Origin of the sequence: Vibrio sp. OPT18 (assembly GCF_015163615.1) — a bacterium.
GTDB classification, from domain to species: domain Bacteria; phylum Pseudomonadota; class Gammaproteobacteria; order Enterobacterales; family Vibrionaceae; genus Vibrio; species Vibrio coralliirubri.
Map to the genome: position 1 here is coordinate 13,380 of NZ_JADDYK010000036.1, position 50,444 is coordinate 63,823.

The following is a 50,444-nucleotide window of genomic DNA, read 5'->3' on the forward strand; positions in this document are numbered from 1 at the left end:
TCTGGGCGTACCTTAAATCGGTCAACCACAACTTCAATGGTGTGCTTCTTATGAAGTTCAAGTGCTGGTGGATCGGATAGATCACAGGTTTCACCATCAATTCGGGCACGGATAAAGCCTTGCGCAGCTAAGTTTTCCAGTGTTTTAACATGCTCACCTTTGCGCTCTTTGACAATCGGTGCCATCAACATCATCTTTGAACCTTCAGGCAGTTCTAATACCTTGTCGACCATTTGGCTGATGGTTTGCGCAGCTAAGGGGATGTTGTGGTCTGGACAGCGGGGTTCGCCAACTCGCGCATACAATAATCTAAGGTAGTCATAGACTTCAGTAATCGTGCCGACGGTTGAACGAGGGTTATGTGAAGTCGATTTTTGTTCTATTGAGATAGCTGGAGACAGGCCTTCAATATGGTCGACATCCGGCTTTTCCATAAGAGATAGAAATTGACGAGCGTAAGCAGACAGAGACTCAACATAACGACGCTGACCTTCTGCGTAGAGTGTGTCAAACGCAAGTGAAGACTTTCCTGAGCCTGACAATCCGGTGATGACAGTCAGTTTGTCACGTGGAATGGTTAGGTTGACGTCTTTGAGGTTATGCGTACGAGCGCCTCTAATTTCTATTTTATCCATCTCAATAGACCATGTAATTTTAAGTGGCTAAAGTATTACATAGAGTGAGATTTGTGCAAAGTTTTACTGGATAAAAAAACAGTAAACAAAAAGGGCAACTCAAAGAGTCGCCCTTTCTAAGATTAGTAACGCTAGTGATTAACCAGTCGTTATGCTTCTTTCTTTGTCGAGTGTTTACCTAGCTCGATTTGCTGCTGGTCTTTCTTGTATAGGTTTTCGAAGCAGTAGTTTGTTGCTTCGATATAGCCTTCAACACTGCCACAGTCAAAACGCTGGCCTTTAAATTTGTAAGCCAATACACAGCCCGCTTTTGCCTGTTTTAATAGAGCATCAGTGATCTGTATTTCGCCGCCTTTACCAGGTTCAGTCTGCTCGATCAATTCAAAGATATCTGGAGTCAGAATATAACGACCAATGATCGCTAGGTTGCTTGGTGCTGTACCTTGCTCTGGCTTCTCTACCATGTCATCAACTCGGAAAAGGTCATCTTTGATCATCTCGCCAGAGATAACACCGTACTTATGAGTTTCTTCTTCAGGTACTTCTTGTACAGCAACAATAGAACAGCGGAACTGTTTGTATAGCGCAACCATTTGAGCTAGTACGCCTTGTTGCTCGTTCACACAAAGGTCATCGGCAAGTACAACAGCGAACGGTTCATCACCTACCAGCTCGCGACCCGTCAAGATAGCGTGGCCAAGGCCTTTCATCTCACGTTGACGAATGTAGGTGAAGTTTGCCGCTTCAATCGTTTCACGGATATTAACCAATAGGTCTTCTTTATTGGTGCCGCTAATCTGGTGTTCCAGCTCGTAGTTTTTATCAAAGTGATCCATGATCGAGTGCTTACCACGTCCAGTAACGATACACATTCCATCCATACCAGCTTCGATAGCTTCCTCTACACCGTATTCAATCAGAGGTTTGTTTACCACAGGCATCATTTCTTTAGGCATTGACTTGGTTGCAGGTAAAAAACGTGTACCGTAGCCAGCTGCTGGGAAAAGGCACTTTTTGATCATGATAAGACCCTTTATCTATAATAATTATTGACTCAACCTGAGTGGTTGATATTTCTGAGGGCAACTCTAGCACAAGTTATGTCGAAAATTCAGCAACAATACCTATGGTTTACTAGAGCTTCCCTCAAAATTATCGTCAGATTAAGAGGCCGATCGATTATGCAAGCAGGTTCTGGTTGGCCCAAGCAATGGCTTGAACCCTATTTTTGACCGCCAACTTACGGAATATCTGATAAAGGTGAGATTTAACCGTGAATTCACTAATAAACAAGTCATCGGCGATTTGTGTGTTTGATGACCCCGACTGAAGACAGCGAATCACCTGAATCTCGCGAATGGTTAAATCGACGTTGGTTGGTGTCGTGTTGGTATTGACCATATTACGATAATAAAACAGCAGTTGATTGGTTACCTTCCTTGGCAACCAGTTCTCACCATCGATGACTTCTTGAAGACCACGAGCAATCTTGTCTTTTTGCTCGGTGTTATAAAAGAGCCCTTTTAGTACCCCATAGGTAAGAAGCTCAGATGTGGGAAGTTGCTGAGGGACATTGAATAAGATGATCTCATGGTTTTTCCACATAACAGTCAGGTTAGGACAAATAATCAGTAGCTGTGGCACCTCTCTGTAATCAACGAGCAAGATCCGGTTACTTTGCTTTCTATCAACTAGCATTAATTCGTCGGGCGTCATTTTGTAGAGAATAATAGATAAGTGCTTTTCTATCTCTTTTACATGTAGATAGGTGTCGTTTGGGTCGATGCACAGAAAATGCAAAGTGCGAGCGTATCGTGATTTTCTCATTGAAACGTCCTGTTTAAGGGGGATTAGATTCCACGTTGTCATGCAGGCTTTCGCTTCTCTAGTACCTTAATAGTGACTTGCGTTGAATATCAATTATCAAAGTAAATGAGTGGTTTGTAAGTGGAGAAAAAAGCAACATCGCTCTGAATATCATGATTTGTTACGTTTTTATTCTTTGTAGTGAGGAGAGAATAGGAATGCGATTTATCACTGCAGAAAAGCATGCTATTCTTGTGCGCTAAAATTTTCTGAGACTATGAATTTAGACGGAGCAAATCATGGCTAGCCGTGGAGTTAACAAAGTTATATTAGTGGGTAACCTAGGTAATGACCCTGAAATTCGTTACATGCCAAATGGCGGCGCAGTAGCGAACATTACCATTGCAACGTCAGAATCATGGCGTGATAAAGCAACTGGCGAGCAGCGTGAAAAAACAGAATGGCACCGTGTTGCTCTGTTTGGCAAGCTAGCGGAAGTTGCTGGTGAGTACCTACGTAAAGGTTCTCAAGTTTACATTGAAGGTCAACTTCAAACTCGTAAATGGCAAGATCAAAGCGGTCAAGATCGCTACACAACAGAAGTGGTTGTTCAAGGCTTCAATGGTGTAATGCAAATGCTTGGCGGCCGTGCTCAAGGTGGTGCTCCTGCTCAAGGTGGCATGGGTAACAACCAGCAGCAAGGTGGTTGGGGTCAGCCACAACAGCCACAACAACAGCAGCAACAATACAGTGCTCCAGCTCAACAGCAGCCGAAAGCACCTCAACAAGCTCCTCAGCAGGCTCAACCTCAATATAATGAGCCGCCAATGGATTTTGATGATGACATCCCATTTTGACGATTACCTGAGACCTAGTTTTGTTAAATTTGATTATTTAAGTCAAGTATAACAAGAGGTTGAGAGAAAAAGTTTACAGTGAGTGTTACAACTTCTGTAAACTTTTTTTATGTCTGAATTTTGGTTAGGAGTGACCTTGAGTTTTTGTAAACTAATTAATCGTAAAGTTCAGTTTAATTGTATTTATTGGTGGTTTGTTTTAATTTCATTAGAATCTTGTCTATAAATGTAGTTTTTACTTGTAACTCATTGCTTTGCAAGTAATTTTTACATTATCCATATGTTCTCTTTAGTGTTTCTATTGCCTTTAAATTGATTTTTTGTTGTCATTTTGTGGTCTTTATCTCGTTTTTTGTCTTGTGGTTTGTGTTTTTAGTGATTATTCCTTTTGTGGTTTGCTAGGGTAACTTCACTTTGAATCAAACAGGTGGTAGAGATGAGGTTGCAATATGGTGCTGAACTCGTAAATGATTTAATCAATGTGTCCCGCTTTCTGGAGCAAGGGGTCAACAACTCTACTCTTTGGGAGTTGGTATGTGGAAGAGTGACTGCCTACTTACGTCCGGCTTTTGATGAGATAAAGGCGTTGAGTAACGATCCTTCAGAGTCACTACACCATGGCTACTATGTGTTACGAGATTCTAAATCAGGACGAGTGCTCCTTGATGTTGTCTTCAATGATCCAAAGCCTATCGGTGAAAGTGTTGAGGGGAAGGGATTGTACATTCTTGAATTTGATAGTGAATTCTTCGATGAGCAATGCCTGAAGGAGGTGTTGCTTCCTCTTCTCGTTGTTCAAATATTTGATGATTTTCCTACGTTGAGTTACGTAAAGATCAATCGAAATATTGAGCTTGTGAGTAGCTTTCTGTTGTCAGAGTTCTTTGACTTGGAAGAGAGGATTGTCACCGTGAGGCGCGAGCAGGTCTGGGCAATACAGCTTGCGAGAGAGGAAAAATGAAGATTACTAAATTCCAATTAGCTAGCGGTGAAAGTTACTCAATTCTTCTAGATGAAGACGCTATACCACTACCTTACCACAACCTTTTTGTCACCTTGCATTATCGAAATCAATCTAATGCCAGTAACACATGCTATCGTGTTTTTGAGCATCTTAAATACCTTGATGAAATCTGTCAGTTTGAAAAAATTGATCTGATTGAACGATGCAAGGTCGGTGACTTCCTGACAAAAATAGAGTTTGAGAACATCAAGAAACACTCAGGCTTTACAGTGGCATCATTCCGCGAAATGGTTGCTAGACATGAATCTTCCAATGTTGTGAGTATCAAGCAAAATAAAATCGAAACGGCAAGAGCCAATATCATCCCCAATCCAGAGGGTGACATATCCCCTCACACGGCTTACAACCGATTAACTGTGTTTGCGCAATTTATTGGCTGGTTGGAAGAAGAGTTGTTTCCTTCTAAGGATTCCACGGCTGAGGTGGAACTAAAAAAACTTAGGGGAGGTAAGTTCGGTACGTGTGACGAAGCCCTTGATTGGGACGATTGGCGCTCTCTAGAGCCAGTTCAAAAAATACGAGTCCTTGATGTGGTTCATCCAGATTCTTCGGAGAACCCTTGGAAATCAGAATCTCTTCGATATCGTAACCAGCTCATCGTAAATATGTTTTTTGCCATCGGTTGCCGTCGTGGAGAATTACTTAAAATCAGAGTAAAAACAGACCGCAACAGTTCCGATATCAGAAAGCGCGACAAAGACGGTCGTTACTTCGTGATGCTCCGCGCTAACTCAGACTATACCGATCAACGTAGGCACAGACCCGAGGGGAAGACGTTGGGACGATATGTGCCGATGGATAAACGTCTAGCCGAGATGTATGAAAACTACCTTATCCACCATCGCCCTAATGCTGCTGGCTCTGAACATATCGAGTTTCTTTTTGTTACCCACAATCATAAGCAACAAAGTAATGCAGCCTTATCCTTAGCTCAGGTAAACAAGATTTTTCGTGAGATTTCTAAGGTGGTTGGTTTTAGGGTTCATCCTCATGCGTGTCGTCATACGTGGAACGATGAATTCAGTGGCTTTGCAGATAAACGCATTGCTGAGGGGAGAACGACAGAAGCCAAGTCTGAAGCTGATAGGCAAAAATTGATGGGGTGGAGAGAGGATTCTAAAAGTGCGAAGCGTTATTCCAAACGCCATGATGATAAACGAGCTTTGGAAATGGCATTAGACCTTCAGGAGGAAGCGTCAACCACCATAAGTTCCATCGTTCAGCAGCGAGATGAGGAATTTTGGACGGGAGATGATTAACGTGAATCACTACGATGTGAATTTTGACTTTGCAAGTGATGGTAAGGTCTCGATATCAATGTCACATAATGGTTTTGAGTTTAATTATCTGTCTAGCCGATGGACACTTAATCGAGATGTGACACTATCAGTCGGCTTTCTAGATTCTTTTGTGCAGCCATTACAAGAAGATATTAGAGAGGTATTGGTGTATTACGCTGAAACCTCATCTGCTAAACATACTCAAAACATTGCAATACAACTTAAGTTATACCAAACAATTACAGGTCAAAACGACTTAACTGAGCTGGGTTTTGCATCCTTTAAAAACAAACTTCCTAAGAAAGAGTGGTACAAGGTTTCGGTTGTAAGGGGAATGCTACGCCAGATGCGTTACTTGAAGTTGGATAAACATATTGATGATGCAGTGTTTAGGCTTACTGACCAATGGCGATTAGGCGGCAATGACAAAGGCGTTGCTGTTCTTACTCTAGATCCTGAAACAGGGCCATTCAGTGATTTAGAGTTTGAGGCTATCGGGTTACATGCTGCACATCGATACGCTGAAGGGAAGTTAAGAGTTGATGAGTACGCTTGCCTCTCAATGTTTAAAGCGTCGGGTCGACGTGGTGTTCAGATTGCATCCATAAAATGCAAAGACTTTTCGTACTCTTCCGAATACACAGGTTCTCCAACGTATGTAGTGCTGATCCCTAAAGCAAAAATTCGTCGAGGGAAATTCCGCAGTATCCTAAGGCCTTATGCTTTAGTGAATTCGGTTGCACAAGTTGTTGAGCTACATATCAAAGAGCAAACAGCAAAGGTGGAAGAGGCTTTAGGGCGGAAAATGACGCCTGAAGAACAAGGCGAGCTGCCCTTGTTTATCGACGTCGGCACCATTGAAGAAATTCAATCAATAGCCCCAGATGCCTTAATGGATTACCTCAAATCCGAGCTGCCTCATATCAAAACCAGTAATTTGAGCAACAGACTAAACACTGCGGTCAAAAAGCTGAAAATTATTAGTGAGCGTACTGGTGAAGCCTTGAAATCAAACGCTTATCGTTTTCGCTACACCCTCGGTACGCGTGCCGCAAGGGAGGGCGCTGGCGTGCTTACTCTTGCTAATTTACTTGATCATTCTGATACGCAAAATGTAAAGGTGTACGTTGCAAATACCCCTGAACATGCAGTCTATATTGCAAAAATCATGAACCAACCATTGGCTCGCTACGCCTCTGCGTTTGCAGGAAAACTGGTTGAAGATGAGGATGAAGCCAATGCCGAGAATAAAGGTGCGGCACGTATTCCTTGTCGAGAAAAAGATTGTGATGTCGGCTCTTGTGGCACAAGCAGCTTCTGCCACGACTATGCCCCAATTGCGTGCTATTTCTGTCCTAAATTCCGTCCATGGGCACATGCCCCTCACCACCTAATTCTTGAGTGGCTGGTTGAAGAACGTGAGCGATTAATAATAGACACAAATGGTGACATGCAAATCGTCTCAATAAATGACCGTGCCATTCTAGCGGTATGCCAAGTAATTCAGCTATGTAGGGAGTATAACAATGGCTGATGTATTGATTTTTAAGCCTAAACATGAACTTGAGCATACGAAAAACCAAGCTGACTTCATTGAGTTCGGACGTCAAATCGCACCACTGAACGATAAGTATGTTTATGACCAACACTATTGGGCTAAAGTCGGTAACTTTACTATTTTTGGTGCAAATAGCCGACAACGAAATGAAGGTGAGTTGCTGGATGGGTCTCTAATTCCCTTTGCAAAAAGCTACATCACCTATGGTGGCGGAACCAAAGCTGGCATCAACGTTAAATTCCAAGCCTTGCGCGCAATCAATGCAGGCTGGCAACGGCTACACAAGGGTGAAGATTTTGAAACCACTAAGCTCAATGCAAAAGTTTTCGACTCAGCTCAACGAGCAGCTAAGGAATCGTTAGGTGCAGGAGCTGCTTATCAGGCTGGGCGGGGCTTGAATAATCTTCTCAACTTCTTGATTGATTATAAGTTACTGAAGCCATTTAGGTGGAAGAGTAGACTAAAAAAGCCCTCTGAGAATTCAACGGGTGATAATGCAGATAAGAGACGGCAGGACAAAATGCCGGATGAAAATGCGCTGCTGGCTCTTGCCTCTGTTAATGCACAAAAAATAGAAGACTTAAGTCCTAGGGACATATTCACGACATCTACGATGGGTTTGTTGATGGCAGCTCCTAATCGTGGTTCAGAACCGCTATACCTGCTTTCCGACCCCATTCACATCGATGAGCTGAAGATCTGGGAGGTGCTAAAAATAGATGGTTTTACTAAAGATGATGTGAGGGAAATCCTTAAGTACCAACAAGAAAACAATATTGTTTTTGAGGCTGATGAGGGGAATGAATTTGATAACGATGGGAACGTCATAGAAGAGGATGAAAAAAGGAAAGAGGACGCAGTTGAGGAAGCGTTAGATCTTTCTGCAACCATTCAGATTAAGGGAATAAAGTGGTACTCAGGTAAGGATTTTGGGCACGCACACAAGTGGGTTCCCACGTGTATGTATGGCGTTGTCGAAACTGCTGTAGAGCGTTTACGTGCACAGTCAGAGTCAGCACGACAATTTGCAAAAATGCTAGAAGAGAGTTCGAGTTTCCCTAGGCATGAATTATGCCCTGATGTGCCTGAAGACCAGCTATTGACTCAGGATGAGGTTGCAATGGCACTGGGCTTGGAGATGCCCAAATATGGCAATCTTTCCAACACCGGAAATCGGAGAAAATGGCAAAGTGCTAGAGCGAAATTATTAACGCGCAAAGGAGTCTTGCGTAAAGACTATCAAGTTACGCTCCGAGATTTGAACCTAATACTTCGGGATGCACTACCAGAAGGCTTTCCTTACATACCATTTGATAACGGCAATGGGCATGTGAAAATTAAGTGGTCGCAAGCTTTGTATTCAGGATTCACTAATTGCTTCAGCACTCAAAAGCCAACCATTCCGACTGAATTGTACATCCCCACCGTTGACACGCTAAACGAAGATCTTGCGCCAACAAAGAAAAAAAACAGGGCAACAGGTGGACAACTAACAGGTACGTTTTCGGTCTTTCAGCGTTGGGGACATGGTGATTTGTCCATAACATCCCATCAAATTCGGCACATGCTAGACACTTTGGCCTCTGTGAATGGCATGGATGGGCAGCAACGAGCTAATTGGGCTATGCGCAGTGACCCGAAACACAATCGTTATTATGACCATACCACCCCAGAGGAGTATGGTGCTGACTATATTGAAGACCGAGAAGCAGAGCTTGCCTCGCAAGACTTGATGAGCAACCCAACAACAGGCACAACGCAAATTCAGGTGCAGGTTGCTACCCCTCGAAGCCTTCAAGAACTGAACACTAGGGCTTCACTAACGGCGCATACCAACGAGTATGGTATGTGTGTGACGTCATACATGGCAGAGCCTTGCACGAAATATCGTGACTGTATCAACTGTGATCAACAAGTTTGTGAAAAGGGGGATGACGGCAAGTGTGAGCGTATCCGCAAGCGCATAAAAGACGAGAAGAAGCTGCTTAAAATGGATAAAAAGGCAGTTGATGATGGCGTGCAGGGGGCTGTGCAGTTCTATGAACGCAGGAAACTTACCACAGAGCGCTGTGAGCAACTACTTACCATGATGGAAGACCCCAGCATCGAAGATGGCTCTCTAATTAGGCTCCTTAATGTGGAGGATGTCACTCAACTCGATCGCGCAATGGATGCTAATGGCAAGAAGCGCTTACCTAGAATTGAAAACTATCAACGAATCAAGGCGATTCAAGCTCAGAAGGTGACGATTGATGAAATGATTGGTGTTGAGAGTATCCCGGAGACAAAAGATGGCGAATTGTTTGAGGATTTGGATGATATGGACTGTATGGATTTTTTCGAGGACTGATTGTTATGGCTAAACATTTAACAGACGAGGACATCAGTGACGTTTGTGATCTATTGGATGACTGGCCGATGGATGCCAAATTAACGTGGGATAGGTTGGTAGATGCGGTGGCACATGACTACAGGCTCATCACTACTAGGCAAACATTGCAAAAGCAGGCTCGTATCAAGACGGCATTTAAAGAGGTTAAAGCACTTGTCTCAGGCAATGCACCTAAAGCTGTTGCTGCACGCACTAGAACTTTGCCATCCAGCTTGAAGGCAGCGGCTGACCAACTAGAAAAGCGCGATCGAACCATTGCACGTCTTGAGTTGGAAAACAGCAGGTTTCTAGAGCAGTTCCACACATGGTTGTACAACGCAACTCAACATGGAATGACGGTTGAGCAGTTAAATGAACCATTAGAAGCCAAGCAACAGAAGTGAGTAAGCTGATGCTAAATAAGAGAAAAATAGGAAAAACTTTATTGAATGCGAGAAAAGGCAAAGGCTTAACACAACGTGACATTGCGGCAAGGATTAATGTGCCAGCAACAACAATCTCAAGAATCGAAAATGGTAGGTTTTCAGGTTCGGTTAGCACTCTTTACTACTATGCGAATTTTCTAGGGTATGAGATCACGCTAGTTACTATGTCTACCGAGCTACCTGACTGGCATGAGCTGGATACGATGTTCGACGATGATTAATCTATTCTGTCGGTATGATTTTATGGTTTGAAACTGAGCCAGAGGTAAGTTGACTAAGGTCATTGGTAGGGGGAATATGGATTAAGTGTAGTAACTCATACTCGATCTTACACACCCGCAGGTTAGTCACGACTAGATCGTACAGGTGACTTGTTGGTGTCGTAACTAACATTTGGACAAAAGTTAGTTAGGGCTGACACTCTAAACCTTGCGGTTCAGATAAGTTGTGTTTAGGAAAAAATAATTATGGCTGCTAACGCAGCCATAAGCATGCTATCGCTTATTGACCGGAGAATACTCATTTGTGTTATCCGTGTTCTTCATTTGCTTGTAAGTTGAGCAATATCCCCTTCTCTGACTCTACTACAAGTGGTTGAAAGCTATCATCGAGCTTTAATTTCAAATGAGGTTCAGGTGTATACTCGCCCAAAGCTTTCTTTATAGCAGGACAGTTATTCCTAACATCAGTTTGGAGCTTTTTAACCGTAAGAAACAGAAAATCTGATTGCATAACCGCGTGAATAGGATGCTTACTCGACGAAAAGCCACCGCCTAATGGCATGTATTCTGTTCCGTCGCTCACAACAATATTGGTATTCCCTGCTTTTTTCCGCAAAGTCCGCCTTTGTTCAGTAGTTAACACAGGTGCATTAGAATTAGTCTTGAAGATATAAGGTTTAATTAAATGGGGCCAGTTATCATGCATAATTTGAACTAAATCGGTGTTTGTCCAAGTGACAACTGAACCATCGCGTTTCTCATGCTTCAAGATATCAATTAGGTACGCATTGCTCTCATTAAAGTAAACAAACAACAGCTCTTCACTTCGACTTTCTTTAAAATGTAAGTGATAAATACCCCACTCAGATCTGAGCAAATCGGCGTGCTTAACTTGATTTATTTTCTTAACTTTATTGCTCAGTAATCCATTGACGTCTTCTCCACTCTCGAGTTTTCGTACAATGTCACTAATTTCATTCCGTCCATCCAGTTTACTTGAGGTATGGACATTCCATTGAGTAATAGGGATTCTTCTAGAGTAAACTGTGAAAAAGTGAATTAATAAATTGCTTAGGTCGTAATGCTGAATTTTGCTTTTTAGCTCTTCACTGCGCTTATCTTGTAATCGCAATTGTTCGTATGTAGGAACTATTAGTCCAGCCTCTTTAAGCAGCCTTTGAAGCTCATCAGCTAGGTCAGATAAAAAATCAAAATTCATCTACGAACTCCTTATTGGATATAATGCATCATGCTTGAATAAAGGGCGTTTACTAGCCAAAACTGATTAAAACGCCTAAATTACGGCATTTCTATGAAAAATGCGCCACGGATAAACGTCCTTCATTCATGATATTGTTAGATTTCTATACTCTGTAACCTACATTTCTCATTTCTAACTTCAATTGCTCTTGCCACTCAATACCTGTATCCATACCTACATAAACTACGCCACTAATATCGTTTGGCGTTTCGATGTCTCCTTTGACTACAGCACATACTCTTGGGCGACCTAATTTGCCAATAAGATATCCATGTTCGAAAACAACATTTTGGCGCGCACGGTATCGGCCACTTAAGGCTCCAACTTTTGCTCCGGTATCACAAGGCGTGTAAAGCACAATCCCAAACCCAACATTTGAGTAATGCTCGATTTTTTCAATGATTGTCATTCCGGAACTTGCCTGCATATGGAGGATTATTGGTTCTAACCCTAAGCTAGTAATGAAATTTGAAACATCTAATTTTGCTAGGTCATCATGCCCATGTACGATGAAAACTTGCGATTTATTAAAACCTTGAGAATCTGAAGTGTTTGGTTTAACGACTGGAGGAAGTGGCATTCTCGATTGGATGGCTGCATTTACTTGAGCTTGATTCAGATAACCATGTTTTATGAGAATTTCAAATATTGGTTCATCTTTGACTGCCCAATGCGTGCGAGAAAGTTCAAACCTCCCCAAGTCGATATCAACACGCATGTTCTCTATTGCGCCTTTTGGTAGCGAAGGAAGAATAGGGTCAAATTCGAAGTCGATAACTACTGAACTGTTACGTAGCCTAATATTTGTTATGTAACCAATTCTGGATTGTGTCGCCTCATTTTCGGTAACAAATAGAGCAGGAAAGCTTTTCAGTTCACTAATTGCATTGTCATCAAAAAATTTGTACCGCTCACTGATTTCATTAGCCGTATACTCTACAACAGCACGACTTCTATCACACTCATATGGCGAGGAATCCCAACTCTCTGGGGCGTATGAAACAAACAAATTAAACAACTTCATTCTCCATTGTCACAGTGCGTAATGAAAATCTAACAATTTATTAGATCCCAAAGAGGGGTAATTATACACTCCATTTTGTTTTCTTTACGCATCTACCGGACACCATATTTAAGCGCAAACAATTGTTTTAAATAGTGTATCACCATACGCCATAAAATTATGAACGAGAAAATACGACTAATTGGGGGATTTCCACATACATCTCGTTTTGCATAAGGAAACCTATCGCAAACTATTGAGGCAAGGCTTATGTGGTTTGCTATCGCTAACTAGGAAAGGGGCATAAACGAGCCTGTGCATTTTCTCATTAACTCAGTGCGTATTAGTTGGCGTATGGAGTCACTCATTTTACATGCCAAATTCCGAAACCAATGACCATCGCTAAATTAGTTCGGAACTCCGAACTGTTTTCACCAAGCTACTATCTGCGCAAATTAGTTCGGAACTCCGAACTGTTTTCGCTAAACTGCTATCCGCGCAAATTAGTTCGGAACTCCGAACTGTTTTCACCAAACAACTATTGTGTTTTGAAATGGGTTAAAAGCTACTCGAAGGTAAGGTTTCTCACATTTCAAGTTTACACATACTGGTCGCTGACAAGTCCAAGTCGCTTATAGCCAAACCAAGAAATGATTCTTCTATATACAAGCCATTAACACTCGGACAATTCAATTCAATTCACCACGGCATACCAAGTGACAGAATGTGCTCTGCCACTTGTCGTGCTCGTTCTGGGTGCTGTGCTAGGTATGCTAATGGTGTAGCGCCGTTGAAAGGCGAATTTTTGTTTTTCATGCTCATGAATTTTTGTTGGTTAGCTGGATTATTAAATGCCATAAACAGAGAGTCGTGTATGTAGTCCAGCACGTCATCATCAATAGTGGCCGAAATCCTCTTTGCTTGTTCTTCCGTTGCACCCCATGTATCCAACAACTGCTGTATTCTATCCATCTGTGACACTCTCTAATTTAGCTATATAGGAAAGTCGCCCACCATCTGCATTCATAAACCTCGAATGAGTACTAATGAGATATCAATAGCACTCCAATGTAGCTCAAGCGCGATCTAATGACCGCCTCATTGTGAGGCCATGAGCAATGATGTTTGACCCGCTGAACTGATAATCCAGTTATACTACTAGTAATTCAATATAACTCAGCTTGAATTAGGGAAGATGTAAATTGTGGAGCAACTTAACAAAGAAGCGTCGATAACGTTGGCGAGGGCCGTGATGACGCTGTTTGGCTACTGGAATATTCCACGTAGCACTCAATGTTCGCTGCTAGGTATAAGTCTAACAAACACCAACAGATTGAGAGCAATGGAACGTGGGATTAGAGGTATCCCTATGGGGCGGGATTCACAGGAAAGGATCCGCAACCTATTGGCGATCCACAAAAATTTGAGAGTTCTTTACCCGCACAATCCCGAGATTAGATACGGTTGGGTCAATATGCGCAATGCTAAGCTACATGGCCGTACTCCAATGGATATAATGGACGCCGAAGGTTATATCGGTATAGCGAAAATTAAGAGTTTCCTAAACACGAACTGCCAGAGGTGAAACGCGCTTAATGTCGAACCAAGTACTGGTATTGCTTGGTTCAAAAATTATTACTACGCAACACCATAGCGTTAACCCAATAAACTAAACCTAGCGATGGCTAGGTTTAGTTTATCTGCTGAGCTACCTCAAGTTGAATTAGTTTGAATGTAATCTGTCGGTTTCGCTTCCTCGATGTAACTAGAACTGACTGGTTGCCCTAAATTTGCTAGCTAAAACCCACGGTATTGTCTGGTATTGAAATTCTGAACCGAGCAATACCGCTCATGTTTAACGAGCTGTATGGGTGGTGTGACACGAAACTGCCCCATTTCCAGTTAGTGCTTTTACTCATTCACACCTTGTTAATGTGCGTTTTCCATACTAAAAGTTATCCGAGTTCAGCATATCCAGAAATTCTCTCTCAAAGAGTAAACTAACTTCTCAATTCGAGTGCTAAGCTGTTGATTTAAAATTGAAGACCCAAGAGAAAGAATGCATTATAGAAGGATGAAAAGCGCCTTTTAACCGTCTAGTAAGCGTTTGGCTTACATCGATATAATCAAATTTTCAACAGAGTCATCAGTATGGAAGTACAGAAAAAACTAAAGTCAGTTGATGTTAAGTTACTTGATGAAATATTCGAGATGGGGGCTGGGTATGTCCTTGATTTTTCGAATCGAACATTCTCAGAATTCTTTATTGAAGAGCTAGGTATTAATATCGACAGTCCTAGCTATGCCGTAGATGGCGGTAGTAAAGCCAAAAGATTACGTTGTTATCTACGTCAGGCAAATACTAACGAGGTTATAAAAGTATTGCTCGCATTATGGGATTACCGTGAGGCTATACGTCGTCGTTCGGGTCAAGAAGAGGCCATGGAGCTAGCAAAATCTGAGTTCTATTTGCTGATTGAAAAGCTAGGAGGAAAGGCTCCTGAAAGTGTTCACTATAAAGCAACGAGAACAAGCTTTTCAAACATACCGAGTCACGTAGCAGATGAATTTTTAAACAAGCTAATTACTGTTAGCAGCTTGGAGCCGCAAGCTAGAGGCTATGCATTCGAGAAATTCTTAAAGGAATTATTTGATGCTAATGGTTTAGATGGTAGATCTTCATTTCGGTTGATAGGGGAACAGGTTGATGGCAGTTTTGAAATGTCAGGCGAAACTTATCTTTTAGAAGCTAAGTGGACCAGTAAACCTGTTGATGCCGCAGATCTACGTTCTTTTAATGCAAAGGTTGAAGACAAAGCTTCATGGGCAAGGGGACTTTTCATTAGTGATTGTGGCTTCTCCGAAGAGGGGTTATTAGCTTTTGGCAAAGGGAAAAGTTTAGTTTGCATGGACGGTCTAGATCTTTGCAATATGTTGCAAGAAAGGCTTTCGTTGCAAGAGGTATTATCTAAAAAGGTACGTCGCGCAGCAGAGACTGGTAAGCCTTTTGTTCGTCTTAGAGATCTTTTTTAGCGCCCAAAAAATAGGGGGCAGATCTTGCCTTTTTCTAGTCTAGACAGAGCGAGTACTCCGGATGCCCTTATAGACAGAGACACGATTTTTCCCGTAACTTAAAGGGTTACTTCAAAGTGTGGTAATACATATTTGATTTGAAGCGACATTGTAAGGACTTTACGAATCATAGGCAAAAGGCAAGATCTGACCCTGCTAGTTTGTTAACACACTTCTGCCCCATTCCTTGTTTCAACAGATTAACTACTCATTTCAGTAAAGCGTCAGTTGGCTTACTTTTCCTAATGCCAAAAATCTGTTTATTATACTTAAGGAACATCAATTTGATCCCATCGACTCGCTTAGAAATCTGAAAAAGAGTTTTGATTTCATGTGTTGAGCAACTTAACTGTTCGCTTGCTTTGTGGTGTTCGTAAATCTTGTTGACTATCGGCGGCTTTCTATGTTCTTGACACATATCCTTTTCTTGTCTTATTAGTTTGGTAATATGCACTCATTAGATAAAAAGTGGGTTTGATATGAAGCTGTTGAGATTTGAGGCAAAAGCCGTACATGATTATCTGGACTTTAACGTAGATTTTAGACCAGACGTCAACTTTTTCGCAGGGCTAAATGGAAGCGGAAAAACTACAGCTCTAAAAATGATTATGGCTATGCTCACGCCATCATTAGAGCAATTACGAGAAATTGAGTTTTCCGTTTCAAGATTAGTAATTGAAGATAAAAACAGAATAATCAATATCGCTTATCGAAAGACTGAAGAAGGCTTATTAATTACGCTAGATGGACATAGAGATGACCATAATCAAGATTTAATCCCATGGGAATTTTTGGAATCTCCTAAGTCTCGTCATCGCTGGGATAGGGAGCAAAGCGAAACATTACGAAACATAAGTAAGATTACCACACCAATTTTTCTAAGTTTGGATAGAAGATTTATCAAGTCTTCTCTAGATGATGAGTTTATCTCTTCCATCAAATATTCAAATGAAGAAGTTCGTTATTTCAGAAATGAAATGCACCACCGTGCAGCAAAAAGAATTAAGACTGGTGATGTTAGTGTTGATGAAGTAGTAGCAATGATTCATGAGGCCAGCCTTAGAGCTAAAAATGTTCAGTCTAGAGCTGATAAGAAACTAAGAGATAACATAATCTTAGATTCATTGGTGTTCGGTGAGGCTGACGTTAGAGCACAGTTCCCTACACGGACTACATTGCGTGAGCTTCAATCTAAACAAATGATGATACGAAAGACGTTAGATAATTTAGATGTATCAAACAAAGCGCTGGAAAAAAGATTTGATGCTTTTTTCTTTAAGTTGGAAAGTATTGTCAATAAGATTGAAAGATTTGCTGGTATAGAAAAGTCTGCGTTTGAAAGAGAAATTGTTGATGAAGATTTTCAAGAGGCTATGTCTGAATGGGTTATAAATCAAAATCAGCTAAAGCGTATTGATAGACTGTTTGACTTGGTTCAGAAATATCAAATAGAGAAGCGCGGTATTTATAAAGACTTGAATCGACTTGAAGGGTTGGTCAATAAGTTTCTAAATGAAACTGGAAAATCTATTCACATAAATCAGTTAGGTCAGATAAAAATAAGAATAGGAAATACAGAGAGAGACTTATCTGTACTATCTTCTGGTGAGCGTCAAATTTTAATTATGTTTGTTCACTTAGTGCTGGATAAAAAACTTAAAGGTGGCATTTTCATCATTGATGAGCCTGAACTTTCCTTGCATATATCTTGGCAAGATATGTTTGTAGATGCAGTACTAGAGGCAAATCCTAACCTACAGTTAGTCCTAGCTACACACTCACCATCAATTATCGGTGGTCGCAACCATATGTATGTTCCTCTAAATGGTGGGCACTAACATATGTATGGTTTGCCAGTAAGGTCGAATTCAGCAAATCGTAGTATTGGTCTGTTCTATAGAGATTTGCAAGATATTGAAATATACGTGGAAGATGATGAGGCGGAAGCTCTTTACACCATGCTTTTATCTAGAGCTGTCAATCATGAAGTCAAGATTAAAAAGGTCATATCTCTACACGGTAGAGGTAAGGTTGTAGAGCACTGTGCGGAATACAACGAAGATTCGCCAGCTCTTTTTATCATTGATGGTGATTTAGATTTATTGCATGGAGAGAGAGTTCAGGGACTTGAGCGCCTATACCAACATAAATTGTACTGCGTAGAAAATTACTTGTTTTGTAAGAATGCGAGTGCAGAACTGCTAAGAGATGCATCTGGACGCTTAATGCCAGAAGAAGCGTTAGAGGCACTTGATTGGGATAATTATCTTAGCAGTTTGACTGAGCCGCTATTGAAGTTATTCAAGACGTATGCAGTTGCATGGAAGCTGATGCAAGAAGGTGGTATCAAGACCGTATCTCGAAGCTACTATGATGTTTGTAGAAAAGTTTCTAGGGCTAGAGGCTCAGCAGTATGTGATGGCCGAGTACAAGCAGTGATTGATGAAATTCAAACATTAGTCATTGCAGCGCATGGACAAGATACTTACGACCAACTTTATCAGAGTGTTGAGAGCGCGGTAGCGAACCTAGACAACCCCTTACATGCCATTTCAGGAAAAGATTACTTATTGAAATCTCTCCGTGATTACTTGCAGTTCAAGGGGGCAGCTTACAACTATGGCGATGGTTTTAAGTTCAAGTTAGCGAGGTATTGTGACACCGAGCCGTTAGCTGATTTGAGTGATGCTATTAAGTACACAGTTAACACAGGCCCTTATCAGCAAACAGCATAAAACTAAGCAGAATGGACACATAGTTCATTCTGCTTAGAATTATGCATATCAACAAGAATGAGTTAAGCGACTTTCCATACTTATACTAATTGATGCTTTGCTAAGGTTTGTAGTTTCCTAAACTCATTTCTGTCCAATTGTGAGTTGCGATACCAACAGGTTGCCTGTACGGCCTAGTTGTTCCTTACCAGAGCGGGTGTTTAAGACAGAGTAAGAGTCACTACAAGTTAGTTTGGTGCCTATTCGTCATATCGATCCATTTCTTGATCTAACGTAGATAGTTCATCGAGAGCTTTTAAGCGCTTGTCCTGCGTATTGACCTTTTGAGTCTAACTTATCTAGATCGCGTTCTTTCATCGGTACCTCCATATTCCTGTTTTACAGTATGCATCACATCTGGGTTGATACGGACTTTCTAACAGGCACTTTTCTATCAGATGTTTAGTATGATGGGTTTAAAAAAGGTTTGGCGAGATCATCTTTTTCTCGATCTAATTGAGAAAACGTAGTTACGATGGTGCTAAAATGATTCCTAAACTTAAAGAGTTTTCTGGCTAACTTTTTGTAAAGTTTTGATTGTTAAAAAAAGAAACTTTACGTAATTCGTTACATTTTGCTGTTAGGCTTTTGTGAAATGTACATATGGTAAGGGGATGAGGTGGCCAGTCGGCCATCAAGGTCACCACAACCATTTTAAGCCCTGTTTTTAATATATTATAAAGACAGTATTAAATTGGAAAAAGCCGCGTTCATCGCGGCTTTTTGTTACCTACAATTCTTAACGCTTTATTTACAACGTCAATTTATAGTATAAGTAGCAATACGGTATAATGTGAGTTGAAAAGGATTTCGTTATTCATGAGATATACCCCGACACTAAAATTGAGCACTCGATTGGTCGCATTTGTCACCGTGATAGTGATCAGCGCGATGTTCATTCTTTTTATTGGTGGCACACTTTCCTTTAAGCGTATTGGACAGGAATATTTAGACCATTATTTGGTTGGTATTGTCGACGTTGTAGATAAAGAGATGGAAGACCCCGACGCCGCGTATTCAATGCAGCGTTGGATGCCTAAGATGTTGCAGGCGAGCAATATTGTTGAGATGAAACTCTCGAACAAGACAGGCATCGTTTATCGTTTCAAAGATACCTCCCCACAAATTGATCCTAATCGTCTTTATGAGAAAAGCTTCATTTTAGAGCGTAATGAAGGCTACCGAATCGAATTTAAAGCACTTCCTCCTTATATTGGCTACAACTACTCAATGGAAGCGATGTGGTCAATTACTTTGGCTGTCGCATTGGTTCTGTTCTGTCTTGCTCGCGGTGTTCGTTGGTTGAAAGAGCAACTCATGGGTTCTGAGATCTTAGAAGAGCGAGGAAGAATGATCTTGGCCGGTCAGGTTGAAGCTCATGCAAAGGGAGATGAGCGAGAGTGGCCTTATACCGCAAGTGAAGCCTTAGATGTCTTGATCGAGGAGCTGCAAGATGCTCGTCAAGAACGAAGTCGCTTTGATACCTTTATTCGTACCCATACTTTCCTAGATAAACTTACGGGAACCGCAAACCGAGTTTTATTCGATAATAAGCTGGAATCGGCACTGCATGAAAGTGGCGCACGAGGCGGTGTGTTACTGATACGTATCGACGAATGGGAGCAAGTTAGTGATGCAAACGACAAGCAAATCACTGACGGCTTTATTATTGAAGTCGGCGAAGTACTGTCGAATATCGTTCAGCGCTATCCCGATGTCATTTTTTCTCGCTATTACGAAGCGGACTTTGCTGTATTTATCCCTCATCAGGGAGCAAAAGATATTGCGACCTTGGCTGCTCAGTGTTTAAGGCAGTTAGATAAGCTAACCCCGCCAGAGCCTTTAGAATCGGATAACTGGTGTCATATCGGTGTGACCATGTATACCGAAGGTGAGCGTCATAGCCAGATCATGGATGAAACGGAAACGGCATTAAAGAGTGCTCAGTTAGAGCGTATTAATAACTGGAGCCGCTACCCGAAAGAGAATAAGAATGAGCTTGATAGAGGCAGTGTTCGTTGGAGAACATTGCTTGATAAAGCCCTGCTTCCTGAAAATTTAGTAATCTTTGCTCAGCGGTGTTATCTTATGCCGGAATCTGGTCAAGCTAATGAATTACATAGAGAAATATTTACTAGAATTCAGGATCCTGACAAAGGTTTATTGAAATCGTCTCGATTTATGCCTGCGGTAGAGCAAGTGGGTTATCAAGCTCAAATGGACCAATCGGTTCTAAAGGTTGTGTTGAAATCGCTGAAAGAATCAACTCAATCGATTAACTATTCGGTGAATCTGAATGTTACCCCGTTTGCTAATAAACAGCACTTTAAGTGGTTTAGGAGTGAGTTGTTACAGCTCTCTGCTCAACACCGATCTCAGCTTGCGTTTGAGTTTCCAGAAGGGCACTTGATTGCTCATCTTGATTATATGAGACCGGTGGCAAAGATGCTGCGAGGTTTAGGGTGTAAAGTTGTGGTCGGCCAAGCTGGACGAACCATTGTTAGCACTCACTACATTAAGGACTTGAAGGTTAATTATATTAAGCTTCATCGAAGCCTAATAAAGAAAATAGATCAAAGGCATGAGAACCAACTGTTTGTTCGAAGCTTAATTGGGGCGTGCGGTGATTCTCCAACTCAAGTTATTGCTGTTGGAGTCGAGACAAAACAAGAAAAGAATACCTTGATAGAGTTAGGCATTAACGGCTATCAAGGGAGATATTTCGACGAAGAACAACAAATTATCCCTTTGCCTAATCAAGCAGAAAAGGCCGCGAAAGCGGAATCTGTTGTCAAAGTTGGACGAAGAAATCGATGGCGTAAGAGTAGTAGTTAAAAATGAATTTTAAAGCGATTTTAGACAAAATAAAGCCAACGAATAGTAAAGGTAGCTCGCAAGTTGTCCTGCTGGGCAATGATGCCATTTATATTTCATCGACAGAACAAGAGCCTCAAGTAGCCAGCATTCCCGTGGTTAATGGGGACTGGGAGAGTGCGCTAAAAAAATCGCTTAGCAGTGAGGCGTTTACCAGTCATAGCGTCCAATTGATTGTTTGTGCTAACTACTACCAAACCTACCAAATTGATAAACCGGACATTCCAGAGAGTGAATGGTCGGTAGCTCTGCCTTTTTTACTCAAAGATCTTGTTTCAGAAAGAGTCACGGAAATTACCGCGAGTGCGGTCGCGTTACCAACGTCGAACAAGCTGCAAGTATATGTCCTGCCTAAAAAGCTGTTGGACAAGCTTTTGAATATCACTAATTCGGCTCAGGTTGAATTAATAGGCGTTGCTCCTGAAGATGAAATCTGGGGTTACAGCGCTGGCGAACTGTCTAATTTCATTCTTTTGCAGCGCAGCGCCAATTCACACTTTAAGTTGGGTGCGTTTGTTGAAAATACCGTTTGTTTTCAAAGAACAATCCGCAGTGTTGTCCCACCTTTAACTGGGGTTGCGTCAAGTGCTCTGCAGTTGGATGGTCTCGCTTTAGAGCTTCAACGCTCGATTGATTACCTTTCTTCGCAAATTAAAGGCACCCAGCTTCACCAGTTGAAAATCTGTTGTGACGAAGAAGATGAAGCAGAGTTACAAAGTGCCTTAAACAGTACATTGAGCTCGACAGTTTCATTGTTGGTTGAAGGTGAGCGTGATAATTCAGAGAGTTTGTTGGTTAAACTCGCAGCGGAAAAAGAGACGTTTAAGGTCAATCTTTACCCAGAACACCTTAAGCCTAAAAAAGAATATTTTACGCTGACCAATGTTGTTGCGAGTTGGGGGGTAGTTTGTGTTTTGCTGCTTGGTGGTTACTTCGCGATGCAGTATCAGGTCTCTAATCTAGATAAAGAACTAACAGCTCTGCAACAAGACTCGAATCAACTTAACAAGCAAGTTAACCAATTGAATAGTAAGTTAACTCAGCATAAACCGTCTCCAGAGAAAGTCGCGGCTGTTGCGCGTCTCAAACGTGAGACTGAGGCTAAAAAAGAGGCTTTGAAGGCTGTTGGACAATACGACGAATCCCAACAAGTCGGGTATTCTGGCGTCATGAATTCCTTAGCTAAATTAGGCCGAAATGACATCTCTCTTTCGCACATCTACATGACCCACGATACTTTAGATCTTAGTGGCTTGGCTCGTAACGCAAATGTCGTTCCGAACTGGATTGGTCAGTTCAAAAGTGAGCTTAATTTAGTCGGGCGCACTTTTGAAAAACTAAAAATTGGTCGTAATGATCAGGATGTGGTGACGTTCGAGCTAAGCACTCGTCGGGAGAGTAAATAATGCAGCAGTGGAACCAGCTGAGCGACAAGTTTCTTGCATTAAGTCAAAGAGAAAAATGGCTACTTTTTTTGTGTGGATTTGTTGGCCTATCGATGTTGTTGTTCACCTTATTGGTTGAGCCAGCGTATCTCGACCTACAAGCTAAAAATGCCAAGGCGACCAGCCTGACCCAATCGAACCAAAGGCAGCAGGGGGAGCTACTTGTTCTGCAAGCTAAGTTAAACAAAGACCCAGACAAAGACATTAATCGAGAGTACAAAAAATTGCTGGTGGAGAGCCAAGATCTCTCACTTCAACTTTCGCAGATTGTCGATGGATTAATCACACCTTCTCAAATGTCGCAGTTATTGGAGAGCGTTCTTAACGCCGGTAATGGGCTAAAGCTTGAATCGCTAGAGTCATTAAAACCAGAAGCGATTTCGAACAATAAAGAGACCAGCGAATATTCAGGCTACTTTCTTCACCCTGTAAGAATGGAGCTAACCGGCAGTTACTTTGATATCTCAGCTTACCTTCAAGCACTTGAGTCTCTACCTGTGAGTTACTACTGGCGCACATTTGAATACTCAGTAGAAGAATACCCCAAAGCTCGACTGGTGTTCGAGGTTTACACATTAGGTACTAGACAGGAGTTTATCGGTGGTTAGAACTCTTTTGTTGTCCTTGCTATTTAGTAGCTCTTTTGTGTGGGCTGAGCAAGATCCCACGGCGCCATTAGGCTGGCTTTCACCTCAACAGAAAACGGCGCCGGCTAAGAAAGCACCAACTCGTTATCGCTTGCCTTCTTTAGAAAGCATCGTGTGTAAGGGAGATACGCCTTGCTATGCGATTATGAACGGTCAGATTCTCGGACAAGGGGAAACGATCAGAGGGTACCGAGTTAAGAACATAGATCCAGAATACGTCACTCTGCAGAGAAGCTCTAAGCAGTGGAAATTAGAGATGTTCTCTTTAGATGTTAAGAATAATTAAGGTTAGAGTGAAGACATGCGTAAACTTGTAGTAGCAATCCTAGTGTCATCTTTAGTCGGCTGTTCGATGGGGCATAGAGATCCTGTTGAGATTAAAGAGTCTTTAAACGAATCAATTAATGAAGCCAATAGCAGAGCGCTTCATGAGCTGCCTTCGTCGGTTCAAGATGACCTTATGCCTCAGCTTAATTCTGACTCTATGTCTCCGGGTATGGAAACGGTTAAGCGTTTCCGTATTCAGGCAAAAGGCGTTGAAGCGAGAACCTTTTTTGCAAGCCTAGTGAAAGGTACGGAGTATAGTGCGGCTATTCACCCAAGTGTGTCTGGAAACCTTACGCTTAATCTAACGGACGTGACGTTAGATGAGGTACTGGCTGTTGCTCAAGATATGTATGGCTACGATATTGAAAAGCGTGGCAAAGTGATTCAAGTTTACCCTGCCGGTCTTCGCACTGTAACGATCCCTGTCGATTACTTACAAGTTAAGCGTTCTGGTCGCTCACTAACGACGATTACCACAGGTACGATCTCTAACTCAGATTCGAATTCATCGAGCTCTTCAAACTCGAATTCGAACTCAAACTCGTCAAATTCTTCTAACTCTTCTAATTCATCAAACTCGACATCGAATGGTGGTACAGAGATTGAAACGACCTCTGAAAGTGATTTTTGGCCGCAGCTTGAAGCGGCGGTTGCTCACTTAATTGGTTCGGGGGATGGGCAAAGCGTTGTCGTGACCCCGCAAGCGAGTGTGATTACCGTGCGTGCTTACCCTGATGAAATTCGTGAGGTTCGAGAGTTCTTAGGTATTTCTCAAAAACGCTTGCAGCGTCAAGTGATCCTAGAAGCCAAAATCATGGAAGTAACCTTGAGTGATGGTTACCAACAAGGTATTAGCTGGTCTAATTTATCTAAATCTATTGGCAGTGGTGGTGTGGTTATCGACCGTCCTGCAAGTACTTTACCTCCATTAGATGCGATCAGCTCTTTGTTAGGCGGACAAACCAATGTAACGATCTCAGATGGCAGTTTCGAAGCGGTATTGAGCTTTATGGATACTCAAGGTGACTTGAACGTTCTATCAAGCCCACGAGTCACAGCGGCAAATAACCAGAAAGCGGTTATCAAAGTGGGTACTGACGAATACTACGTAACAGATTTATCAAGTTCGGTCGGTAGTGGTGATGACGCGAATGTCGCTCCTGAGGTTGAATTAACTCCATTCTTTTCTGGTATCTCTTTAGATGTGACCCCTCAGATAGATGATAAAGGTAGCGTGTTCTTACATGTTCACCCAGCGGTTATCGAAGTAGAGGAAGAAGTGAAGGAGCTCAACCTAGGTTCTACGACGGGCTTGGTGCAACTTCCTTTGGCGAAAAGCTCTATTCGTGAGTCTGACTCAGTGATTCGTGCGAAAGATGGCGATGTTGTGGTGATTGGTGGGTTAATGAAATCCAATACCAGTGATGTGACCTCTAAAGTTCCATTCCTCGGTGATATCCCAGCACTTGGTCATTTGTTCCGTAATACCAGTCAATTAACTCAAAAAACTGAGCTTGTGATTTTATTGAAACCGACCATTGTAGGCGTCAATACTTGGCAGTCTGAGTTGGAGCGTTCACGTGATCTTCTTCAACAGTGGTTCCCTGATGAAGAGTAATTGCTTACTTTCTCAATATAGAGTGGCAGTGTCTCACTAAGCTAGGTCGTCGTATGTATCAAGCTCACTTTGGTTTTGAACAACTGCCATTTACCTTAACGCCGAATACCGATTTCTTTTATGGTTTAGCGCCTCATTTCGAAGCGATTCAGACGGTAATCTCGGCGTTGGAAATGGGCGAGGGCGTGATTAAGGTGACCGGAGAGGTAGGCACTGGAAAAACCATGGTTTGCCGGATGTTGGTCAATCACCTACATGACTGTACAGCTCTGATCTACTTACCAAACCCTGTGTTATCAGGGGCAGACTTGCGCCAGGCTGTTGCTAAAGAGCTTGGTTTAGCTGTCGATAATGAAGCAACCTTGGTTGATAACATTCAGCACAAGCTTATTGAATTGCACAATTCAGGTTTAAGAGTGGTGGCTATTCTTGATGAAGCTCAGGCTCTATCGGACGAAGCGCTCGAAACATTAAGGTTGTTTGGTAACCTTGAAACGGAAGATAAAAAACTGCTGCAGATTGTCTTATTAGGTCAGCCAGAATTGGATGCTCGATTAGAGGCTTACCACCTAAGGCAGTTTCGCCAAAGAATCACATTTAGTTCGACACTGAGACCGCTGACTCTCGATGAAACGGTGGCGTATATTGATAATCGAATCGCTAAATCGGGTGGCAGTCCTGAGTTATTCAGCTTGAATCAAAAAAAGGCGATCTGTCGTTCGTCGTTAGGTATCCCTAGATTGATAAACCAACTTTGCCATAAGGCTCTATTGCTTTCGTTCAGTGAAGATAAGAAAAGTATCGACAACCAACATCTGTTTTCAGCTATGCATGAAACGTACGATGTGTGTAAGCCTAAATTTAAAACGCCAATACTGTGGGGTTGGAATTAATTATGAGCGTCATTAACAACGCCTTGTCTGAATTGGCAAAGAAAAAATCAGCGACTTCGATTGAAGCGGCAGTCGTACCTGAAGTAAAAACGCGTTCCCCCCTAGTTTGGGTTGTTGCGGGTTTTACTTTGAGCTTAGCGATGGGCGGCTGGGCGATATCGCAAGGCCCTGTGATTGAGCAGTCTATTGTTGATCAGTCAATCTCAACTCGAGACCTACAGGTTCAAGTCTCTGTCGTTGATGATTCAAATGGTATTCAGGAAGTTGCTCAACCTATCTCATCGCCAACTAAGAAATTGGTGACGCTAGACTCAGCAAGCCTTTCAACAGAAAACACTACGATGGTAAAAAGCGCTAAAGCTAAGCCAGTTGTATCTGACTCGGTTGTTGCGTCTGCCCCAAAAGCGACAAAACAACAAACACCAGCTAAACCTCTAAGCGCGCCTAAAGCGACTAATACTGACATCCCCCAACCGGTTTACGTTGCTAGTGTGGCCAAAAAAGATCCTGCGTCTACCTCTAATGAGCCTATAGCCTCTGGTGGTTCAGAAAATAGCGGGATGTTGATCGAGCAGGTTGAGTTAACTCCGGAACAGCTATCTGTGAATGCACAAGGTCGAGCTCAGAAAGCGCTTGATGCAAACGATCTTACTGGTGCGTTGAAGGGCTACACTGAAGCTCTACGCTACACGCCACGAAATGAAGATGTTCGCCAGAAACTTGCGATTCTCTATTTTGGTAAAGGCGATACTCGCAAAGCCTATGAGCTTTATCAGTCTGGTATCAAGCTCAACATCAACAGTGAAAAACTGCGATTAGGGTTATCTAAACTGCTGGTTAAAGCGAATCAATCAGAAGCGGCTTTAAGTCCGTTAATACATTTGCCCCCGAACCCTACCCAAAATTACTTGGCGATGCGTGCGGCGTTGAGTCAAAAATCTCAGCAAGAAGAAGTGGCATTGGAAAGTTACCAAAAGTTGGTTGAGGTCGATTCAGATAATGCTCGCTGGTGGTTAGGCTTAGCGATTCAGCAAGAACGCCAGCTCGATTTTAAATCAGCTAAAGCGTCATACCAAGGTGCCTTAACCCGAGTCGGTATCTCATCTCAATCACAAAGCTTTGTGCGTGACCGGTTAAAAATACTCAATGCTTTAGAGGAGAGCGGCGATGCAAATTAGATTAAGAAAAAGACTTGGTGATTTGCTTGTCGAAGAAGGCATTATCACTGAGGCTCAAGTTGAACAAGCACTGGCCGCTCAGAAAAGTACTGGGCGTAAGCTCGGTGATGCGTTAATTGAGCTTGGCTTCTTGTCAGAACAACAAATGCTGAGCTTTTTGTCGCAGCAGTTAGCGATTCCTCTGATTGATTTAAGCCGAGCCGTTGTCGATGTTGAAGCGGTACAGCTTTTACCAGAAGTACATGCTCGTCGCCTTCGTGCATTGGTTATTGGACGCCAAGGTGACACTTTGCGTGTTGCAATGAGTGACCCAGCCGATCTGTTTGCCCAAGAGTCTTTGCTTGGTCAGCTCGGCGATTACGCGTTGGAATTCGTTGTTGCTCAAGAAAGGCAATTGGTTGATGGCTTCGATCGCTATTATCGAAGAACCAAAGAGATCGCCTCGTTTGCAGAACAGCTTCATGCTGAACACCAAGTTAATGATGCCTTTGATTTCGATATCGCTGAAGAAGACAGTGATGAAGTTACCGTTGTTAAGCTGATCAACTCACTATTTGAAGATGCTATTCAGGTTGGCGCTTCGGATATTCATATCGAGCCAGATTCAAACGTATTGCGTCTTCGTCAGCGTATTGATGGTGTGCTGCATGAAACATTGCTGAATGAAGTGAATATTGCTTCTGCACTTGTACTGCGCTTGAAGCTGATGGCAAACCTCGATATTTCAGAGAAACGTCTTCCTCAAGATGGTCGCTTTAATATCCGCGCTAAAGGTCAGTCGGTCGATATTCGTATGTCGACCATGCCGGTACAGCACGGTGAATCAGTAGTTATGCGTCTTCTTAACCAATCAGCAGGCCTACGTAAACTAGAAGAGTCGGGCATACCGAGTGACCTTTTGGTTCGTCTGCGTCAACAACTGCGCCGTCCACATGGCATGATTTTGGTTACCGGCCCAACTGGTTCAGGTAAAACCACAACCCTGTATGGGGCATTAAGTGAGCTCAACGAACCGGGTAAAAAGATCATTACTGCGGAAGACCCCGTGGAATACCGCCTTCCTCGTGTGAACCAAGTTCAGGTAAACCCTAAGATCAACCTCGATTTCTCTACTATCTTGAGAACCTTTCTACGTCAGGATCCCGATATCATTCTTATCGGTGAGATGCGTGACCACGAAACCGTTGAGATTGGCTTGAGAGCTGCACTGACCGGTCACTTAGTATTAAGTACGCTGCATACCAATGATGCGGTAGACAGTGCGTTGCGTATGATGGATATGGGTGCTCCAGGTTACTTGGTTGCGAGCGCCGTTCGAGCAGTAGTCGCACAGCGATTAGTTCGTAAAGTGTGTACCGATTGTAAGGTTGAGGATGAGTTAGATGAACCTCGCAAGCAGTGGCTGAGCGTCCGTTTCCCTAACCAAGTGGGTGTGCCGTTTATGAAAGGCCGTGGTTGCCAGAACTGTAACTTAACCGGTTACCGCGGGCGAATTGGTGTATTTGAAATGTTGGAGCTAGAGCAAAACATGATGGATGCACTGAGAGCGAACGATGCGGTTGGTTTTGCTCAAACGGCGAGACAGTCTGAAAACTATAAACCGTTACTGGCTTCTGCGATGGAACTGGCTCTGCAAGGTGTCGTGAGTCTTGATGAGATAATGCATCTTGGCGAAGGTGATGCGTCCGGTGCCACTGACCCAATTTATCTGTAGGGGTAGAATGATATGCCAACATATCGTTATGTAGGTCGCAGCTCTGATGGTAGCCAAGTAAGTGGGCAGTTAGACGCGAATAACGAAGATCTTGCTGCTGAAAGCTTGATGAGCAAAGGGATCATTCCAACCTCGATCAAACTGGGTAAAAGTGGTGGTTCAGTCTTAGATATGGATGTATCGAGCCTATTTTCGCCGAATGTTCCGCTTGAAGTCTTGGTTCTGTTTTGTCGACAGTTATACAGCCTAACCAAAGCAGGTGTACCGCTATTAAGGTCGATGAAAGGCCTAACTCAAAACTGTGAAAATAAGCAGTTGAAAGCCGCCTTAGAAGAAGTGGTTGCTGAGCTAACTAATGGTCGTGGGCTAGCGGCATCAATGCAGATGCACCCAAAGGTATTCAGTCCGTTGTTCGTCTCGATGATTGGTGTTGGTGAAAACACAGGTCGTCTAGATCAGGCTTTGCTGCAATTAGCTGGATACTACGAACAGGAAGTTGAGACTCGCAAACGAATTAAGACTGCGATGCGTTACCCAACATTCGTGATCAGTTTTATCTTGATCGCAATGTTCATTCTTAACATCAAGGTGATTCCACAGTTCTCAAGCATGTTTGCGCGCTTTGGTGTCGACCTGCCGCTGCCAACTCGTATCTTGATTGGTATGTCTGAGTTCTTTGTGAATTACTGGGGCTTAATGCTTGGCGTGATCTTTGGTCTTATCTTTGCTTTTAAAGCCTGGGTTAAGACAGACAAAGGGCTAGAAAAGTGGGATCGGTTACGCTTAAAAATGCCGGTCATTGGTGGAGTGGTGAATCGAGCACTGTTGTCACGCTTCTCACGTACTTTTGCTTTGATGCTTAAAGCGGGTGTTCCACTGAACCAGTCGCTAGCGTTATCGGCGGAAGCCTTAGATAACCGTTTTCTAGAGTTGCGAGTTCAAGCGATGAAGTCGGCCATTGAAGCCGGTAGTACAGTTTCATCGACCGCGATTAACAGCGAAATTTTCACACCGCTCGTCATACAAATGATCTCCGTCGGTGAAGAGACAGGCCGTATTGATGAGTTATTACTTGAAGTGGCTGATTTTTATGACCGCGAAGTCGATTACGATCTGAAAACCTTAACCGCCAGAATTGAACCCATTTTGTTAACCATCGTTGCGGGCATGGTGCTGATTTTGGCGCTAGGTATATTCTTGCCGATGTGGGGAATGTTGGATGCAATCAAAGGCTAGGGAATGCTAAATAACCTACAACGCTCACGTTTTGTTATTTGGACAGTGGTTATTCTTTTTCTTATTGTCGGTGTGCTTTCGGCATTCAAAACGGTAGAAGAAGAAGCGACTAACACGGCATTTATCGTCGCGAGCAAGCGGATTTTAGAGCAAGCTAATTTGTTCAAACAGCAGTATTTGTTATCGGGTGCTGGGCAAGAAGAAGGCTCGGAATCCCCAAAGATCTACAGCAGAACTGGGTGGGTAATGCCTATCCAAGGTACGGAGCGAGACTGTAACTATTGGCTGGATCAATTATATCCTCAAGGGAGCATTTTAGGGCTAAGCTCTCCAAGTGTTGAAGATAAAAGTGATAACATACACTTTCACTGCAGTTATCATTATACTGATAAATATCAGATAGATATATTGCTCGAAAGAGAAAGGTTTAGTGTGAAAGCCAATATTTTGGCTTTGTGAAAATATTGACAGTTTTTTTATGGTTTTATACGAGCGCGAATGTATAATGCGCGTTAATAATTAGATGAGTAGGTAGAAAATGCTTAAGAATCAAAAGGGTTTCTCCCTTGTCGAATTAGTCATAGTGATCGTGGTCGTTGGTTTATTGGCGGTTGCCGCCCTACCTCGCTTCTTAGATGTGACAGATGAAGCCAAGAAATCAAGCATTGAAGGTGTTGCTGGCGGTTTTGCGACAGCAGTACTGTCGGCAAGAGCACAGTGGGAAGCAGAAGCTAGGCCATCAGAGAAGATAGGTGTTGAAACATACAATACTGTAAACTATGATGGTGTTGATTTTTGGTTAACGAGATCAAAGAACAGTAACAAGGTCGATACTGATTTTCGAGACGGCTATCCGTGGACTCTGAACAATAATTCGAGCACTGCTCCACAAGATATTTCAGATGAAACATGTTCTGAGTTGATGGAAAACTTGCTGCAAAACCCACCTAAAGTAGGTGCGGTTTCAGATGTCGCTAATGACTCAAATTACAAATATTCAGCGCAAGCGAATTCAGGTGATGCAACCTGTACTTACGTTCAATTAGAAGGTAGTACTGAGCATGAATTTGTTTACGAAATTAAAACTGGTCGTGTGACCGTAACTTTGCAGTAAGTCTGCGTAAAATTAAACATAGAGAGAGCTTAACTATGAAAAGACAAGGCGGTTTCACCCTAATCGAACTAGTGGTTGTAATTGTTATTCTAGGTATTCTTGCTGTAACTGCGGCACCACGTTTCCTAAACCTGCAAGATGATGCGCGAGCATCAGCGCTACAAGGCTTATCTGGAGCACTTAATGGTGCTTCGGGTATTGTTTACGGTAAGGCTGCGATCGAAGGCTTAGAGGCGTCGATTGATCCGACAGACGAAGTTGAAGATATTACTATTTTATTGGGTTATCCAACAGCTGATGCTGCTGGTATTGTTGAGGCGACTCAAGGGTTACCTGAAGATTGGGCACAGTTATCAACAACAGATCGTGTGTTAGAGAATGATGCTGTAACTACAGCTGGTACTATTGTATTCGGTATTGATGGCTTTAACGGTTCGTGTGTTCGTTATACTGAGGCAACAACAACTACTGATGGTGCTTCTGCTGTAGTTATTGTTCCTGGTGAAGGTGGTGAAGGTGGTGAAGGTGCGACTGCTTGTGATGCTGTTGTAACTCCATAATTTATAACCGCATTACAGATTACTTATTATAGGCCAGCACCTGCTGGCCTTTTTTCTATATACAACACATTACTGTTAAAACAATTGGTAGCCATACCGTTTTACATATCAATATCTTGTATACTCAAAGTCACATCGTAGTGAGAGGTTGGTGATGAAGAAAGGTCTTCCAAGTAGTGGCTTTACGTTAGTAGAGCTGATCATAATCATCATCATCATCGGTATCGTATCTATTACAGCTGCATCACGTATGTCCGGGCGAAGCAGTTTTGAGCTCTACGCTTTGCAAGATCAAGCCATCTCAGTTGTAAGGCAAGTTCAAGTCAATCGAATGCAATCAAATATTGATTCGTCATCACCTCTAGATCAAGCTAACTTTCAACTATCTGCCAATGGTAATTGTTTAGGCTCTCCTAATGCGTGTTCCTCAGATGAAAACACTGAGCCAAGAAGTGATCGTGTGATGGATGACGGGTACCTATTCCAATACCAGCCAAGCCTCATTGATAATACTCTTGAATTTGATCTCCTTGGTAACCCTTTATCTGCTGCTTCCGCCGGGGTAGGTATCTCAATCAGTGAGCAAGGAAACACTAATAACCGTGTGTGGGTATGTATCAATGAGCAAGGGTTCGTTTCTGCTGAAATAGGAGGGTGTTGATAATGATAACCAATGCCAAAGGATTCACTTTAATAGAATCAGTGATTGTAATCGTCTTACTGGGGTTTGCGGCGCTTACACTTTCCTCTTTTTTAGCACCACAGTCAGCTCAATCCAGTGATGCCAATTATTACAACAGAGCTTCAGCGTTAGGCGGTAGTGTTATGTCTAGGTTGCTCGCTCAAAGCTATAACGATATTGATGCGTTTAATGGTGAAACTGATTTAAGCAATCTGATAAAAGACGCCTCTACTTACTCGAATTTTCAAATAGAGGTATCTATAGAGGCAGTCTCAGGAGCGAGCAATAACCTTAAATCTGTCATTGTTGATGTTACAGCGAGTACGCAACCAACTGTAACCTTTAGTGCTTTTAAGGGGAATTATTGATGCGAATGAAAGGCTTTACATTGATCGAACTGATTTTAGCTATTGTCGTATCTAGTATTTTGTTACTTGGTTTAGCTAATTTTACCGAAGTGGGTGTAAAAGGTTATTTTGGTACGGTAGAGCGTTATCGTTTACAAACTGAAGCCAATTTTGTTATTGAAAAAATATCGCGAGAGATGAGACATGCGGTACCAAACCTATTCCCCTCTTTAATATCGAGTGGGTGTATCTCTTTTTACCCAATCGTAGACTCTGGTTTCTATGTGGTATCAGGGGCGGATATTAATTTTTTAGTCAGCAACCCAGAGGCTAATGTCCAATCATTACAAAACCTCTCATTGGTCATCAACCCAACACGCCCCTATCAGACCCTAGATAAGATCGACAATCTATTTCCGTTGACCAATGTCAGCCAAGCTACAGGTACGAATGTATCAGGGGCTGCATTTACATTGACAGGACAAGCTGGTGATTTGGTGGGCGGTTCTGTGAGTAATAGGCATTATATTTTTGATGATAACCCTGTTAAATACTGCCTTTCTGGTGATGATTTTTTAACAAGAGCCAATGGTGGAGCGCCAGTTATCATCAGTGATAAATTAAATGTTGCTCAAAGTTCCCTTTTATATTCTCCGGCTACGGTTCAGCAAAACGGAATTGTAGATTTAACCCTTACATTTACTGTAAATGGTGAAACAACTACCTTTGAACAAGAAGTGCAGGTGCTCAATGTCCCTTAGTTATCAACAGCGTGGTAGCGCACTTATCATTGTTATTTTTGTCATTGTTATTGTTGGGTTTCTCGCGACAAGTTTAACCCGCACTAGTTGGTCAACTCACGATACTACTACACGCTCTGTTATGGGAACTCAAGCTTGGCTGCTCAGTCACTCAGTGAATGAGTACGTGATGACTCAGTTTTATCCTGACCCAGATCCTACGGCTTCGTCAGCGGTATCTTCTTTATGTAAAGAAGAAATGTCTCCCGATATTAACAATTTTGCTGAAACTTTAGTTGAAAGTGCGACGGTCTCTTGTGAACTACACCGGTTGGAGTGTGAGAGTCGTGGTCAGTTAGCTGGTATGAGTTTTTATATTCTTGAGTCTTCGGTAGTTTGTGGGTCTGGTGTGAGCCAAGTGGAGCGTAATCAAGAACTTTGGGTGAAGGAGTAGTTAATGTATCAATTAAAGATATATGTAGGTACAAACAGCACTAGATCTTTGGTTTTGGTCTTAGCCTTCATAGTATTCTTGTTTTTTTCATATTCAGTCTCTGCTGGGACAACATATGTATTCCCGAATGATACTGGATATTGTCAAGGAAACTGGGTTTCGAGTCAGAATCGTTGTAACGGCAAGATATACTTGGCTGAGGGTGACAGTATAGTCAATTCTACCGATGCTCCTGTTACCATTACTTCAAATAGTGATATTCAAATAGAAGACAGCCAAATAGGTAGTTCAGACGCTCCAATCAATTTTGTAGCAAATAAAGGGATAACCACTGATAAGGGGCAATCTGTAATCTATGGCAGTTTAACTGCTAAGAACGATATTGTTCTCAAAGGTGCTGTAGTCTGTGATGGTCAAGTTGTATCTACACATGATGATGTGAAGTTGGAACCCGACTTTGGAGGGAACTATATATTTTCATCTACACGAGCTATTAAGGCTGATGATGACGCAATTATAAAAGGCTCATCTATTTGTGGACGAGTGGTTGCTGATGATAAAGAGTATGAGAGCTCTGACTTTTATTGCGGGATTGATGATGCTAACTGCAATTACTCAAATAGAAACTGTCCTGTGGATACCTATCAATCACTTTGTAATATTACTCATCCGCCAGAGTTAGAAGACGTATCCTATGAGTTTGGGTCTATTGAAGGGATGGATTGTACTCATGGTTGTAACCTGTTGTTCCAAAAGCAATATGATAATCCAATTGTATTTTTAATGTCGACAATCGATCCTGATGATATCGTGAATAGCGTACCAACAAAGGCTAGTGTTGCGACTATTTGGGATTCAAAGAAAGGTGCAACAATTGAAAGTGAATCGGCTGAGAGTTATAGCTCAACAGATCGCATGTCGCCGATTTATTACTTTGTTACCGAGCCCGGAAGGTTAACATTTTACGATGACAATGGTTCCAAGGTTTATGGTGAAGCTGGAAACATCATAACTTCTAAGGCTCAATGTAAAGGCAATGCCTGTGGCAGTTCTGATTGGGAAACGGTCTCATATCAGGGAGGTGATATTGCAAACCCCGTGATCATGGCTCAAGTTCAGGGCAAGGACCGAGATTGGGCCACAACAGCTATCTCTGGTTTAACTAACCAAAAATTTAAGCTTGCTTTAGAGCGTGGTCGACAAGGGCCAACTTCTTCAGCTAAGCAAATCGCTTATTTAGCTGTCCCTACTTTTTCAGGGCAAGATGAGTCTAAAACATCAAAAATAGAGTTTTTCCAAGCGCCTGGTACCTACAACCAAAAAACTGAAATAGAGCCAGGTAAATCTATAGGCTGGTCATGTCTGAATAACGAAATATCACTACATCAAAACTTTAGTAAGTTTGGTGTTATTGCTAATAAGCAAACCCGAAATGGTGGTGATGGTGGTTGGCTACGTTATTGTAAGCAGTATGTGAGTGGAGGAGAGTCGCAATTTACATTCGCATTTGATGAAGATGCTACTTCTCTTAGTACTCGAAAACATGGTGCTTATGAATCAGTAGGCTATTTCGCATTTGAAATTCCCGAGGTCGAGATTCCGGTTAACGTATGTAACTTGTTTCCTGAGCCTATCCAAAGTTGGACTGGGGTTGAGAGTTCATTGATTATTAATAATGGGGGGGGCACAACTTTCAATGGCTGGTCTCCCCATTATCTTGATGCTTTTTCAATTGACAATGATCGATCTTGGAGCCCATCTAATCCTGATCCCGAGAGTTTGCTTTTAGTCGGATTTGATTTAGAGGGAGGTACAAATCAAATGTACAACCATGATGTCTGTGGAGATGATTTAGGTTGTGCTGTAGGGAATGAGGATGGTCAACTAAACCGACGAAAGATTGACCATAATTTGTTGCCTAATGTTCCGAGTCGTTCTGTAACAGAGAACCTGGCTATTGATAAAAACATCAAGTCTAGATGTGATGTGTCAAACTTGTGTTCATTTGAGTTAGCAGGAGCTAATGCTAATGTGTATATCAATGAAGACTTGAAACGACTATATATAAATGATTTAGGCAATGAGTATCCAGAAATAAGGGTACACCTTAAGGATGGTTTATATATTGATGATTTCGAGATATCAAATGGTAGTGGCTTAGTATTAATTATCCCTGAACAATCATCAGTAACTTTTAATAACTTTTTGGCTTCGGATACAAGCCGAAGTGATTTTATATTTGAAAATAGCTCTAAAATAAATGTAGTTACAAGTTTTAAATTTAATAATAGCGTCGATATTGTTAATGAGAACGCATACCCAATCATTTATGCTCCAGATGCAACTGTACAGTTGAAAGGAAACTTTAGAGGCTTTATTTTAGCGAAAACACTTAACCTGCCAAACTTACTTACAGTGGAAGGCGCAGTTACTGCTGCGAGCGTTGTTTCGCAGAGTGGTTTAGTTATTAATAAACCTGACTATAGCTGTCCACTTCCTCCACTTCCAACTGGTTCTCTTATCGTTACCCCAAAATATTCGCATGTTCTAACTTGTGAGGTCGCTGAGGTTGAGTTTAAAGTCGTAGATGATGATGGCAACGTGATTAGCACCGTTCAAGATAACTTCACTGCATCACATTCACCAAATTCTACTGGGAAGTGGTGTGAAGATGAGAGTGGAAACAGTTGCTCTACATCTTCGGGGGATTACCAAAGTCACTTTGTGAATGGGCAAAAAACTTTGTACTTATCTTCATCTAAATTAGAGAGTTATGATGCCAGTGGTACTTGGAATGGTGATTTAGAAACGGCTGCATCAAAAATTAACTTTGTACCTTATAAGTTCGATGTTGATGAACAGTTTGTTGTGGCTGGGGATGATTACCTCGTGACGGCAAAGGTATCCTCTTGTAATTCGCAAGATTCTTCTTTATCACAAGATTATGTAGGCACCCCTAAAGTTAGTTTAGGTATCGTTCAACCTGCGAACGGAAATAGTGCGATAACCTTATTAGATTATACGCCTGATTTTGAGGTGAGTGATAACGGTGAAACAACCGACACACTTTCGATTCAAGAGTCAGGTCAGTTCAAAGTAACTCTGACCGACAGCACCTTTGATTGTAGTGAGATGTCGGGTTGCCCTGAGAGTGGTATTGATAAACTTTCTGGTAGTTTTTTTGTGAATTCTCGTCCTTGGCAATTTGCTATTTGTACGGGCAGCAATTCTGATGGTAACAGCAGTGGTGGGAATGCGTTTGTTGCTGCGGGGGAAGAGTTTGACGTGTTTGCTAAACCAATTCGATTCTCGAGTAACGCTAACCCTTCGTGTAACAATAGCTTAGTAACACAAAACTATTTGCTGTCCTCTGGTGCTGTCGTTGCAACTCATACTCTGGATACTCCTAGCAATAATGGTGCAGTGCTTGGTAGCTTAGAGCCTGGCAGCCAATTGACTCAGTCTAGTTCCGATATTAGTCCTAATGATAATGGTTATAAATTCAAAAGTTTAAAGTATTCAGAAGTTGGTAGTATAAATTTTGAAGTGACTGAAGATTCGAGCAGCTTTTACGGCAAGATTCTTGGTGGATTTTCTGGTAACAAGAATATAGGGCGCTTTTACCCTGAACATTTGACACTTATTAGCAACCGTTGGAACTATTCTAGCGACCACGATAGCTTTGCTTATATGGCACAGGGTATTTCTTTCAATTTTATCGTTGAAGCCCGCAATCGAGATAACGAACCAGTGATCAACTATGATCTATTTGCGGATTCATTAAAGGCATCGATTAAGCACGTAGCGATAAACGAAGAAGATGGTGCAGTTTTAAATACAAGAGTTTGGTTATCAGAAGGAAATGATGCGGACAGTACTAGTTGGGGAGAAGGTGATTGGTCTTCAGCTCGTTTAACAATTGAAAATTTTGATTATGAATTCTTAAGGTTAGCTAGTGAAGATGGTCCATACGATGGTACTAATAGTGAATTTGGATTGTGGGTCAGTAACAAAGTTGATGGTGTAGATTTGCAAATTCTAGATTTAGAAAATACTAATGCAGGTTTTACCAATGGTACGAAGTTTAGTGCTCAACCGGATTTTAGATATGGAAGGATGTCTCTCAAAGATGTAGGAGGCAATCAAGGTGGTAGTATCCAAGTTCCATTAGAAGTTCAGTATTGGTCTGGAAGTAAATTTGAGATTAATTCTGATGACAGTGGAAGCCAGTTTAATGGTAGTGATTACTGTGTAACTAAAATTTGGGATGATTCAGAGGTTACAGATGCCAAGTTAACTAGCGATACAGATGATAATGGAAGTGATGATACAGCCTCAGTATTGAAGGGGATATCAAGTAACCTTATTGCTAAGCAAGATACTAGTCGTCGTGAGCAAGTAAGGTTGTTTTTAAGGCAGGGGAGTTCACCAAGTGGAGCTACTTGTGTTGGAAGTGAGGGAACTCAACCTTGGCTACAGTATAACTGGAGAGGCTTAGGTGACGAGGATCCCTCTACCGTCGTCACATTTGGCATCTATCGTGGTAACGATCGTGTGATCTACCGAGGTGAAAGTGGCTTAACAGGTCAGTAATAATATAATTTTTGCCCCTTAAGTTAGGAATCTGTAAGAAATTGCGGGTTTCAGTCCATGTTTGTACTTCAATGCCTTGCCGTAACAGCAAGGCATTGGTACATTTAGTGCAATTTTTGTCTTCTAATTCTTGCAGGATGAGCGAAGAATATGTTTAAAAAACTTCGTGGCATGTTTTCAAACGACCTATCGATTGATTTAGGTACAGCCAATACCCTTATTTATGTAAAAGGCCAAGGCATTGTTCTTGATGAGCCTTCAGTTGTAGCTATTCGCCAAGATCGTGCGGGTTCTGCAAAGAGTGTCGCTGCTGTTGGCCACGCTGCTAAGCAAATGCTTGGTCGTACGCCTGGTAACATTTCAGCGATCCGTCCGATGAAAGACGGTGTAATTGCCGACTTTTACGTAACGGAAAAAATGCTTCAGCACTTCATTAAACAAGTGCATGACAACAGTGTGCTTAAACCAAGCCCTCGCGTTTTGGTTTGTGTACCTTGTGGTTCAACACAAGTTGAGCGTCGTGCTATCCGTGAATCAGCGCTGGGTGCTGGTGCTCGTGAGGTTTACCTAATCGATGAGCCTATGGCTGCAGCGATCGGTGCTGGCTTACGTGTATCTGAACCAACAGGTTCAATGGTTGTTGATATCGGTGGTGGTACTACTGAAGTTGCGGTTATCTCACTAAACGGTGTGGTTTACTCGTCTTCTGTACGTATCGGTGGTGACCGTTTTGATGAAGCGATCATCAACTACGTTCGTCGTAACTACGGCAGCTTGATCGGTGAAGCGACAGCAGAGAAGATCAAACACGAAATCGGTTCAGCTTACCCTGGCGATGAAGTAGAAGAGATCGAAGTACGTGGTCGTAACCTTGCAGAAGGTGTGCCTCGTAGTTTTAGCCTAAATTCAAACGAAATCCTTGAAGCACTTCAAGAACCTCTATCTGGCATCGTATCTGCAGTCATGGTTGCACTTGAACAGTGTCCACCAGAGCTGGCTTCTGATATCTCAGAAAACGGTATGGTACTGACGGGTGGTGGTGCACTGCTTAAAGACCTTGATCGTCTACTAACAGAAGAAACAGGTATCCCTGTTGTTGTTGCAGAAGAGCCATTAACGTGTGTTGCTCTAGGTGGCGGTAAAGCGCTAGAGATGATCGACATGCACGGCGGCGATCTGTTCAGCGAAGAATAATATCTAGTGTTAGGCTCTTTTCTTATCTAGTTTTATGTAAAGAGCCTAGGACCTTGTCTATAGGATCAAATGTAGCTCTAGGACCAAATATAGAATGAAGCCAATTTTTGGTAGAGGTCCCTCTCTACAATTGCGCCTGTTTTTTGCTGTAATTTTATCAGCCAGCCTTATGCTGGCTGATAGTCGTTTAGATGCTTTCTCAAATGTTCGCTATCTATTAAACAGCATGGTTGCGCCTATTCAATATGCAGCCAACTTGCCTCGCACTATGTTCGATGGTGTTTACGACCGTTTTAGTACTCGCAAAGGGTTAATTGAATCCAACCATAATATTAAACGAGAAGTCTTGCGTCTGAAGAGCGAGCTGATTCTGCTTGAGCAATATCAAGAAGAAAACAAGCGCCTTCGTAAGTTGTTAGGGTCTCCGTTTATCCGTGATGAGAAGAAAGTCGTCACAGAAGTTATGGCGGTAGATACTTCACCATATCGTCATCAAGTCGTGATCGACAAAGGTCAGATTGATGGGGTGTATGAAGGTCAACCGGTGATCAATGAAAAAGGCATCGTCGGCCAAGTCACTTTCGTTGCTGCTCATAACAGTCGCGTTCTACTACTGACTGATGCAAACAATGCGATCCCTGTGCAGGTTATTCGTAATGACATCCGTGTGATTGCTTCGGGCAATGGCATGATTGATGAGATCCAGCTAGAGCACATTCCAACCAGTACCGATATACAAGAAGAAGATCTATTGGTGACATCGGGTCTTGGTGGGGTATACCCAGAAGGTTATCCAGTCGCCTATGTTACTGCCGTTGATTACGACCCGAAACGTGAATTCGCTGTGATTAAAGCAGAGCCTGTGGTTGAGTTCGATAAGCTCAGATACCTGTTGCTTGTATGGCCTGATGAAAACAAACAGATGCAAGCGGATCAATCCAGCATAGAACAAGCATTGTTAGAGGGCGAAGATGGCCAATAGCGTTTTGAGAAGCAAGGTAGTAATTGGCTGCTCATTTTTAGTAGCACTTATTCTGCAAACGATCCCTTGGCCTGGTAGCTTAGATCTATTTAGACCATCTTGGTTACTGCTGGTTACGTGTTACTGGGTTCTGGCTCTACCGCATCGTGTTAACGTGGGTAGTGCTTTGATTCTAGGCTTACTGTGGGACCTTTTGATCGGCTCTACTCTGGGTATTCGAGGCATGATGATGGCAATAGTGATGTACATTATTGCGATGAACTTCCTCGTCATTCGTAACATGGCGTTATGGCAGCAAGCCATGATCATTGCCGCGTTAACGGTATTGTTTGAGGTGTTGATCTTCTTTGGTGAATATTTGATCCAAGATGTTGTTTTCAATCCGTTATCGTTATGGAGCGCATTGATAAACTGTATACTTTGGCCTTGGATGTTTTTATTAATGAGACGCGTGCGTCGTCATTGGCATGTGAGGTAGCGTGACGATGGAAAAGAAACATTTAGTTTTGGCATCCGGTTCTCCGCGCCGCAAAGAATTACTATCTCAACTCGGTTATGAGTTTTCTGTCCTTGTGACCGATGTTGAAGAGTGTAAACACGCTCAAGAAACCGCCGAAGAGTATGTTAAGCGACTATCTTTAGATAAAGCTTTAGCTGCGTTGTCTTTATTGAAAGATAGCCCTTCTGAAAGGCAGCATGTCGTTCCTAGTTCTGATACTGTAGTTCTTGGCTCTGAGATAGTCGTTCTTGGTTCTGACACAGTCGTCGTAAGCCAAGGGCAAGTGCTTGAGAAGCCCACCGATTTTGCTGACTCTAAGCGCATGCTTACTCAGTTAGCGAATGACCGTCACCAAGTGATGACGGCGGTTTCTGTGGTTTCAGAAGAAAAACAAAGAACAGAAATCATTATTACCGACGTATGGTTTAAACCCCTCAGTGAAAAAGAAATAGAACAATACTGGCAAACAGGGGAGCCATGCGATAAAGCCGGTAGCTATGGGATCCAAGGTTTGGGCGGACGCTTTGTTACCCGAATCGAAGGTAGTTATTACGCCGTCGTCGGCTTACCTTTATTTGAAACGGACCAGCTACTGCAAGAATTCTTATAATTACTAATCTGAGGTGCACCATGAGTGCTGAATTGTTGCTGAACGTGACCCCGAGTGAAACTCGTGTGGCCATGATTGAAGGGGGAGCTCTTCAAGAGATCCATGTCGAACGAGATGCTCGACGCGGTATCGTAGGAAATATCTATAAAGGACGTGTAAGCCGTGTTCTTCCAGGAATGCAGGCGGCTTTTGTGGATATAGGCCTTGAGAAAGCAGCTTTTTTACACGCCTCTGATATTGTCCCACACACTGAATGTGTCGCTGAAAATGAAAAGAAGCAATTTCAGGTTCGTGATATTTCAGAGCTTGTTCGTCAAGGGCAAGACATTGTGGTGCAAGTGGTCAAAGACCCTCTAGGTACTAAAGGTGCCCGCTTAACCACTGATATCACTTTACCGTCTCGTTATCTGGTATTTATGCCGGGCGCAAGTCATGTTGGTGTATCTCAACGTATCGACAGCGAGTCTGAACGTAACCGTCTTAAAAAAGTCGTGTCTCGTTACTGTGACGAGCACGGTGGCTTCATCATCCGCACAGCAGCAGAAGGTGCAGATTCAAATGAGTTGGCACAAGACGCCGCATTCTTGAAGCGATTATGGCTAAAAGTATTAGAGCGTCGTGGTAAGCACAAGGCGCGTACTCGTTTGTATGGTGAGCTTTGCTTAAGCCAGCGTATCTTGCGTGACTTTGTCGGTACTGAGCTGAGCAAGATTCAGGTCGATTCTCGCCTAGAATATGAAAACCTAAAAGAGTTTACCTCTGAATACGTGCCTGAGCTGACAGACAAGCTTGAGCTGTATGAAGGTGATAAGCCTATCTTTGATATGTACGATACCGAGAACGAAATTCAACGTTCATTGGATCGTAAAGTTGAATTAAAGTCTGGTGGGTATCTGATTATCGACCAAACTGAAGCGATGACCACGGTTGATATCAACACTGGCGCGTTTGTTGGTCGCCGTAATCTAGAAGAGACGATTTTCAACACCAACGTAGAAGCGACTCAAGCGATTGCTCGTCAGCTGCGTCTGCGTAACTTGGGTGGCATCATCATTATCGACTTTATTGATATGTTGTCTGAGGAACATCGTAAGCGAGTACTAACTTCTTTAGAGGCTGCACTCGACAAAGACCGTGTGAAAACCAATATTAATGGCTTCACGCAGCTTGGTTTGGTTGAGATGACTCGTAAACGTACTCGTGAAAGTATTGAGCATATCCTGTGTTCGAGCTGTCCTGCTTGTGAAGGCCGCGGCAGTGTGAAGACAGTTGAAACCGTTTGTTATGAAATTCTTCGAGAGATCACGCGAGTGAATCGTGCGTACGACGCCGATAAATTTGTGGTCTATGCGGCAGCTGCCGTAGCTGAGGCGTTAGAGGGCGATGAATCTCACGCGCTTGCGGAGCTTGAAGTCTTTATTGGTAAGCAAGTTAAAATCCAGGCTGAGCCTCTGTACATACAAGAGCAGTTTGATGTTGTTATGATGTAATGGAAATTTTGTGAGCTCAAGCGTTACTCTGATTCTACGTGCATGTTTATGGTTAGTGGTTACTCTCTTAGTAACGCTAGCCATTGCCGTTACTACACTGCGTGTAGCCTTGCCCAATTTAAACAAGTATCAATCTGAAATTGAGCTTTGGGTAAACCAACACTCCGGTTTTGATTTTTCGATTCAAGACGTGGGCGGTTTTTGGCGTAACACTCACCCCTCTATTGCTCTGCAAGGCGTTAAAGCCAGCCTTCCCAATGCGGAAGATGTGAGCTTTTCTGTCGAGCGTGTTGAAGTCGAGTTTGACTTGATTCAATCGGTTGTACAGATGCGTCCGGTTGTGGCCGACTTGGTCATGAATCAAATGTATCTTGATATCCGCTCGATTGATCTGTTTGCCGGACAAAACGGTAAAGACGAACCTAAAGATCCCGGTTCCTCCAAGCGAGTGATACAAGAGCTCGATAATTTACTTCTGAAAACTTTGGTGGATGTGACCGCCAAAGATTCCACTCTTTTATATCGCACTATCTCTGATGAAGAACGTCAGCTTGATATCGAAACTCTGAAATGGCAAAACTCAGGTAAACATCACCTTGCGGAAGGTGTGGTGAGTATTAAAGACGCCAATCTAAACTCTTTGTCAGTGAGCGCTAACTTTATTGATGGCGGCTCGTTAACGGATATGACGGGTGAGTTTTATGTCAGTGCCGACAGTATCTCGGTTAAGCCTTGGTTAACTCGTTATATGCAGGCGGAATCCGGCATTGAAACGGGAACTGTGAGTTTGAATAGCTGGCTTACGCTGCGCAATAGCAAACCGGTAAGCGCTTATGTTGAGGTTTTACCCTCAGAATTGACGTGGAACGAAGATGGCGAGCATGACCTCATGCTTGAGTCCGGTGTCTTTAAGTTGTCCCCGACGGATGATGGCTGGCAAGTAAATGGTCACTCACTAAACCTTAGAACGGATGACACACCTTGGCCAGAACTCGACGTAGCGTTCAAGTGGAACCAAGGTCCATGGCAACTCAATGTTTCCGAGCTGGATATTGCGACCATTACTCCGTTGATTAAGCTGCTGCCTGACTCTGAACAATCAACCAAAATGATTAACGTATTGGCACCGGGCGGTTCTGTTTCTGATATTCGTGTCTCTATGGATTCAGGAATCGACAGTTTACGTTATTCAGCCAGTTTTTCTGATCTTGCTATCGAGCAGTGGGAACTAGTCCCAGGCTTTAGCCAAGTGTCCGGCAGTGTGTTTGGTTCGGCTTCGGAAGCGAAAGCTAGCCTGCACGTTATTGACGATGTGTTCCCTTATGGTGACGTATTCCAAGCGCCTTTGAATATCAAACAAGGTCAGGTTGATATTGTTTGGCAGCAAGATGAAAACGGCTGGAAACTTTGGTCGGACAAAATCACAGCAGCAACGCCAGATTTACAAGTACTAGGCGCATTCCGCTTAGACTTCCCAAAAGATGCGAGCCCGTTTTTATCCTTCTACGGTGAAGCGGACGCTTACAATGTCGGTGAAACATGGCGCTACTTACCTACGCTGGCCCTTGGGCAAGACCTAACAGACTACCTTTCAACTGCGATTCAAGCGGGTAAAGCGGACACCGTAAAACTGCTGTGGCATGGTGACTTATCTCAATATCCATACACTCACCACGATGGTATTTTTCAGGTTTGGGTTGGCTTAGAAGATGCGAAATTCAGCTTTGATACCGCGTGGCCACTGATTACTGACCTTCAGCTTGATCTGTTGTTTGAAAATGATGCGATGCATCTGGACTCTCGTTCCGCTCAATTGATGGATGTGACGGCAGATCGAATCACAGGACGCATTCCTTATTTAGGGGAAGGCGGCCATATTGAAATTGAAGCTAAAGCGACGGCGTCAGGCAATGCCGTGCGCGATTACATGACGTCTTCGCCACTGGTGGGTTCAGTAGGCGCAGCGTTAACCGCACTTCAAGTGAGTGGTGATGTCTCTTCTGAGTTCCAGCTGAATATTCCGTTTGATTCTGAAAAAGAAGCAAGAGCATGGGGTTACGCCGACTTAAGTGGCAACCATGTTGAGATTGAAGCGCCGCCAATGGTGCTTGAGAACACCACGGGTCGCATTGAATTTGATAATGATGTAGTGACAGCAAATGGCCTCGCTGCTGATCTGCTTAACCAAGGTATCTCGCTTGATTTTAAAGGCCTGAATGATGGTCCTGGCTATGCAGTTGATATTGATGTGTTAGGTGATTGGGATGTTAAGCCTCTAGAACCTTACATTGGTGAGCAATGGTTAAGTCGCTTGTCAGGTCATGCACAATGGCAAAGCCAAATTGATATCCAGCTTAATGATATCGGCTTTACCTACCAACTAGACTTACAGTCAGATCTAAAATACTTGGCGAGTGATTACCCATATCCATTGGAGAAAAAATCATTAGAAAGTGGCTCTGCAAGGCTACAGGCATCGGGTAACCAAGAGACGATTACCGCGCGTCTGCAATTGCCAAACACCAAGTACCAAGCTGAGATTGATATCACAGGCGACGTGCCTGAGTTAACGGCGACCAACTTAGTGCTTGGTCGCGGTGGCTATAAAATTAGCCCGGTTGTTGGCCATCACGCACTGATTCGTACGGATAAATTCAATGCCGATGATTGGTTATCGGTTGTGATGGAACCAGTAAAGCCTTCAACGGCTGTGCTTAGCCAAATGAACACGCCAACCATACCTGCGCCAAGCCGTATTACCTTTGAGAGTAAAGAGCTGATCTTGGGTGGTATCTCTTGGAATGATGTCGATTTTAGTGCTCGCAAGAACAAACAAGCGTGGCAAATGGAAGTGTCTAGCCAAGAGCTAGAAGGGGATATTAACTACCTGCCACCTTACGATTTGACGGTTTCACTGGATCGCCTGCATCTGTTTGTTCCAGAGTGGAGTGATAAGAACAACCAAGATCAGCAACTGCTGCAACGCAAAGAACAAGCTGCGCCATTGATCTCCAAATTGGATAGAAAGATCCACGATGCGATGCCAAACCTGACCTTGACGTTGAACGACTTTTGGCTACAAGGCTACAAGGTTGGTAAGGTCGATGTTGAAATGACGAGGAACGAAGACCGTATCGAGTGGAACAAAATCCAGGTTCGAAGTGGTGGCAACAAAGCGGATGTGAGTGGCTGGTGGGAACTGCAAGGTGACAAGAGTCATTCATCATTAACCGTTGATGTTGAAGGTGAAAACAACAGCGAGCTCATGGAGCGCTTCGGTATTACTTCCGGGATTCAAAAAGCGCCATTTGCGTTGGAAGGTCAACTAAATTGGGACGGTTCGCCTTGGGGGATCAAAATGGATACCCTTGATGGCAACGTTAAAACCAAGTTTGGTAAAGGCATTATCTCGGATGTGAGCGGCGCAGCTCGATTACTTGGTCTGTTTAGCCTAGATTCAATCATTCGTAAGATGCAGCTCGATTTCTCGGACGTGTTTGATAAAGGTATGGCCTTCAATAGCATTACCGGAACGGGCGAGATTCAAAATGGCATCTTCCTGACCAATGATCTGAATATGGATGCGGTCGCCGGTGAGATGAAAATCAAAGGCATCGCTAACCTGAACACGCGTCAGGTTGATGCTGAGGTGAACTTTACCCCAGATATTACCTCGGGTATTCCCGTATTAACGGCCTTTGCGGTAACCCCTCAAACGGCGCTGTACGTATTGGCGGTGACCACGGTTATTTCTCCAGTGGTTGAAGTCTTTACCCAAGTTAATTATTCGGTGAAAGGGCCGCTTGATTCACCTACGGTGAGCGAGCTTTCTCGTAGCTCCGGTGAGTTCCAGCTACCAGAGAAGCTGAGAAAATTAGCCGAATAAACCTTAAATTAGCCGAGAAGACCCTAGTACCCTAATCAGCTAATATACGGTGAAATGCTGATTTCTGAATCATAATGAATGGAGGAGCGATACACATGGATTGTGTTGGGTTGATTCAAATGACATCTGGCCCTAGCCCTGAATTGAACTTTGACTACCTTGCTCAAGAAGTAGCAAAGTGCAAAGAGTTAGGGGCTAAGTGGGTTGTGTGCCCTGAAAACGCGTTAGTTTTTGGCAGTAAAGCCGACTATCACCAGTATGCTGAGCCTTTAAATGATGGCTCACTGCAAAAGAAAATCTCTGAGCTAGCAAAGCTTCATCGAGTTTGGATCGTTATTGGTAGTATGCCGATAAGCACAGCTAACGGTGTGACTACCACAACCTTGGTGATTGATGATTTTGGTTGCCTCGTTACTCATTACGACAAGCTACACATGTTTGATGTGGATGTCGCTGACGCCCATAAGTGCTATCGAGAGTCGGATATTTTCACTCCGGGCAACCAAGTTGTGACAGCGGAAACGCCTTTTGGTCGCTTAGGTTTGAGTATTTGTTATGATGTGCGCTTTCCACACTTGTATTCAGAGTTACGTAAGCAAGGGGCACAAATCATTGTGGTGCCTGCAGCGTTTACAGCGGTAACGGGTCAAGCGCACTGGGAAGCACTGTTAAGATGCCGCGCGATCGAAACACAATCGTGGATTGTAGCGGTAGGACAAGGTGGAAAACACCCTTGCCAAAGAGAAACATGGGGACACTCAATGGTGGTTGATCCATGGGGACGAGTGGTCGCACAGTTAGACCAAGATCCTAAAAGTATGGTGGTTGAGATAGACACATCCAGTTGCGAGTCCATTAGGCAAAATATGCCAATCACGCAACACTCTCGATTTACCAATCAATTTTAATTACAAACAAGAGCCATCTATGAGCATTAATCAAATTGAAGAAGCGCTACTGAACCCGACAGGGCTTACGGAGCAAAATATCGCAGATACATTGGCGAGCATTGCTACCCGCCAAATTGATTATGCTGATATCTACTTTCAGTCAAGCTGGCACGAATCTTTAGTGCTAGAAGACAGCATTATTAAAGACGGCTCTTTCAATATCGATTGTGGTGTTGGTGTTCGTGCAGTTTCTGGTGAAAAGACCGGTTTTGCTTACTCTGACCAAATCCAACTGGATGGTCTTAAGCAGAGCGCAATTGCGGCTCGTGGTATTGCTAAACAAGGTCAAAACGGCAAGGTTCAAGCGTTCAAACGCAATTCTAATCAAGCTTACTATGATGCAGTTAACCCGCTAGCGAGCTGGGAAAAACAACAGAAAACAGAATTACTAAAATCATTAGATGCTTACATTCGCACTAAAGAGCCGATGGTGACTGAAGTATCGGTGAGCCTAAGTGGTGTGCATGAGCAGATGTTGGTTGCTGCTACTGATGGTACTTACGCTGGTGATATTCGTCCGCTGGTTCGCTTGTCTATTAGCGTACTTGCACAGAAGGGTGATCGTCGTGAGCGTGGTAGCGCCGGTGGTGGTGGTCGTTTTGGTTACGACTTCTTCTTAAGTGATGACAAAGGCACTCAAGTTGCTTACCAGTTTGCTGATGAAGCGATTCGCCAAGCATTAGTTAACCTTGAAGCGGTTGCTGCGCCTGCTGGTGCCATGCCTGTAGTTTTAGGCTCTGGTTGGCCGGGCGTTCTGCTGCATGAAGCGGTAGGCCACGGTTTAGAAGGAGACTTTAACCGCAAAGAGTCGTCAGTATTCTCTGGCAAAGTTGGCGAGCAAGTAACCTCAAACCTATGTACGATTGTCGATGACGGCACATTAACGGATCTACGTGGTTCATTGAACGTCGATGATGAAGGTGTTAACGGTCAGTACAATACGCTAATCGAAAACGGCATCTTAAAAGGTTACATGCAAGATAAGCTGAACGCGCGTCTAATGGGTGTAGCACCGACAGGTAATGGTCGTCGTGAGTCTTACGCGCACCTTCCAATGCCACGTATGACGAATACATACATGCTACCGGGGGAACACACGCCGGAAGAGATCATCGCAACGGTTGAGAAAGGTATCTACGCACCGAACTTCGGTGGCGGTCAGGTTGATATCACATCAGGTAAGTTTGTATTCTCAGCTTCTGAAGCGTACATGATTGAAAATGGCAAGATCACTCACCCAGTGAAAGGCGCGACGCTAATCGGTTCTGGTATCGAAGCAATGCAGCAAGTGTCTATGGTCGGTAACGACCTAAGCATCGACCGTGGTGTTGGTGTGTGTGGTAAGGCTGGCCAAAGTGTACCAGTGGGTGTTGGTCAACCGACATTGAAGCTAGACTCGCTAACCGTCGGTGGTACTGAGTAAAGCATACTAGCCTCTGAAACATCACTATAAAGATAAATTGAAAAGCGCCTCTATTGTGAGGCGCTTTTTGTTTTTAGATTACTGATTCAGTGAGCATATAGAGTCACTACATGTTCTCTTCCGCAAACTCAGCCAGTCGGCTACGCACCACACCATTGAGGTGGATGTTGGCACTGCCTTCGAAGTTTTTAAAACGCTCAACCATGTAGGTTAAGCCTGAAGTCACAGGGGTTAGGTAGGAAGAATCTATCTGCGCTAGGTTACCTGAGCAGACGATCTTAGTACCTTCACCACAACGTGTGATGATGGTTTTGATTTGTGAAGCTGTGAGGTTCTGACACTCATCCAAAAGCACAAACGCATTCTGAATCGAGCGGCCACGCATGAAGTTGATTGATTTGAACTGGATATTGGCTTTGTCACAGATGTATTTCATCGAGCCTTCTGTGCAGTGGTCATTCTTGTGCAGTGCTTCCAGTGTATCAGTCACTGCGGCTAACCAAGGCAACATCTTCTCTTCCTCTGTACCCGGAAGGAAACCTATCGATTCACCAATATCAGGGGTGTTTCGGGTTACGATGATCTTATCGAACTGTTTACGTTCAATGGTTTGTTCAAGTGCAGCAGCCATGGCTAACAGCGTCTTACCACTACCCGCTGCGCCAGTGAGAATCACAAGA

General features: G+C 43.0%; 41 protein-coding genes and 1 pseudogene. 35 read left to right on the forward strand and 7 right to left on the reverse strand.

All coding sequences use genetic code 11. The features are described 5' to 3' along the window. The 3 genes and pseudogenes from IQQ51_RS26815 to IQQ51_RS08180 all read right to left on the reverse strand — a co-directional run. Positions 1-635: pseudogene (locus IQQ51_RS26815) on the reverse strand (excinuclease ABC subunit UvrA); the annotation flags it as partial. Positions 636-784: 149 nt separating this feature from the next. Then, positions 785-1,657, reverse strand: a complete 873-nt coding sequence (gene galU / locus IQQ51_RS08175; protein WP_017061340.1) for a UTP--glucose-1-phosphate uridylyltransferase GalU — start codon at positions 1,655-1,657, stop codon at positions 785-787. A 157-nt stretch (positions 1,658-1,814) separates the two neighbouring features. Then, entirely contained in the window at positions 1,815-2,462 is a 648-nt protein-coding gene (locus IQQ51_RS08180) for a LuxR C-terminal-related transcriptional regulator (RefSeq protein ID WP_029405754.1), read from the reverse strand. 278 nt (positions 2,463-2,740) lie between these two features. Here IQQ51_RS08180 and IQQ51_RS08185 point away from each other — a divergent pair, with 278 nt between their 5' ends. The 7 genes from IQQ51_RS08185 to IQQ51_RS08215 all read left to right on the forward strand — a co-directional run bounded on the left by IQQ51_RS08185 (position 2,741) and on the right by IQQ51_RS08215 (position 10,198). Further along, entirely contained in the window at positions 2,741-3,298 is a 558-nt protein-coding gene (locus IQQ51_RS08185; protein WP_017061342.1) for a single-stranded DNA-binding protein, read from the forward strand. A 436-nt stretch (positions 3,299-3,734) separates the two neighbouring features. Next, on the forward strand, positions 3,735-4,259 hold the full coding sequence (locus IQQ51_RS08190; RefSeq protein ID WP_193840794.1) for a hypothetical protein: 525 nt from the start codon (positions 3,735-3,737) through the stop codon (positions 4,257-4,259). After that, entirely contained in the window at positions 4,256-5,581 is a 1,326-nt protein-coding gene (locus tag IQQ51_RS08195) for a tyrosine-type recombinase/integrase (RefSeq protein WP_193840795.1), read from the forward strand. Before IQQ51_RS08190 ends, IQQ51_RS08195 begins: the two co-directional genes overlap by 4 nt. Further along, positions 5,574-7,136 carry a site-specific integrase gene (locus tag IQQ51_RS08200; protein ID WP_228012745.1) on the forward strand — a complete coding sequence of 521 codons (1,563 nt, stop codon included), beginning with the start codon at positions 5,574-5,576 and terminating at the stop codon, positions 7,134-7,136. Before IQQ51_RS08195 ends, IQQ51_RS08200 begins: the two co-directional genes overlap by 8 nt. Further along, the gene (locus IQQ51_RS08205) at positions 7,129-9,510 is read left to right on the forward strand and encodes an integrase (RefSeq protein WP_193840796.1); all 2,382 of its coding nucleotides are present in this window, start codon (positions 7,129-7,131) and stop codon (positions 9,508-9,510) included. Before IQQ51_RS08200 ends, IQQ51_RS08205 begins: the two co-directional genes overlap by 8 nt. Before the next feature lie 5 nt (positions 9,511-9,515). After that, positions 9,516-9,935 carry a hypothetical protein gene (locus IQQ51_RS08210; RefSeq protein WP_193840797.1) on the forward strand — a complete coding sequence of 140 codons (420 nt, stop codon included), beginning with the start codon at positions 9,516-9,518 and terminating at the stop codon, positions 9,933-9,935. Next, the gene (locus IQQ51_RS08215; RefSeq protein ID WP_193840798.1) at positions 9,932-10,198 is read left to right on the forward strand and encodes a helix-turn-helix domain-containing protein; all 267 of its coding nucleotides are present in this window, start codon (positions 9,932-9,934) and stop codon (positions 10,196-10,198) included. Before IQQ51_RS08210 ends, IQQ51_RS08215 begins: the two co-directional genes overlap by 4 nt. A gap of 307 nt (positions 10,199-10,505) precedes the next feature. Here the strand turns inward: IQQ51_RS08215 and IQQ51_RS08220 are convergent, their stop codons facing one another. The 3 genes from IQQ51_RS08220 to IQQ51_RS08230 all read right to left on the reverse strand — a co-directional run bounded on the left by IQQ51_RS08220 (position 10,506) and on the right by IQQ51_RS08230 (position 13,434). Next, positions 10,506-11,417, reverse strand: a complete 912-nt coding sequence (locus IQQ51_RS08220) for a hypothetical protein (protein ID WP_102540397.1) — start codon at positions 11,415-11,417, stop codon at positions 10,506-10,508. Positions 11,418-11,562: 145 nt separating this feature from the next. After that, a complete protein-coding gene (locus tag IQQ51_RS08225) occupies positions 11,563-12,477 on the reverse strand; it encodes a TIR domain-containing protein (protein ID WP_102518557.1) in 915 nt (304 codons plus the stop codon). 684 nt (positions 12,478-13,161) lie between these two features. Beyond that, positions 13,162-13,434, reverse strand: coding sequence for a hypothetical protein (locus IQQ51_RS08230; RefSeq protein ID WP_050654258.1), 273 nt, complete (start codon positions 13,432-13,434; stop codon positions 13,162-13,164). A 1,179-nt stretch (positions 13,435-14,613) separates the two neighbouring features. Between IQQ51_RS08230 and IQQ51_RS08235 the strand changes: the two genes are divergently transcribed. From IQQ51_RS08235 to tldD, 28 genes are all read left to right on the forward strand, one after another. Continuing rightward, complete coding sequence (locus tag IQQ51_RS08235) at positions 14,614-15,495, forward strand: restriction endonuclease (protein ID WP_193840799.1); 882 nt, start codon at positions 14,614-14,616, stop codon at positions 15,493-15,495. 518 nt (positions 15,496-16,013) lie between these two features. Next, positions 16,014-17,372: an AAA family ATPase gene (locus IQQ51_RS08240; RefSeq protein WP_193840800.1), complete on the forward strand. Its 1,359-nt coding sequence runs from the start codon at positions 16,014-16,016 to the stop codon at positions 17,370-17,372. Positions 17,373-17,375: 3 nt separating this feature from the next. Next, complete coding sequence (locus IQQ51_RS08245; RefSeq protein WP_193840801.1) at positions 17,376-18,269, forward strand: DUF4435 domain-containing protein; 894 nt, start codon at positions 17,376-17,378, stop codon at positions 18,267-18,269. An 858-nt stretch (positions 18,270-19,127) separates the two neighbouring features. Further along, positions 19,128-21,143, forward strand: a complete 2,016-nt coding sequence (gene csrD / locus IQQ51_RS08250; RefSeq protein ID WP_052880155.1) for an RNase E specificity factor CsrD — start codon at positions 19,128-19,130, stop codon at positions 21,141-21,143. Positions 21,144-21,145: 2 nt separating this feature from the next. Further along, positions 21,146-22,588, forward strand: coding sequence for an MSHA biogenesis protein MshI (locus IQQ51_RS08255; RefSeq protein ID WP_048614818.1), 1,443 nt, complete (start codon positions 21,146-21,148; stop codon positions 22,586-22,588). Beyond that, a complete protein-coding gene (pilO, locus tag IQQ51_RS08260; protein WP_048618122.1) occupies positions 22,588-23,235 on the forward strand; it encodes a type 4a pilus biogenesis protein PilO in 648 nt (215 codons plus the stop codon). Before IQQ51_RS08255 ends, pilO begins: the two co-directional genes overlap by 1 nt. Further along, the gene (locus IQQ51_RS08265) at positions 23,228-23,560 is read left to right on the forward strand and encodes a hypothetical protein (RefSeq protein WP_017061346.1); all 333 of its coding nucleotides are present in this window, start codon (positions 23,228-23,230) and stop codon (positions 23,558-23,560) included. The genes pilO and IQQ51_RS08265 overlap by 8 nt, the downstream gene beginning before the upstream one ends. Positions 23,561-23,575: 15 nt before the next feature. Then, a complete protein-coding gene (gene mshL / locus IQQ51_RS08270) occupies positions 23,576-25,219 on the forward strand; it encodes a pilus (MSHA type) biogenesis protein MshL (protein ID WP_048614823.1) in 1,644 nt (547 codons plus the stop codon). 53 nt (positions 25,220-25,272) lie between these two features. Next, complete coding sequence (locus IQQ51_RS08275) at positions 25,273-26,112, forward strand: ExeA family protein (protein WP_193840802.1); 840 nt, start codon at positions 25,273-25,275, stop codon at positions 26,110-26,112. A gap of 2 nt (positions 26,113-26,114) precedes the next feature. Continuing rightward, on the forward strand, positions 26,115-27,290 hold the full coding sequence (locus IQQ51_RS08280; RefSeq protein ID WP_193840803.1) for a tetratricopeptide repeat protein: 1,176 nt from the start codon (positions 26,115-26,117) through the stop codon (positions 27,288-27,290). After that, positions 27,280-29,004, forward strand: coding sequence for a GspE/PulE family protein (locus tag IQQ51_RS08285; protein WP_048614829.1), 1,725 nt, complete (start codon positions 27,280-27,282; stop codon positions 29,002-29,004). Before IQQ51_RS08280 ends, IQQ51_RS08285 begins: the two co-directional genes overlap by 11 nt. Positions 29,005-29,016: 12 nt before the next feature. Further along, complete coding sequence (locus IQQ51_RS08290) at positions 29,017-30,240, forward strand: type II secretion system F family protein (protein ID WP_048609623.1); 1,224 nt, start codon at positions 29,017-29,019, stop codon at positions 30,238-30,240. A gap of 3 nt (positions 30,241-30,243) precedes the next feature. After that, positions 30,244-30,699, forward strand: a complete 456-nt coding sequence (locus tag IQQ51_RS08295) for an MSHA biogenesis protein MshF (protein ID WP_193840804.1) — start codon at positions 30,244-30,246, stop codon at positions 30,697-30,699. Between the two features lie 79 nt (positions 30,700-30,778). Continuing rightward, entirely contained in the window at positions 30,779-31,354 is a 576-nt protein-coding gene (locus IQQ51_RS08300) for a prepilin-type N-terminal cleavage/methylation domain-containing protein (protein WP_193840805.1), read from the forward strand. A 35-nt stretch (positions 31,355-31,389) separates the two neighbouring features. Beyond that, positions 31,390-31,914, forward strand: a complete 525-nt coding sequence (locus IQQ51_RS08305; RefSeq protein WP_193840806.1) for a type II secretion system protein — start codon at positions 31,390-31,392, stop codon at positions 31,912-31,914. A gap of 154 nt (positions 31,915-32,068) precedes the next feature. Further along, the gene (locus tag IQQ51_RS08310; RefSeq protein ID WP_193840807.1) at positions 32,069-32,575 is read left to right on the forward strand and encodes a prepilin-type N-terminal cleavage/methylation domain-containing protein; all 507 of its coding nucleotides are present in this window, start codon (positions 32,069-32,071) and stop codon (positions 32,573-32,575) included. Positions 32,576-32,577: 2 nt separating this feature from the next. Next, positions 32,578-32,964, forward strand: coding sequence for a type IV pilus modification PilV family protein (locus tag IQQ51_RS08315; RefSeq protein ID WP_193840808.1), 387 nt, complete (start codon positions 32,578-32,580; stop codon positions 32,962-32,964). Beyond that, positions 32,964-33,704, forward strand: coding sequence for a PilW family protein (locus IQQ51_RS08320; RefSeq protein WP_193840809.1), 741 nt, complete (start codon positions 32,964-32,966; stop codon positions 33,702-33,704). Before IQQ51_RS08315 ends, IQQ51_RS08320 begins: the two co-directional genes overlap by 1 nt. Then, positions 33,694-34,137, forward strand: a complete 444-nt coding sequence (locus IQQ51_RS08325) for an MSHA biogenesis protein MshP (RefSeq protein ID WP_193840810.1) — start codon at positions 33,694-33,696, stop codon at positions 34,135-34,137. Before IQQ51_RS08320 ends, IQQ51_RS08325 begins: the two co-directional genes overlap by 11 nt. Before the next feature lie 3 nt (positions 34,138-34,140). After that, positions 34,141-38,730 (forward strand): DUF6701 domain-containing protein, encoded by a 4,590-nt coding sequence (locus tag IQQ51_RS08330; RefSeq protein ID WP_228012746.1) that lies wholly within the window; start codon positions 34,141-34,143, stop codon positions 38,728-38,730. 150 nt (positions 38,731-38,880) lie between these two features. Next, positions 38,881-39,924, forward strand: coding sequence for a rod shape-determining protein (locus tag IQQ51_RS08335; protein WP_017062957.1), 1,044 nt, complete (start codon positions 38,881-38,883; stop codon positions 39,922-39,924). Between the two features lie 94 nt (positions 39,925-40,018). Next, positions 40,019-40,906 (forward strand): rod shape-determining protein MreC, encoded by an 888-nt coding sequence (gene mreC, locus IQQ51_RS08340; protein ID WP_004735927.1) that lies wholly within the window; start codon positions 40,019-40,021, stop codon positions 40,904-40,906. Beyond that, complete coding sequence (gene mreD, locus IQQ51_RS08345) at positions 40,896-41,384, forward strand: rod shape-determining protein MreD (RefSeq protein ID WP_004735926.1); 489 nt, start codon at positions 40,896-40,898, stop codon at positions 41,382-41,384. Before mreC ends, mreD begins: the two co-directional genes overlap by 11 nt. A gap of 7 nt (positions 41,385-41,391) precedes the next feature. Then, positions 41,392-42,015, forward strand: a complete 624-nt coding sequence (locus IQQ51_RS08350) for a Maf family protein (protein ID WP_193840811.1) — start codon at positions 41,392-41,394, stop codon at positions 42,013-42,015. A 20-nt stretch (positions 42,016-42,035) separates the two neighbouring features. Next, positions 42,036-43,505, forward strand: a complete 1,470-nt coding sequence (gene rng, locus IQQ51_RS08355) for a ribonuclease G (protein ID WP_017061363.1) — start codon at positions 42,036-42,038, stop codon at positions 43,503-43,505. A 10-nt stretch (positions 43,506-43,515) separates the two neighbouring features. After that, positions 43,516-47,391, forward strand: a complete 3,876-nt coding sequence (locus tag IQQ51_RS08360) for a YhdP family protein (RefSeq protein ID WP_193840812.1) — start codon at positions 43,516-43,518, stop codon at positions 47,389-47,391. Positions 47,392-47,486: 95 nt separating this feature from the next. Further along, positions 47,487-48,299 carry a carbon-nitrogen hydrolase family protein gene (locus IQQ51_RS08365; RefSeq protein WP_193840813.1) on the forward strand — a complete coding sequence of 271 codons (813 nt, stop codon included), beginning with the start codon at positions 47,487-47,489 and terminating at the stop codon, positions 48,297-48,299. 19 nt (positions 48,300-48,318) lie between these two features. Beyond that, a complete protein-coding gene (gene tldD / locus IQQ51_RS08370; RefSeq protein WP_048609636.1) occupies positions 48,319-49,764 on the forward strand; it encodes a metalloprotease TldD in 1,446 nt (481 codons plus the stop codon). 106 nt (positions 49,765-49,870) lie between these two features. Here the strand turns inward: tldD and IQQ51_RS26820 are convergent. Beyond that, positions 49,871-50,444 (reverse strand): PhoH family protein (locus IQQ51_RS26820; protein WP_228012747.1); only part of this gene is annotated, 574 nt, incomplete at its 5' end.

Bases quoted from the DNA above. Each gene is read 5' to 3' on its own strand.
- galU (WP_017061340.1), bottom strand. From the start codon at position 1,657: ATGATCAAAAAGTGCCTTTTCCCAGCAGCTGGCTACGGTACACGTTTT.
- IQQ51_RS08180 (WP_029405754.1), bottom strand. From the start codon at position 2,462: ATGAGAAAATCACGATACGCTCGCACTTTGCATTTTCTGTGCATCGAC.
- IQQ51_RS08185 (WP_017061342.1), top strand. From the start codon at position 2,741: ATGGCTAGCCGTGGAGTTAACAAAGTTATATTAGTGGGTAACCTAGGT.
- IQQ51_RS08190 (WP_193840794.1), top strand. From the start codon at position 3,735: ATGAGGTTGCAATATGGTGCTGAACTCGTAAATGATTTAATCAATGTG.
- IQQ51_RS08195 (WP_193840795.1), top strand. From the start codon at position 4,256: ATGAAGATTACTAAATTCCAATTAGCTAGCGGTGAAAGTTACTCAATT.
- IQQ51_RS08200 (WP_228012745.1), top strand. From the start codon at position 5,574: ATGATTAACGTGAATCACTACGATGTGAATTTTGACTTTGCAAGTGAT.
- IQQ51_RS08205 (WP_193840796.1), top strand. From the start codon at position 7,129: ATGGCTGATGTATTGATTTTTAAGCCTAAACATGAACTTGAGCATACG.
- IQQ51_RS08210 (WP_193840797.1), top strand. From the start codon at position 9,516: ATGGCTAAACATTTAACAGACGAGGACATCAGTGACGTTTGTGATCTA.
- IQQ51_RS08220 (WP_102540397.1), bottom strand. From the start codon at position 11,417: ATGAATTTTGATTTTTTATCTGACCTAGCTGATGAGCTTCAAAGGCTG.
- IQQ51_RS08230 (WP_050654258.1), bottom strand. From the start codon at position 13,434: ATGGATAGAATACAGCAGTTGTTGGATACATGGGGTGCAACGGAAGAA.
- IQQ51_RS08235 (WP_193840799.1), top strand. From the start codon at position 14,614: ATGGAAGTACAGAAAAAACTAAAGTCAGTTGATGTTAAGTTACTTGAT.
- IQQ51_RS08240 (WP_193840800.1), top strand. From the start codon at position 16,014: ATGAAGCTGTTGAGATTTGAGGCAAAAGCCGTACATGATTATCTGGAC.
- IQQ51_RS08245 (WP_193840801.1), top strand. From the start codon at position 17,376: ATGTATGGTTTGCCAGTAAGGTCGAATTCAGCAAATCGTAGTATTGGT.
- csrD (WP_052880155.1), top strand. From the start codon at position 19,128: ATGAGATATACCCCGACACTAAAATTGAGCACTCGATTGGTCGCATTT.
- IQQ51_RS08255 (WP_048614818.1), top strand. From the start codon at position 21,146: ATGAATTTTAAAGCGATTTTAGACAAAATAAAGCCAACGAATAGTAAA.
- pilO (WP_048618122.1), top strand. From the start codon at position 22,588: ATGCAGCAGTGGAACCAGCTGAGCGACAAGTTTCTTGCATTAAGTCAA.
- mshL (WP_048614823.1), top strand. From the start codon at position 23,576: ATGCGTAAACTTGTAGTAGCAATCCTAGTGTCATCTTTAGTCGGCTGT.
- IQQ51_RS08275 (WP_193840802.1), top strand. From the start codon at position 25,273: ATGTATCAAGCTCACTTTGGTTTTGAACAACTGCCATTTACCTTAACG.
- IQQ51_RS08280 (WP_193840803.1), top strand. From the start codon at position 26,115: ATGAGCGTCATTAACAACGCCTTGTCTGAATTGGCAAAGAAAAAATCA.
- IQQ51_RS08285 (WP_048614829.1), top strand. From the start codon at position 27,280: ATGCAAATTAGATTAAGAAAAAGACTTGGTGATTTGCTTGTCGAAGAA.
- IQQ51_RS08290 (WP_048609623.1), top strand. From the start codon at position 29,017: ATGCCAACATATCGTTATGTAGGTCGCAGCTCTGATGGTAGCCAAGTA.
- IQQ51_RS08295 (WP_193840804.1), top strand. From the start codon at position 30,244: ATGCTAAATAACCTACAACGCTCACGTTTTGTTATTTGGACAGTGGTT.
- IQQ51_RS08300 (WP_193840805.1), top strand. From the start codon at position 30,779: ATGCTTAAGAATCAAAAGGGTTTCTCCCTTGTCGAATTAGTCATAGTG.
- IQQ51_RS08305 (WP_193840806.1), top strand. From the start codon at position 31,390: ATGAAAAGACAAGGCGGTTTCACCCTAATCGAACTAGTGGTTGTAATT.
- IQQ51_RS08310 (WP_193840807.1), top strand. From the start codon at position 32,069: ATGAAGAAAGGTCTTCCAAGTAGTGGCTTTACGTTAGTAGAGCTGATC.
- IQQ51_RS08315 (WP_193840808.1), top strand. From the start codon at position 32,578: ATGATAACCAATGCCAAAGGATTCACTTTAATAGAATCAGTGATTGTA.
- IQQ51_RS08320 (WP_193840809.1), top strand. From the start codon at position 32,964: ATGCGAATGAAAGGCTTTACATTGATCGAACTGATTTTAGCTATTGTC.
- IQQ51_RS08325 (WP_193840810.1), top strand. From the start codon at position 33,694: ATGTCCCTTAGTTATCAACAGCGTGGTAGCGCACTTATCATTGTTATT.
- IQQ51_RS08330 (WP_228012746.1), top strand. From the start codon at position 34,141: ATGTATCAATTAAAGATATATGTAGGTACAAACAGCACTAGATCTTTG.
- IQQ51_RS08335 (WP_017062957.1), top strand. From the start codon at position 38,881: ATGTTTAAAAAACTTCGTGGCATGTTTTCAAACGACCTATCGATTGAT.
- mreC (WP_004735927.1), top strand. From the start codon at position 40,019: ATGAAGCCAATTTTTGGTAGAGGTCCCTCTCTACAATTGCGCCTGTTT.
- mreD (WP_004735926.1), top strand. From the start codon at position 40,896: ATGGCCAATAGCGTTTTGAGAAGCAAGGTAGTAATTGGCTGCTCATTT.
- IQQ51_RS08350 (WP_193840811.1), top strand. From the start codon at position 41,392: ATGGAAAAGAAACATTTAGTTTTGGCATCCGGTTCTCCGCGCCGCAAA.
- rng (WP_017061363.1), top strand. From the start codon at position 42,036: ATGAGTGCTGAATTGTTGCTGAACGTGACCCCGAGTGAAACTCGTGTG.
- IQQ51_RS08365 (WP_193840813.1), top strand. From the start codon at position 47,487: ATGGATTGTGTTGGGTTGATTCAAATGACATCTGGCCCTAGCCCTGAA.
- tldD (WP_048609636.1), top strand. From the start codon at position 48,319: ATGAGCATTAATCAAATTGAAGAAGCGCTACTGAACCCGACAGGGCTT.